This is a genomic window from Winogradskyella sp., from assembly GCF_045105575.1.
GTDB lineage: Bacteria > Bacteroidota > Bacteroidia > Flavobacteriales > Flavobacteriaceae > Winogradskyella.
The window spans coordinates 57,672-115,342 of record NZ_JBGCDQ010000009.1; the positions used below are offsets into that span (position 1 = coordinate 57,672).

General features: G+C 34.4%; 47 protein-coding genes (2 of these 47 cut by a window edge). 13 read left to right on the forward strand and 34 right to left on the reverse strand.

The genetic code is table 11. The features are described from left to right. Positions 1–1,209, reverse strand: the 5' portion of a protein-coding gene (locus AB8B52_RS02140; RefSeq protein WP_406024773.1) for a hypothetical protein. It extends 339 nt beyond the left edge of the window; the window shows 1,209 of its 1,548 coding nt (coding positions 1–1,209); its start codon is at positions 1,207–1,209; the stop codon falls past the left edge of the window. Between the two features lie 144 nt (positions 1,210–1,353). Between AB8B52_RS02140 and AB8B52_RS02145 the strand changes: the two genes are divergently transcribed. From AB8B52_RS02145 to AB8B52_RS02165, 5 genes are all read left to right on the forward strand, one after another. Then, positions 1,354–2,529 (forward strand): 2-isopropylmalate synthase, encoded by a 1,176-nt coding sequence (locus tag AB8B52_RS02145; RefSeq protein WP_406024775.1) that lies wholly within the window; start codon positions 1,354–1,356, stop codon positions 2,527–2,529. A 3-nt stretch (positions 2,530–2,532) separates the two neighbouring features. Then, positions 2,533–3,915: a 3-isopropylmalate dehydratase large subunit gene (gene leuC / locus AB8B52_RS02150; RefSeq protein WP_406024777.1), complete on the forward strand. Its 1,383-nt coding sequence runs from the start codon at positions 2,533–2,535 to the stop codon at positions 3,913–3,915. Positions 3,916–4,051: 136 nt separating this feature from the next. After that, positions 4,052–4,642, forward strand: a complete 591-nt coding sequence (gene leuD / locus AB8B52_RS02155; protein ID WP_406024778.1) for a 3-isopropylmalate dehydratase small subunit — start codon at positions 4,052–4,054, stop codon at positions 4,640–4,642. A 110-nt stretch (positions 4,643–4,752) separates the two neighbouring features. Then, positions 4,753–5,871, forward strand: coding sequence for a 3-isopropylmalate dehydrogenase (gene leuB / locus AB8B52_RS02160; RefSeq protein ID WP_406024780.1), 1,119 nt, complete (start codon positions 4,753–4,755; stop codon positions 5,869–5,871). 3 nt (positions 5,872–5,874) lie between these two features. Next, positions 5,875–8,460 carry a phosphoenolpyruvate carboxylase gene (locus AB8B52_RS02165; RefSeq protein ID WP_406024782.1) on the forward strand — a complete coding sequence of 862 codons (2,586 nt, stop codon included), beginning with the start codon at positions 5,875–5,877 and terminating at the stop codon, positions 8,458–8,460. 447 nt (positions 8,461–8,907) lie between these two features. Here AB8B52_RS02165 and AB8B52_RS02170 read toward each other — a convergent pair whose 3' ends face one another. The 4 genes from AB8B52_RS02170 to AB8B52_RS02185 form a co-directional block, all read right to left on the reverse strand. Beyond that, entirely contained in the window at positions 8,908–10,149 is a 1,242-nt protein-coding gene (locus AB8B52_RS02170; RefSeq protein ID WP_406024784.1) for an ammonium transporter, read from the reverse strand. A 5-nt stretch (positions 10,150–10,154) separates the two neighbouring features. Then, positions 10,155–10,493, reverse strand: coding sequence for a P-II family nitrogen regulator (locus tag AB8B52_RS02175; RefSeq protein WP_406024786.1), 339 nt, complete (start codon positions 10,491–10,493; stop codon positions 10,155–10,157). Positions 10,494–10,773: 280 nt separating this feature from the next. After that, positions 10,774–12,075: an ammonium transporter gene (locus AB8B52_RS02180; protein WP_406024788.1), complete on the reverse strand. Its 1,302-nt coding sequence runs from the start codon at positions 12,073–12,075 to the stop codon at positions 10,774–10,776. Positions 12,076–12,101: 26 nt separating this feature from the next. Further along, a complete protein-coding gene (locus AB8B52_RS02185) occupies positions 12,102–13,130 on the reverse strand; it encodes an outer membrane beta-barrel protein (protein WP_406024790.1) in 1,029 nt (342 codons plus the stop codon). A gap of 439 nt (positions 13,131–13,569) precedes the next feature. Here AB8B52_RS02185 and gltB point away from each other — a divergent pair, with 439 nt between their 5' ends. Next, positions 13,570–18,084 carry a glutamate synthase large subunit gene (gltB, locus tag AB8B52_RS02190; protein ID WP_406024792.1) on the forward strand — a complete coding sequence of 1,505 codons (4,515 nt, stop codon included), beginning with the start codon at positions 13,570–13,572 and terminating at the stop codon, positions 18,082–18,084. Between the two features lie 151 nt (positions 18,085–18,235). After that, positions 18,236–19,699, forward strand: coding sequence for a glutamate synthase subunit beta (locus AB8B52_RS02195; RefSeq protein ID WP_406024886.1), 1,464 nt, complete (start codon positions 18,236–18,238; stop codon positions 19,697–19,699). Positions 19,700–19,923: 224 nt separating this feature from the next. On the opposite strand, the gene AB8B52_RS02200 is transcribed toward AB8B52_RS02195, so the two are convergent. The 25 genes from AB8B52_RS02200 to AB8B52_RS02320 all read right to left on the reverse strand — a co-directional run bounded on the left by AB8B52_RS02200 (position 19,924) and on the right by AB8B52_RS02320 (position 47,248). Further along, the gene (locus AB8B52_RS02200) at positions 19,924–20,214 is read right to left on the reverse strand and encodes a hypothetical protein (RefSeq protein WP_406024794.1); all 291 of its coding nucleotides are present in this window, start codon (positions 20,212–20,214) and stop codon (positions 19,924–19,926) included. 4 nt (positions 20,215–20,218) lie between these two features. Next, positions 20,219–20,605 (reverse strand): hypothetical protein, encoded by a 387-nt coding sequence (locus tag AB8B52_RS02205; RefSeq protein WP_406024795.1) that lies wholly within the window; start codon positions 20,603–20,605, stop codon positions 20,219–20,221. 419 nt (positions 20,606–21,024) lie between these two features. Then, the gene (hisIE, locus tag AB8B52_RS02210; protein WP_406024797.1) at positions 21,025–21,609 is read right to left on the reverse strand and encodes a bifunctional phosphoribosyl-AMP cyclohydrolase/phosphoribosyl-ATP diphosphatase HisIE; all 585 of its coding nucleotides are present in this window, start codon (positions 21,607–21,609) and stop codon (positions 21,025–21,027) included. After that, on the reverse strand, positions 21,600–22,358 hold the full coding sequence (gene hisF / locus AB8B52_RS02215) for an imidazole glycerol phosphate synthase subunit HisF (RefSeq protein WP_406024799.1): 759 nt from the start codon (positions 22,356–22,358) through the stop codon (positions 21,600–21,602). The genes hisIE and hisF overlap by 10 nt, the downstream gene beginning before the upstream one ends. After that, positions 22,352–23,065, reverse strand: a complete 714-nt coding sequence (gene hisA / locus AB8B52_RS02220) for a 1-(5-phosphoribosyl)-5-[(5-phosphoribosylamino)methylideneamino]imidazole-4-carboxamide isomerase (protein WP_406024801.1) — start codon at positions 23,063–23,065, stop codon at positions 22,352–22,354. Before hisA ends, hisF begins: the two co-directional genes overlap by 7 nt. Positions 23,066–23,233: 168 nt before the next feature. Continuing rightward, positions 23,234–23,812, reverse strand: a complete 579-nt coding sequence (gene hisH / locus AB8B52_RS02225) for an imidazole glycerol phosphate synthase subunit HisH (protein WP_406024803.1) — start codon at positions 23,810–23,812, stop codon at positions 23,234–23,236. Positions 23,813–23,909: 97 nt separating this feature from the next. Continuing rightward, positions 23,910–25,001 carry a bifunctional histidinol-phosphatase/imidazoleglycerol-phosphate dehydratase HisB gene (gene hisB / locus AB8B52_RS02230; RefSeq protein ID WP_406024805.1) on the reverse strand — a complete coding sequence of 364 codons (1,092 nt, stop codon included), beginning with the start codon at positions 24,999–25,001 and terminating at the stop codon, positions 23,910–23,912. Between the two features lie 19 nt (positions 25,002–25,020). After that, positions 25,021–26,064, reverse strand: a complete 1,044-nt coding sequence (gene hisC, locus AB8B52_RS02235; RefSeq protein WP_406024807.1) for a histidinol-phosphate transaminase — start codon at positions 26,062–26,064, stop codon at positions 25,021–25,023. 139 nt (positions 26,065–26,203) lie between these two features. Next, positions 26,204–27,487, reverse strand: coding sequence for a histidinol dehydrogenase (gene hisD, locus AB8B52_RS02240; RefSeq protein ID WP_406024809.1), 1,284 nt, complete (start codon positions 27,485–27,487; stop codon positions 26,204–26,206). Positions 27,488–27,591: 104 nt separating this feature from the next. After that, complete coding sequence (gene hisG, locus AB8B52_RS02245; protein WP_406024811.1) at positions 27,592–28,449, reverse strand: ATP phosphoribosyltransferase; 858 nt, start codon at positions 28,447–28,449, stop codon at positions 27,592–27,594. Positions 28,450–28,795: 346 nt separating this feature from the next. Beyond that, complete coding sequence (gene argH, locus AB8B52_RS02250) at positions 28,796–30,070, reverse strand: argininosuccinate lyase (protein WP_406024813.1); 1,275 nt, start codon at positions 30,068–30,070, stop codon at positions 28,796–28,798. A gap of 131 nt (positions 30,071–30,201) precedes the next feature. Next, a complete protein-coding gene (locus tag AB8B52_RS02255; RefSeq protein WP_406024815.1) occupies positions 30,202–31,263 on the reverse strand; it encodes a M20 family metallo-hydrolase in 1,062 nt (353 codons plus the stop codon). Further along, positions 31,260–32,036 (reverse strand): acetylglutamate kinase, encoded by a 777-nt coding sequence (argB, locus tag AB8B52_RS02260; protein WP_406024817.1) that lies wholly within the window; start codon positions 32,034–32,036, stop codon positions 31,260–31,262. The genes AB8B52_RS02255 and argB overlap by 4 nt, the downstream gene beginning before the upstream one ends. A 151-nt stretch (positions 32,037–32,187) precedes the next feature. Next, complete coding sequence (locus AB8B52_RS02265) at positions 32,188–33,123, reverse strand: acetylornithine carbamoyltransferase (RefSeq protein WP_406024818.1); 936 nt, start codon at positions 33,121–33,123, stop codon at positions 32,188–32,190. 65 nt (positions 33,124–33,188) lie between these two features. Continuing rightward, positions 33,189–34,328: an aspartate aminotransferase family protein gene (locus AB8B52_RS02270; RefSeq protein ID WP_406024820.1), complete on the reverse strand. Its 1,140-nt coding sequence runs from the start codon at positions 34,326–34,328 to the stop codon at positions 33,189–33,191. Positions 34,329–34,451: 123 nt separating this feature from the next. Continuing rightward, positions 34,452–35,252 carry a pyrroline-5-carboxylate reductase gene (proC, locus tag AB8B52_RS02275; RefSeq protein WP_406024822.1) on the reverse strand — a complete coding sequence of 267 codons (801 nt, stop codon included), beginning with the start codon at positions 35,250–35,252 and terminating at the stop codon, positions 34,452–34,454. Between the two features lie 186 nt (positions 35,253–35,438). Beyond that, positions 35,439–36,422, reverse strand: coding sequence for an N-acetyl-gamma-glutamyl-phosphate reductase (argC, locus tag AB8B52_RS02280; RefSeq protein ID WP_406024824.1), 984 nt, complete (start codon positions 36,420–36,422; stop codon positions 35,439–35,441). A gap of 95 nt (positions 36,423–36,517) precedes the next feature. Beyond that, positions 36,518–37,696: an argininosuccinate synthase gene (locus AB8B52_RS02285; protein ID WP_406024826.1), complete on the reverse strand. Its 1,179-nt coding sequence runs from the start codon at positions 37,694–37,696 to the stop codon at positions 36,518–36,520. Then, positions 37,693–38,316 (reverse strand): GNAT family N-acetyltransferase, encoded by a 624-nt coding sequence (locus tag AB8B52_RS02290; protein ID WP_406024828.1) that lies wholly within the window; start codon positions 38,314–38,316, stop codon positions 37,693–37,695. The genes AB8B52_RS02285 and AB8B52_RS02290 overlap by 4 nt, the downstream gene beginning before the upstream one ends. Before the next feature lie 420 nt (positions 38,317–38,736). Beyond that, on the reverse strand, positions 38,737–40,005 hold the full coding sequence (gene ilvA, locus AB8B52_RS02295) for a threonine ammonia-lyase IlvA (protein WP_406024830.1): 1,269 nt from the start codon (positions 40,003–40,005) through the stop codon (positions 38,737–38,739). Between the two features lie 105 nt (positions 40,006–40,110). Continuing rightward, positions 40,111–41,613, reverse strand: a complete 1,503-nt coding sequence (ilvC, locus tag AB8B52_RS02300) for a ketol-acid reductoisomerase (protein ID WP_406024832.1) — start codon at positions 41,611–41,613, stop codon at positions 40,111–40,113. Between the two features lie 216 nt (positions 41,614–41,829). Further along, entirely contained in the window at positions 41,830–42,369 is a 540-nt protein-coding gene (gene ilvN, locus AB8B52_RS02305; RefSeq protein WP_406024834.1) for an acetolactate synthase small subunit, read from the reverse strand. A gap of 75 nt (positions 42,370–42,444) precedes the next feature. Further along, entirely contained in the window at positions 42,445–44,181 is a 1,737-nt protein-coding gene (gene ilvB, locus AB8B52_RS02310) for a biosynthetic-type acetolactate synthase large subunit (RefSeq protein ID WP_406024836.1), read from the reverse strand. 65 nt (positions 44,182–44,246) lie between these two features. Continuing rightward, positions 44,247–45,926: a dihydroxy-acid dehydratase gene (gene ilvD, locus AB8B52_RS02315; protein ID WP_406024838.1), complete on the reverse strand. Its 1,680-nt coding sequence runs from the start codon at positions 45,924–45,926 to the stop codon at positions 44,247–44,249. Positions 45,927–46,204: 278 nt separating this feature from the next. Further along, positions 46,205–47,248 carry a hypothetical protein gene (locus tag AB8B52_RS02320; RefSeq protein WP_406024840.1) on the reverse strand — a complete coding sequence of 348 codons (1,044 nt, stop codon included), beginning with the start codon at positions 47,246–47,248 and terminating at the stop codon, positions 46,205–46,207. Between the two features lie 370 nt (positions 47,249–47,618). Here AB8B52_RS02320 and AB8B52_RS02325 point away from each other — a divergent pair, with 370 nt between their 5' ends. The 6 genes from AB8B52_RS02325 to AB8B52_RS02350 all read left to right on the forward strand — a co-directional run bounded on the left by AB8B52_RS02325 (position 47,619) and on the right by AB8B52_RS02350 (position 51,940). Further along, positions 47,619–48,911, forward strand: coding sequence for a phage integrase SAM-like domain-containing protein (locus AB8B52_RS02325; protein WP_406024842.1), 1,293 nt, complete (start codon positions 47,619–47,621; stop codon positions 48,909–48,911). 5 nt (positions 48,912–48,916) lie between these two features. Further along, entirely contained in the window at positions 48,917–49,696 is a 780-nt protein-coding gene (locus AB8B52_RS02330) for a hypothetical protein (RefSeq protein ID WP_406024843.1), read from the forward strand. Between the two features lie 89 nt (positions 49,697–49,785). After that, complete coding sequence (locus AB8B52_RS02335; protein WP_406024845.1) at positions 49,786–50,070, forward strand: helix-turn-helix domain-containing protein; 285 nt, start codon at positions 49,786–49,788, stop codon at positions 50,068–50,070. A gap of 1 nt (position 50,071) precedes the next feature. Beyond that, entirely contained in the window at positions 50,072–50,734 is a 663-nt protein-coding gene (locus AB8B52_RS02340; RefSeq protein WP_406024847.1) for a hypothetical protein, read from the forward strand. 18 nt (positions 50,735–50,752) lie between these two features. Next, entirely contained in the window at positions 50,753–51,466 is a 714-nt protein-coding gene (locus tag AB8B52_RS02345; protein ID WP_406024849.1) for a hypothetical protein, read from the forward strand. 159 nt (positions 51,467–51,625) lie between these two features. Then, entirely contained in the window at positions 51,626–51,940 is a 315-nt protein-coding gene (locus tag AB8B52_RS02350) for a hypothetical protein (protein WP_406024851.1), read from the forward strand. A 459-nt stretch (positions 51,941–52,399) separates the two neighbouring features. Here the strand turns inward: AB8B52_RS02350 and AB8B52_RS02355 are convergent, their stop codons facing one another. From AB8B52_RS02355 to AB8B52_RS02370, 4 genes are all read right to left on the reverse strand, one after another. Further along, the gene (locus tag AB8B52_RS02355) at positions 52,400–53,392 is read right to left on the reverse strand and encodes a hypothetical protein (protein WP_406024852.1); all 993 of its coding nucleotides are present in this window, start codon (positions 53,390–53,392) and stop codon (positions 52,400–52,402) included. A gap of 62 nt (positions 53,393–53,454) precedes the next feature. Then, complete coding sequence (locus AB8B52_RS02360) at positions 53,455–54,159, reverse strand: M48 family metallopeptidase (RefSeq protein ID WP_406024854.1); 705 nt, start codon at positions 54,157–54,159, stop codon at positions 53,455–53,457. Between the two features lie 3 nt (positions 54,160–54,162). Beyond that, positions 54,163–57,423 carry a type I restriction endonuclease subunit R gene (locus AB8B52_RS02365; RefSeq protein ID WP_406024856.1) on the reverse strand — a complete coding sequence of 1,087 codons (3,261 nt, stop codon included), beginning with the start codon at positions 57,421–57,423 and terminating at the stop codon, positions 54,163–54,165. After that, positions 57,420–57,671 carry the 3' portion of a hypothetical protein gene (locus tag AB8B52_RS02370; RefSeq protein ID WP_406024858.1) on the reverse strand. The gene runs 411 nt beyond the window's last position, so the window shows 252 of its 663 coding nt (coding positions 412–663); the start codon falls outside the window, past its right edge; its stop codon occupies positions 57,420–57,422. The genes AB8B52_RS02365 and AB8B52_RS02370 overlap by 4 nt, the downstream gene beginning before the upstream one ends.

The following is a 57,671-nucleotide window of genomic DNA, read 5'->3' on the forward strand; positions in this document are numbered from 1 at the left end:
AAAGCAAAGTAAATCTTCGCGCATTGAAAGCGATTTATTCGAAATAATTTTATCTAAATATACAATACATGCTTTATTGTTGCCTGCACCAAAATGTAAACTAGCAAACTTGTAGTAAAAAATCATTTTATGGTGCGGATCAATACGATCTTTAAAGACAGTAAGTTGTTTTTCAATCTCAGGAATCAAGGACAAACCTTTCTCAAAACTGCCATCGATAAAATGCTGATTGATACTATGAAAATTGGTGTAGAGAAAAATCAACGTCGACACATTTTCGTCTTTATTGAATTTGGTATTGGTCACCGTAGTTTTAAAATGCTTTAATTTTTTTACGAATTTCGGCTTATTTCTAATAAAGTAAATCGACTCTAGTAAATAGTTGTTTCCTTTTAAATAAAACACAGGATTAAGGTTAATCATGCTTGGGTTTTGATGAAACAGATCTACCCATTTTGAAGCAAATTTATAGCAATTCAGAAAATCTTGCATTAAAAAACTGTACCACAAATGCGCTTTGTAATACCAAAGTTTTTCTCTAAATCCAACTTTTTTAAGATTGAATTTTGGCAGCCGATCATTAAAGTATTTCGTAATTAAAGTACTCTCTTTTTCGTTTTTTACATAGCCCGTTTTAAGAATGGTACTGTAGAGTTGAAGTGATAGGTTAGATAATTTACTAGCAATTACATTTTGAGCACTCAACGTTTTGGCTTGCACAGCTAATTCATCTGCTCTGGTGTTAATACTTCGGGTAATGTATTGAGCTTCAATGATTTTTTCAAGTTCTACTATTTCGAATGCTGAATTTTTTTCTTCATTTAAAATGGCCAATTCTTTGGCTTTATCTAAAATTTTTAAACTCTGTTTGTATAAACCTTTATGGTATAAAATTGAAGCAAAATCGAGTTGTTCTCTAATTTGTAAACGTATATTTTGATGCGAAGGGTTAAGCTTTAAGCTAATTAGAATTTGTTTGTATAAATGTGCTTTTACGTTGGCGAGTTGCTGTTTTTTTACAATACCCGTTTTTATAATTGCAGCTTCGTTGTAAGTTTTTGCTTTATCTAAAAGATTAAAAAGTTTTAAGAATTTAGAATCAGAATTGACACCAAGTCTCCCTACATAAAGTTTGAATTGCCGTTTTTCAGACTTTGTCAAGGACTTTACAAGTGAGAATAAATTATCTTTTTGGTCTTTAGTTGTCAATAGAAAATAGGCTTATGGTTCTTTAAATCAGTATTTTAATATATTATTTTGCTTTTGAACATCGTAAAGTGCAGCTAAAGTTGCGGTGACTTTTGGTATTCAAAATATATATTCGTGTAACAATACTAAACTATATTTTGATATATGTCAAATAACAATATACAAATCTTCGATACAACCCTTCGCGATGGTGAGCAGGTTCCTGGTTGTAAACTCAATTCTGAGCAGAAAGTGGTGATCGCAGAACAGTTAGATGCACTTGGCGTAGATGTCATAGAAGCTGGTTTTCCTGTTTCTAGTCCAGGTGATTTTAAATCAGTCGAGGCCATTTCAAAAATTGTTAAAAATGCGACGGTTTGTGGTTTAACCAGAGCTGTTGAAAACGATATCAAAGTTGCTGCGGAATCTTTAAAGTATGCTAAAAAAGCGAGAATTCATACAGGAATTGGAACGTCGGATTCTCACATTCTTCATAAATTTAAATCAAATAGAGATGCCATCATTGAACGTGCTTTTGAAGCTGTAAAATATGCCAAGTCTTTTGTGGAAGATGTAGAATTTTATGCAGAAGACGCTGGTAGAACGGATAACGAATATTTGGCAAGAGTATGTGAAGCAGCCATTAAAGCTGGTGCAACGGTCTTAAATATTCCAGATACCACAGGCTATTGTTTACCGAGCGAATATGGTGCTAAAATGAAATATTTACAAGAAAACGTCAAAGGCATTGAAAAAGCCATTTTATCTTGCCATTGCCATAACGATTTAGGTTTGGCTACAGCAAATTCTATAGAAGGCGTTATTAACGGAGCACGCCAAATTGAATGCACCATTAATGGTATTGGAGAACGCGCAGGTAATACAGCTTTAGAAGAAGTTGTGATGGTGCTAAAACAACATCCATATCTTAATTTAGATACTAATATCAATACCTCCATGTTATACGGAATGAGCCAATTGGTAAGTGATAGTATGGGAATTTACACACAACCAAATAAAGCCATTGTAGGAGCAAATGCCTTTGCGCACAGTTCGGGTATCCATCAAGATGGTGTGATTAAAAACCGAGCAACTTACGAAATCATTGATCCCAAAGACGTTGGCGTTACGGAATCTGCCATTGTATTAACAGCAAGAAGCGGAAGAGCTGCACTAGCTTATAGAGCCAAAATTGTAGGTTATGAATTAACAAAGCTTCAATTGGATGATGTTTACGCTAATTTTTTAACTTTTGCAGACCAAAAGAAAGAAATCAATGATAACGATATTCATCAAATTATTGAAACAAGCAACGTGTATCAACAAATAATTTCAGCATAAAAGATGGGTAAAACATTATTCGATAAAGTCTGGGATGCACATGTGGTCAGTAAAATAGAAAATGGGCCACAGATTTTATATATCGACAAACATTTAATACACGAAGTAACTAGTCCGCAGGCTTTCAATGAATTGGAAGAACGCGGAATTCCTGTATTTAGGCCCAATCAAATTGTGGCTACAGCGGATCACAATACTCCGACTTTAAATCAAGATCAACCGATTAAAGACGCACTTTCTAGAAAGCAATTAGAACAATTGTCTACAAACTGCAAAAAAAATAACATCACTTTATATGAGTTAGGACATGAATATAACGGTATTGTGCATGTGATGGCACCAGAACTGGGCATCACACAACCAGGAATGACGATGGTGTGTGGCGACAGTCATACGTCCACGCACGGAGCTTTTGGAGCGATTGCCTTCGGAATCGGAACAAGCCAAGTGGCACAAGTTTTTGCAAGCCAATGTTTGTTGTTAACCAAACCTAAAAGTTTAAGGGTGTCTGTTAATGGGAAACTGAAAAATGGTGTGTTACCAAAAGATGTGATTCTTTATATTATTTCGAAACTAGGTACAAATTCTGGTACAGGCTATTTCTGCGAATATGCAGGCAATGTTTTTGAAGACATGAGTATGGAAGGTCGAATGACCGTTTGCAACATGAGTATTGAAATGGGAGCACGTGGTGGTATGATTGCTCCAGATGAAACGACTTTTAACTATGTTAAAGATCGAAAATTTGCACCTCAAGGAGATGAATTTGACAAAAAAGTAGCCTATTGGAAAACCTTGCCAACAGACAACGATGCTCAATTTGATAAAGAATATCATTTTGATGCGGAAGACATAGAGCCGATGATTACCTATGGAACAAATCCAGGTATGGGAATTAAGATTTCTGAGTCGATTCCTATGGATGAAAATCCATCATTTAAAAAGTCATTAGCTTATATGAATTTTGAAGCTGGTGAAAGTTTAATTAATAAACCAATTAATTTTGTGTTTATAGGAAGTTGTACCAACTCTAGAATTGAAGATTTTAGGGTAGCAGCAAACTATATTAAAGGTAAGAAAAAAGCAGATAATGTTACCGCTTGGCTAGTGCCAGGAAGTAAACAAGTGGAAGCTCAAATCATAGAAGAAGGTCTTAAAACTGTTTTTGATGAAGCAGGATTTGAGTTGCGTCAACCAGGATGTTCAGCCTGTTTGGCTATGAATGATGATAAAATTCCACAAGGAGAATATTGCGTATCTACCTCAAACAGAAATTTTGAAGGACGTCAAGGACAAGGCTCAAGAACTATTTTGGCAAGTCCTTTGGTGGCAGCAGCGACTGCGGTTGAGGGGAAGATTGTTGATATTATGAAGTATTTGAACTAGTATAAAGGTTGTCTCCTCGAGCGCAGTCGAGAGGTTTCTTTTATTTGAAAACATGATTACAAAACAAAGGTCTCGACTGCGCTTGACCAGACAGAATTAGTAATTAAAATAGATTCCTGCCTTAACAGGAAGTAGTATGGAAAAATTTATAACACTAAAATCCAAAGCCATTCCTCTAAATATTGAGAATGTTGACACTGATCAAATTATACCTGCACGCTTTTTAAAAGCGACAGATCGAAAAGGTTTTGGTGATAATGTATTTCGAGATTGGAGATATCATAAAGATGGTTCGGTGAATACGGACTTTATTTTAAATAATTCTAAATATTCAGGAAGTATATTGGTTGCTGGAGATAATTTTGGCTGTGGATCAAGCAGAGAACATGCAGCTTGGGCAATTACAGACTTTGGATTTAAAGTGGTGGTGTCGAGTTTCTTTGCTGATATTTTTAAGGGAAATGCTTTAAATAATGGTTTGCTTCCAGTTCAAGTTTCGGCTGAATTTTTAAAGAAATTGTTAGAACAAGTGACGGCACATCCTGAAACAGAGCTAGTGGTGGATCTTCAAAATCAAACGATTTTAGTGGAACATTCAGATTTATCAGAAAATTTTGAAATAGATGCTTATAAAAAAACCTGTATGATTAATGGTTACGATGATATTGATTATCTTGTAAACAATAAATCATTAATTGAGGCTTTTGAAGCTCAAAGAATGCACTAAACGAAATGGTTTAATGTTTTTGAAAACAAAAATTAAACCGAAACAAAAATTAAAAATAAACTAACTAATTAATTGAAAGTATGGTGAAATTCCTGCTTTCGCTCCATTGTATGAAATTAAAAATTGCCGTTTTACCTGGAGATGGTATTGGACCAGAAGTTACAAACCAAGCCATAAGAGCTTTAAAAGCTATTGCTTCCGAATTTAATCATAATTTTAAATTCACCTACGCAGATGTTGGTGCTGTCGCTATTGACAAACACAACGATCCTTTACCAGAAGCAACCTTAGACTTGTGTAAGTCTACAGATGCCATTTTATTTGGTGCTATTGGTGATCCTAAATACGATAATAATCCATTGTCTAAAGTGCGTCCTGAACAAGGCTTACTCAAATTACGTAAAGAATTAGGTTTGTATGCCAATATTAGACCTGTTAGTGCTTACGATAGTTTGTTAGATAAATCTCCATTGAAAGAGCATATTATTAAAGGTGTGGATATTAGTATCTATAGAGAATTAACTGGTGGTATTTATTTTGGCGAAAAATATACATCTAAAGATGGAGATTTTGCATCCGATTTATGTGCCTATTCAAGAGAAGAAATTGAACGGATTGCGCATTTAGCATTTCGTGCTGCGGAACTTAGAAAAAACAAAGTCACGTTGGTCGATAAAGCTAATGTTTTAGAAACATCTAGACTTTGGCGAAACGTAGTAAAAGAAGTCGCTGAAAATTATCCAGATGTAACGCTCGATTTTCTTTTTGTAGATAATGCAGCCATGCAAATGATATTAAACCCAAAGCAGTTCGATGTTATTTTAACTGAAAATATGTTTGGTGACATTATCAGTGATGAAGCCAGTGTTATTGGTGGTTCTATAGGTTTGTTAGCATCAGCGTCGGTTGGTGATACATATGCTATGTTTGAGCCTATTCACGGCTCTTATCCACAGGCAGCAAATAGAGGCATTGCAAATCCAATTGCGTCTATATTGTCTGCGGCAATGTTATTAAGCCATTTTGAATTACACAATGAAGCCGAACTCATACGACTGGCTGTAGAAAAGTCATTAAAATTAAATATTTCAACTCCAGATATCAATAGTAAGTATGATAACGTCACCACAAGTAAAGTTGGTGAATTCATTGAAGATTTTATAAATAATCCTAAAGACACCAACATGAATTTTGCCAACATTCATTTGGGTCAATCTACAATCATATAAATTATGCCCATAGAACCAAAATTAAAACGTTTTAACCAAAACGTTTTATCAAAATACCAGATATACAATAGTATTTTTATGACCTTACCGTTTGATACCATTTCAAAAACGGTAACACTTTTGCCTTTGTTTTATGAAACGTGTAAAACAGGTTTTGCAAAACAAGAAGATCCAACGACTATTGTGGATACTTTTTTTAAGAAATATCAAGCTAGAAGATCTCCTGAGAGTCAAATCAATTTGTTGTTTCGCTTTATTCAATATATAGAAAGACAGGTCGTTTTATTTGATGCAGTTGAAGATGCCGCTTTTCCTATTGTAAATAATATGGAAGGTATCGGAACGCTAAGAAACCTAAAAGAAAGTGCTTTTGCAGAACATAAAAAACAAGTGTTGCAAGATTATTTGGAATCATTTAAAGTACGAATTGTTTTAACAGCGCATCCAACACAATTTTATCCAGGTACCGTTTTAGGGATTATTACAGATTTGGCAGAAGCTATAAAGGAAGATAATCTCACAGAAATTAATAACCTTTTAGGGCAGTTGGGAAAAACTCCCTTCTTTAAAGATAAAAAACCGACACCTTACGATGAGGCTATCAACCTTATATGGTATTTGAAGAATGTGTTTTATGAATCGTTTGGTGGAATTTACGATTACATTCAGCAAAATATTTTTGATGATAAGGTCATTGATAATTCAATCATTAATATCGGTTTTTGGCCAGGTGGAGATCGCGATGGTAATCCATTTGTAACTCCTCAGATCACTTTGGGTGTGGCTAAAAAATTAAAAGAATCGATTATTAAAAATTACATCAAGGACATTAAATATTTAAGGCGTCGATTAACGTTTAAAGGGATTAGGGAGCGTATAGTTGATTTAAATCATAGGTTACACAACACACTCTTACATAAATCTGAAGCGAGTCAAATTACATTGGCTGATTTTAGAGCTGAGTTAAATAACATAAGAACGATTCTCATAGAAGAACATCAATCCTTATATGTAGATCAATTAACCACACTAATTAATAGAACAACCTTGTTTGGTTACCACTTTGCGAGTTTGGATATAAGACAAGATAGCCGTGTGCACGATGCCATGTTTAGAGCATTGGTTGGAGAGCTGATTGCCAATGATAGTGATTTGTTTCCTTCAAATTTCTTTGAATTAGAGCTAAATGAACAACTCAAACACCTAGCTGAAATTAAGGGAACTATTGGAGATATTGTGTTTAAGGACGAGTCAGCAATTAATATTGTTGAAACGATTAAGGCGATGAAATTTATTCAAGACAGTAATGGCGAAATAGCATGTAACCGTTATATTATTAGTAATAATCAAACGACACTTAATGTGCTGCAACTTTTTGCTATGTTAAAGATTATTGCTTTTGGAGATGATCTTACGGCAGATGTGGTGCCACTTTTTGAAACAGTTCCAGATCTTTTGGCAGCTCCGCAAGTGATGGAAGATTTATACTCTAATCCTAATTATAGAACCCATGTAGCAGCAAGGGGAAATAAGCAAACCATAATGTTAGGGTTTAGTGATGGCACTAAAGATGGTGGCTACTTAATGGCAAATTGGGCGATTTATAAAGCAAAAGAAGCCTTAACGACATTGTCTAGAAAGTACGATATAGATGTTATATTTTTTGATGGTCGTGGTGGACCACCAGCAAGAGGTGGTGGAAAAACGCATCAGTTTTATGCGTCTTTAGGACCAACTATTGAAGATAAAGAAATTCAATTAACCATTCAAGGTCAAACCATAAGTTCTAATTTCGGAACCTTAGATTCTTCTCAGTATAATATGGAGCAACTGATAAGTTCTGGAATATCAAACCATATTAGCGATAAGAATTTAGAGATGAGTAGTGCTGATAAGTTGGTTATGGACGATTTAGCCAATCTCAGTTATAAAGCCTATGTAGATTTTAAAAAACATCCGAAGTTTTTGTCATATTTAGAGAAAATGAGTACGCTGCAATACTACGCTAAAACCAATATAGGAAGTCGTCCATCTAAAAGAGGAAAGTCTGAAGGTTTGGTTTTTGCAGATTTAAGAGCCATTCCTTTTGTAGGGTCTTGGAGTCAGCTAAAGCAAAATGTGCCTGGGTTTTATGGAGTAGGTACAGCGTTGAAGTTTTATGAGGATAAAGGTGAATTTGAAAAAGTGCAACAGTTGTATAAAGCGTCTCGTTTTTTCAGAACGTTAATCGCCAATAGTATGATGTCCTTGTCCAAATCGTTTTTCGATTTAACAAGATACATGTCTCAAGATCCCGAATATGGTGCCTTTTGGAATATTATTTATGAAGAATATGAAACGTCAAAACGACTTATTTTAAAACTTTCAGGCTTCACGGAACTTATGGAGAATGAACCCATAGATAAAGCTTCCATTGCTGTTAGAGAATCTATAGTATTGCCTTTAATAACAATTCAGCAATACGCATTAAAAAGGATTCAAGAGCTTGAAAAAGCTGAGGTTAAAGATGAAGCACAAATTGAAATTTTCAAAAAAATGGTTACCAGATCTTTATTTGGTAATATCAATGCGAGTCGTAATTCGGCTTAACCACATTCCTGCGTAGGCAGGAATCTCTTATATAGAAACATAAAGCCTACTGAGTTTTCAACTTGGTAGGCTTTTTTAGTTGGTTGTAAAGCTAACAAAAGCGCTTTGTCTTGATTGTTTTTTTAATTTTTCGTTTAAAGTTATTGACCTAGTAGGTTTTCAAAACCTTGCAGGTCTTAATAAAAAAGTTAAACCAGATAAAGTCATTATTTTTTAGATTCTGGCCGTTTCAAAAGAAATTAAGATGAAATGGTTTTTTAATACTTACAAGTTAAGTTGAATAGGCTTCACAAGTTTTTAATCCCCAAAGCTTTCAGGACTGTGAGGTTTATTTGGTAACAAAAAAACCCTCCAAGATTAAACTCAGAGGGCTTTCCCTAACAACTAATTAAATTATTTAAATCAGACGTTTCATATTTTCAAAACCTTAAAGGTTTTCGTTTCATTTTAATGCTCATTCAATCTAAAATCTGGATAAGCATCCATGCCATGTTCGTGCGCATCTAGACCTTCTAATTCTTCACGTTCAGAAACTCTAATACCTACGGTTTTCTTCATAATAAATATAATTAGGAATGAAGACACGATACAAAGCGCAGCATAAGAGGCAACACCAATCAGTTGACTAACAAATTGTGCTCCACTAGCTATGGCACCAAAGATACCAACAGCTAAAGTTCCCCAAATACCACATGCCAAATGTACTGCAATCGCTCCAACAGGATCATCTAATTTTAGTTTGTCAATTAAAGCTACAGCAAAGACGATAATGGCACCTGCAATGGCTCCAATCAGAATGGCATCAGTCGGACTCATTTGGTCTGCACCAGCTGTAATACCAACAAGTCCACCTAAGATTCCATTAAGAAACATGGTTAAATCTAAATTTTTATAGCGTAATGTCGAAACTAAAGCGGCAACAACTCCGCCTGCTGCAGCAGCTAAACAGGTGGTGACTAAAGTTAATGATGTTAATGCAGGATCTGCGGATAATACAGAGCCACCATTAAAACCAAACCAACCCAACCATAGGATAATTACACCAGCCGTTGCTAATGGAATGTTATGTCCAGGAATCGCTTGTGGTTTTCCATCTTTAAATTTACCAATTCTAGACCCTAATAAGTAAACTGCAACAAGTGCAGCCCATCCACCAACAGAGTGAACTAATGTAGAACCTGCGAAATCATAAAATGGTGTTTCAAGCGTTTGCAAAAATCCGCCTCCCCATTTCCAAGAACCAGCAAGCGGGTAAATAAAACCAACATATATTACTGTAAACACCATAAAAGGTCCTATTTTCATACGTTCTGCCACAGCTCCAGATACAATGGTTGCTGCTGTCGCTGCAAACATCCCTTGAAATAAGAAATCTGTCCAGTAGGTGTAGCCTTCATTATAAGTTAAGTCTAAAGTTCCAGCATCTGTAAGTGGCGAGCTTAAACCAAGTGAGAAATCTCCTAAAATTCCCCATGTACCTTCCGTCCAAGTGGGATACATTAAGTTAAAACCAATTATTGCATATAAAAGTAATCCTACCGTAATAATAAAGATGTTTTTAAATAAAATATTAATCGTGTTTTTTTGACGTGTCAATCCGATTTCTAAAAATGCAAAACCTAAGTGCATAAAGAAAACGAGTGCTGTACAGATCATCATCCATACATTATTTGTAGTTAATAATTCCATGTGTTTTATTTTAAAGTTTGTCCTCCTTTGTCTCCTGTTCGTATTCTATAGCATTCTTCGATGTTCGACACGAAGATTTTACCATCTCCAACATCACCTGTGGATGCGGCTTCTATAATGGTTTTTATAGTAATGTCTTCAAAATCATCATTAACAACGATGGATAGGTAGCGTCGTTGTATGTCGCTAGTACTGTAAGAGACACCTCTGTAAACATGTCCTTCTTTTTCATTTCCAAGTCCTGTAACATCCCAATAAGAGAAGAAATTGACTCCGACTTCGTGAAGTGCTTTTTTTACCTTAGAAAACATTGATTTTCTAATAATGGCTTCAACTTTTTTCATAAAAAAATATTTAGTTAGATCACAAATCTATATAAAGTTTAATTATACCCTTGTAAAAAAAGGGGTTTCAACTTATTTTTACGAATATTTTATTTTACACCCTATAAAATTTAGCATAAATTAATTTTTAACCACTTTAGGTCTTTTTTGTATAAGACTGATAGAAACAAAAACCTTCGATGCTTAAGCTTCGAAGGTTTTCTTTAACAACAACAACTAATTATCTAAACCATCAATTTTAAAACTATTAGTATTTTTTTATATGTAAAGTATATTTGGGTTAACCTCTATCTCTTTTTCCTGGGAAAGCTATTTCGCCGTGTTCTGATAAATCAAGACCAACCGTTTCTTCTTCTTCGGTAACTCTAAGACCCAATGTAGATTTAAGTATTTTAAAGACAATGTAAGATAAAAGTACAGCCCATACTGCATAAGCCAAACTACCTAAAGCTTGCACACCTAATTGACCTGCTCCACCTCCGTTAAAAAGTCCAATACCTGTATCTCCATCAACTCCCCATAGACCAATAACAATAGTTCCCCATACACCAGCTACACCATGAACAGAAGCTGCTCCGATAGCATCATCAATTTTAAGTTTTTTCTCAATAAATTCAATTGAGAATACAACAATTATACCACCTATAAGTCCTGCAACAACAGCTCCTACGGCAGTCATGTTTCCACAACCAGCAGTAATACTAACTAATCCCGCTAGTGCACCATTTAAGGTTTGAGGTAAGTTTGGTTTTCCGTACCAAATCCATGTTGTTACTAATGCACCAAGTCCACCTGCAGCTGCAGCCAAATTTGTAATTAATACAACATTTGATGCACCAATAGCGTCAGCGCCTCCCCAAGCAAGTTGAGATCCACCATTAAAACCAAACCATCCTAACCAAAGAATAAATACACCTAAGGTTGCTAATATTTGGTTGTGTCCTGGAATCGAAAATACTTTACCGTCAACAAATTTACCAATTCTTGGTCCTACCATAATCGCAGCCACTAACGCAGCCCATCCGCCAACAGAGTGTACAACAGAAGATCCTGCAAAATCAATAAATCCTAAATTAGTCAACCAACCAGATCCTTGCCATTGCCATCCACCTGCAATAGGATAGATTAATGCAGTCATTACAATAGAAAATATAGCATAGGTTGAGTATTTAGTTCGGCCCGCAATTGCTCCAGAGACAATAGTTGCTGCTGTTGCAGCAAACATGGTTTGGAAAAATAAATCGGCACCTTCACCTTGCATTAGACCACTCCAGAAAAACCATCCGTTTGATGTTTCTCCATACATCAATGAGTAACCAACTAACCAATATGTTATCGAGCCCACACAAATATCTAATAGGTTTTTCATTGCAATGTTAGCCGCATTTTTAGAGCGTGTCATTCCGGTTTCAACTAGTGTAAAACCTGCTTGCATAAAGAATACTAAGATACCCGAAAGAAGCATCCAAAGCATTCCCATATCTCCATTTATGGCAGCAACAGCTGCTTCAATTTCTGTAGGTTCAGCAGTATCTTGCACTGCTGTAAGAGTTGGGATAAGTGTTAAGAAATTAGTTAGCATAATTATGTATTTTAGTTAGTGTTTATTTAAAATGTATAAATGGCAGCTAAAGTAAATGCACTTAAGCTACTAGCTGGTGCGCCATCATTGTTAAGTACATTGCCATAAAGACCTCCATCAGCATCTGTTAAAGAGTCTAGTCTTAATTCTGGCTTTATAATTAAGTTGCTGTCAACAGTGTAACTGCCAGTTAACGTTAATCCTAAAACACTTGGGTAATCTACGGCATCATCGTCACCGTGCAATGCAAAATATTCACCTCTTAAGCCAATACTAAAATCATCAGATGTAGCATATTGTGGGTAAAGCGCAGCTCCGTAAAAACCACTTCCATCATTCTCGTTATATGCAGCATTGATACCTAAGAAAAATTCATCAGAAAGATCAAAACCACCTGTATAATCTATTTCAAAACCTAAACCACCATTATTACCACTATCGTAGTATAAGTTTAAGAATTGACCAGAGTAGCCTAATTGAGCACCAAAAGAATATTCACCTGTTGTAGACGTGTTATTAGTATCCCAAGGGTTCATCACTGCTAACATTAAACTGAAATCCTCAGATAAAGCAAAATCAGCTTTTAAACCTACATGAGAGAAAGGTCCACTAGAAAATAAGTAAGATGTGCTGTAGTTGAAGTTTGCTGCAGGTGCAATAACTTCGTAACCTAAAAACGTGTTAAAACGTCCAAATGTTAAGGTCGTACTTTCGGAAACATTCCAATATGCGTAAGCTTGATTCACAATACCATCAACAATATCGTTGCTAAAAGTAGCGCCAGCTCCTCTTGGTCCAACAACTAAATCTAAAACGGCACCTACTTTGCCACTTTCATAGCTCGCAATTAGGTTTCCCATACCAACGGCAAATCCTGTTTGATCTGCAAATGCAGTTCCGAAGGTTACTCCAGCGTCATCAGGCGCAGATAAGTAAGTTTGGTAATATGCGTCAACACTTCCAGAAAGTGTAAACTTTTTAGCGACTGCAGTAGAATCTTGTGCAGTTAAAACTATCGACATTAAAAATAATGTTAGAGTAAAAATTTTTTTCATAATATTTAATATTTCGTGGTTTGAAGTGTAAATCTATTTTATTTAATTTATAACCCATAAAGAAATAGGGTATTAAAGTTTATTTTTATGAATATTTTATTTTATACCCTATAATTTTTAGGGTTAAAATTAATTATACTTGTTTTTGTGTGAAATTGATAATCTGAATTTTCAATAATTTGACAAAAATGTTTATTTCCTTAAAGAATAATTAGTTTTTTATTCATATCGCAAACGTTTTCGCAATAAAAAGGATTTTTTGTTAAATATTTTTCATTACTTATTTAGTAGTATATGTCAGTATAATTATCAAATTTTCATTTAGAATGCGCATAATTATCAATATGGGAAAAGTGTTTCTTCTTTTCTTTTAATCGAATTTTTGACCTTATATTAGAGAGGTAATAAGGTGTTAAAGCCTTTAAAAATTTGCAAGATTATGTATAAGAAACAAGGCCTTTATTCACCAGAATTTGAACACGAAAATTGTGGCGCAGGATTTATCTGTAACCTTAAGGGAGAAAAGACAAATCAAATCATACATGATGCGCTAGAGATTCTTGTAAAATTAGAACATCGTGGTGGAGTAAGTTCGGATGGAAAAACTGGAGATGGTGCTGGTTTATTAATAGATATACCGCATGCTTATTTTAAACGCGTTTGTGGTTTTAAAGTTCCTGTAAAAGGAAAGTATGCTGTCGGAATGGTATTTCTTCCTAAAAATAGAAACCAATATAAGTTTTGTAAAGACACGTTTGAAAAGGAAATCATAGCTCAAGGATTATCGATTATAGGATGGAGAGAAGTGCCGGTAGATTCTACACAACTGGGAGAAATCGCTTTAGCATCAGAACCTAATATAGAACAACTGTTCGTTGGAAAATCGAATGAAGTTTCTGAAGCTGATTTTAAAGCAAAATTATACGCAGCACGAAAAATAACAGAGCACACCGTTAGAAAATCTAAGATGTCGCAAAGTTCTTATTTCTACGTGTCAAGTTTATCTATGAATACGCTTATATATAAAGGTATTATTATGCCTGAAGATATTGGGCCTTATTATAAAGATTTACAAGAAGACGATTTAGTAACACGTTTGGCTTTAGTACATCAGCGTTTTTCTACGAATACAATGCCGACTTGGGAATTGGCGCAGCCCTTCCGATTTATGTGTCAGAATGGAGAAATAAATACACTGCGTGGTAATGTGAGTCGAATGCGAGTACGTGAAGAAATCATGAAAAGCGACGTTTTTGGACCGCAAATAGATAAGTTGTTTCCTATTATTTTACCCGGAAAATCAGATTCTGCCTCTATGGATATGGTGGTGGAATTATTAACACATACGGGTCGTTCATTGCCAGAGGTGATGATGATGATGATTCCTGAAGCATGGGAAAAACACGCTACCATGTCGCCAGAGCGTAAAGCGTTTTACGATTACAACTCTTGTATTATGGAGCCTTGGGATGGACCAGCTTCTGTGCCTTTTACAGATGGAAATTATATTGGTGCATTGCTTGATAGAAACGGATTAAGACCATCAAGATATACCGTGACTAAAAGCGGGAAACTGATTATGTCTTCAGAAATCGGAGTGGTTGAGATCGCACCAGAAGATGTAGAAAGTCATGGTCGTTTAGAACCTGGCAAAATGTTTTTGGTTGATATGAACCAAGGTCGTATTATCAATGATGAAGAAATAAAAAGTAAGATTGTTAGAGAAAGGCCGTATCAAGAATGGTTAGATAAAACAAGAATACACTTAAAAGATATTCCTTACACAGGTGAAACCTGTCCTATTGAACTTTTAGATATAAAAACGAGGCAACGTCTCTTTAACTATACGTTCGAAGATATTCAAGAAGTCATTACACCAATGGCTCAAAAAGCAAAAGAAGCTTTAGGTTCAATGGGAACTGACACACCTTTAGCCGTGTTATCTAATAAGCCTCAGTTAATTTCAAATTACTTTAAACAGTTATTTGCTCAGGTTACCAATCCGCCTTTAGATGGAATTCGTGAAGAAATCGTAACAGACATTAGCTTATCATTAGGAAAAGATCGCAATATTTTTAGCATTACCGAAAGACAATGTAGAAAGTTGAAAATTCAGAATCCTGTAATATCGAATGACGATTTAGAAAAAATACGACACATTTCGGTTGAAGGGTTTAAGGCCGAAACGATCGAGCTTTTATACCAAAAAGATAAAGGGCTTAATGGACTTGAAGATGCCTTGGATACTGTTATTACTCAAATTGAAAAAGCCTTAGAACGAAAGACAAACATTATCATTTTATCAGATAGAGGCGTGAGCAAAGAATTGGCACCTATTCCTGCGTTATTAGCCTGTTCTTATGTCAGTCACCAGATGAATCGTTTGCGTAAGCGTTCATATTTCGATATTATAATAGAGTCTGCAGAACCACGCGAACCACATCATTTCGCCACCTTATTTGGTTATGGTGCAAGCGCTGTAAACCCTTATATGGTGAACGAAATTATTAGAGCGCAAGTAAAAGAAGGCTTCATTACGGATATGGATGAGCAAAAAGCGGTCGATAATTTCAACAAAGCGATTGGAAAAGGTATTTTAAAAGTGATGAACAAAATAGGCATCTCAACATTACGTTCATATCGAGGTTCTCAGATATTCGAAATCGTTGGTTTCAACTCGCAATTCGTAGAAAAATATTTTCCTTACACCACATCAAGAATTGAAGGTATTGGACTTTATGAAATCGAAAAAGAAATCGATAAACGTTATAAATATGCCTATCCAAATTCTGAAGTCGATAAGCGTTTAGGTTTAAATATTGGAGGCGATTACAGGTGGAGACGTAACGGAGAAAAGCACTTATTTAATCCAACAACAGTTGCGAAATTGCAACAAGCTGTGCGATTGAGCGATCAAGATAGTTATGATGTTTATGCGAAAGCCATTAATGAACAATCTGAAAATCTAATGACCATTCGTGGCTTGTTCGAGTTTAATAATATTGATCCTATTCCGCTAGAGGAAGTAGAGCCTTGGACAGAAATTGTAAAACGTTTCAAAACGGGTGCCATGTCGTATGGTTCAATTTCGAGAGAAGCACACGAAAATTTAGCGATTGCCATGAACAGAATTGGAGGAAAATCTAATTCGGGTGAAGGAGGAGAAGATCGTAATCGTTTTCAGCCAGATGTAAATGGTGATAGCCGGAATTCGGCAATAAAACAAGTGGCTTCTGGTCGTTTTGGAGTGACTTCTCATTATTTAACCAATGCTAGAGAGATTCAAATTAAAATGGCTCAAGGTGCAAAGCCAGGAGAAGGCGGTCAGTTGCCTGGTGAAAAAGTATTACCATGGATTGCCGCAGCACGAAATTCAACACCATTCGTTGGGTTAATTTCGCCACCACCACATCACGATATTTATTCAATTGAAGATTTAGCTCAACTCATTTACGATTTAAAAAATGCGAATCGCGAAGCCAGAATTAATGTAAAGTTAGTGTCTGAAGTTGGAGTAGGAACCATCGCAGCTGGTGTTGCAAAAGCAAAAGCAGATGTGGTTTTAATTTCAGGTTATGATGGAGGAACAGGCGCTTCACCTTTAACCTCATTAAAGCATGCAGGTTTGCCTTGGGAACTTGGTTTAGCAGAAGCACAACAAACTTTAGTACTTAATAATTTAAGAAGTCGAATCGTAGTAGAATGTGATGGGCAATTAAAAACAGGACGTGATGTTGCGATTGCAGCATTATTAGGTGCAGAAGAATTCGGTTTTGCTACAGCACCTTTGGTTGCTTCAGGGTGCATTATGATGCGAAAGTGCCATTTAAATACCTGTCCGGTCGGAATTGCTACACAAGATAAAACCTTGCGTAAGAACTTTAAAGGAACACCAGAACACGTCATTAATTTCTTCTATTATATCGCTGAAGAATTGAGAAGCATTATGGCAGAATTAGGATTCAGATCTATGTCGGAAATGGTTGGTCAGACACATAAGATAAATGCGAATAAAGCCATAAAGCACTATAAAGCCAAAGGTTTAGATTTATCTTCAATCTTGCACAGACCAGCGGAATATGCTCAGATGCCAGTTAAAAATACAGGACGGCAAGAACACAATCTCGACAATGTTTTAGATTTTAAAATATTAAAGGATTCGCATCGTGCTTTATATCGAAAAGAGCAAATGACATTGGCTTATCCAATTAAAAATACCAACCGTACAGTTGGGGCAATTGTGAGTAATGAGATTTCAAAAATATATGGCCATTTAGGTTTACCTGAAGATACACTTAATATCAATTTTCAAGGTTCTGCAGGACAGAGTTTCGGTGCGTTTGGAGCACACGGATTAACGTTCAATCTCGAAGGAAACACCAATGATTACCTAGGGAAAGGTTTATCGGGAGCAAAATTAATCGTGAAGAAACCGGCAAAAGCAGATTTCGTGGCACAAGACAATATCATCATTGGTAATGTTTGTCTGTTCGGAGCTGTAGAAGGACAGGCTTACATCAACGGCATTGCTGGCGAACGTTTTGCGGTTAGAAACTCTGGTGCTATTGCTGTTGTAGAGGGTGTCGGTGATCATTGTTGCGAATATATGACGGGTGGAAAAGTGGTCGTTCTTGGTAAAACAGGTCGAAATTTTGCAGCAGGTATGAGTGGGGGTATCGCTTATGTTTACGATCCGGAAGACAAATTTGTAAACGGATTATGTAATACCGAAACTATCGAATTTGAGAAGATTCTTAAAAAAGATGGAAATGACTTAAAAGGGTTGATTGAAAAACATGTAAAATATACTGATAGTCAGTTAGGTCAATCGTTATTAGCAAATTGGGAAACGAGCTTAAGTAATTTTGTAAGAGTGATGCCAACGGAATACAAACGTGCATTGAAGCGTTTGGAAACGGAGGAGCCAATGGTTGAAGAATTAGAAATAGTTTAGTGATAAGTTGTTTTTAAAATCCTGCAAGGTCTTGGAGACCTTGTAGGTATAAATGACAAATCTATACCTAAAGGGTTTTAGAAATCCTGTAGGATTAACACAATTAAATTTAGAAAGCAAGGATAAGATTCCTGCTTTCGCAGGAATTAAGATGGGAAAAGTAACAGGTTTTAAAGAATTCGAAAGAAAAGACGAAAAGTACAATCCAGTAAAGGATCGTGTAAAAAATTATAAAGAATTTACAGTCCCTCTAAGTGAAAAAGAGCTCACAAAACAAGGGTCGCGTTGTATGGATTGTGGAATTCCATTTTGCCATAGTGGTTGTCCGCTAGGTAATTTAATTCCAGATTTTAATCATATGGTGCATCAAGGCGAATGGCAAAAAGCCTCTTGGATATTACATTCTACAAACAATTTCCCAGAGTTTACAGGTCGTTTATGTCCTGCGCCATGCGAACAAGCATGCGTTTTAGGAATTATTGAAGATCCTGTTTCCATCGAAAATATTGAAAAAAATATTGTTGAGCGTGCCTTTAAAGAGGGTTGGATTAAACCACAACCACCAAAAATAAGAACAGGTAAAACAATTGCAGTCGTCGGTTCTGGACCAGCAGGTTTAGCAGCGGCACAACAATTAAATAGAGCTGGTCACACTGTGACTGTTTTTGAGCGTGATGATGCTATTGGAGGGTTATTGCGTTACGGAATTCCTAATTTTAAAATGGAGAAAGGGATTATAGATCGTCGTTTAGCAATTTTAGAAGCTGAAGGTATTATCTTTAAAACCAACGTTAATGTTGGTGTGAATTATGATGTTGAAGATTTAAAAGCTTTTGATGCGGTTGTGCTTTGTGGTGGAGCTAGCGAGAGAAGAAGTCTACCAACACCAGGAATTGATGCAGATGGAGTGGTGCAAGCGATGGATTTTCTAACACAACAGACCAAAGTTGTTTTTGGACAAAAAGTAAAAGATCAAATACTAGCAACAGATAAAAACGTCATTGTTATAGGAGGTGGAGATACAGGATCGGATTGTATTGGAACATCGAATCGTCAAGGAGCAAAATCGGTAGTCAATTTTGAAATTATGCCAAAACCACCAGGACACAGATCAGCAACAACACCATGGCCATATTGGCCGTTACAATTAAAAACATCATCGTCTCATAAAGAAGGTGTGGAACGTAATTGGTTGATTAACACTAAAGAATTTGTAACGGATTCGAAAGGAAAATTAATAGCGTTAAAAACCGTAAATGTAGAATGGGAAATGATTCCAGGTGAACGACCAAAATTAATTGAAATTGCAGGTACTGAAAAAACATGGCCATGTGATTTAGCATTACTAGCACTTGGTTTTACTGGTCCAGAACAAACCATCGCAGACCAATTAGGTTTAGAGAGAGATGTACGTTCTAACTACAAAGCAAGCTATGGCAAATATCAAACGAATGTGCCAAATATATTTGCAGCTGGAGATATGCGTAGAGGACAATCCTTAATTGTTTGGGCGATTTCTGAAGGTAGAGAAGCAGCAAGGCAAGTGGATATTTACTTAATGGGTAAATCGGATTTAGCGACTAAGAATGAAGATGCTGATTTGGTAGGGCTTTAATACAGGATTTTCTACTGCTATAATATTTTAAGGGTAAGTCTATTGTTAGGGTAGAAGTAAAGCATCTGGAAATGGATGCTTTTTTTTATTCGTGAGGTAATGGTGATAAAAATGGTTTATAAGATTAACGATTTGTTTCTTAAAGTACAGAATTAAATATGTTCTTTTTATAAGATAAATCGTTGAAATGGTATCATGCTTTTTTAATGGATCTGGTATATGAATTATTTGTTAATATAACCTCCCTCTTTCCAGTCTCTATTTTCTTCATACCATTCAAGTAAATCACCCATGAAACCAAATAATATTGCTTTTCCTGTAGCTTGTTCAAAATTTATTTGACCATCGAAATGTCTCACTGTTACATGCCTTTTGTGCATAGGCTTATCATTAGCCATAACAAAAGTAGTAGTTCTACCCATTTCAAATTTGCTTTCTGGAATTACTTTCTTACTATCAAGTATTTTTTGTACAATGAAAGCTACGTCAACCGTAGGATAATAAGGGTCACCCATAGTTTTATATAGCTATTTGTAGTTTTTCTGCGAACTGTTCTCCAGTTTGCATTATTTGGTCTACAACTATATCTTCTTCTGGAACATTAAAAGACATAAAAGAAACATCTCTAGTACTTTCGTTATTAAAGCACCACCCCATAATTTTAAGTTCAGTCTCAAGACCTTTACCGAATTTTTCTGCATTTATGCAGAAAGCTGTTAAAGATTCTTTTACGGCTATTTCGGCGTCATCCAAGTCTTTAGCAAAAGTTTTAATTCCGAATAAAGGAACATTAACAGAAATCATCTCATCCATACCTGTCTTATCCCATATTGGCATAACAACAGAAATAGATTGTAAAATTCCTTCTATCCTAGTAATTTCAATATTAGCTTCTTGATTATTCATTTTAAATGACTGTTAGTATTAAGATTAATACTTACCTTTTGTTGTTGTATAACACAAACATACAATATGTGTACCAAAATTTATATTGTCATGACAACTTTATTTCTATCGTAAACGTTTCTACTATAACTTTTACCTATTATGAAAACATTAACCATAGCCACAATCTTTTCAATAGTTGGATGTATAACATTATCACAAGTTACAGCATTTAACACACTTTAGCAAATAGAACCTATTCCAGTACTTCTATATACTTACGTTCATCACTATTTGCTTATTTTATAAGAAATACTAAATTTTCATATTTATTGCGCAATAGTAGCTAATTTCAATACTATTGTTAATAATTGAAATCTCCTTGATGGTTTGCTAAGAATGAAATTCTTTCATAATGACTATTTTGACTTCAAAAATTGTTACTGCCTACCCTTCAAAACACCCTCAATATCCTCAAGCCTAAACCCTTTAGCTTTCAATAAAATCAAATAGTGATACATTAAATCAGCAGCTTCGTCTTGAAATAATTTTGGGTCATCATCTTTAGCTTCAATGACTAATTCCACAGCTTCTTCACCTACTTTTTGAGCGACTTTGTTTATGCCTCTTTTGAATAATTCATTGGTGTATGAATTTGGGTCGTCACTGTCAATTCTTTCACTAATGGTTTTTTGCAATTCGTATAGAAACCCTTTAGCAGTGTCTTCTTTAAAACAAGAGGTGCTTCCTGAATGGCAAGTTGGTCCTTTTGGTTCGGCCTTAATTAAAATGGTATCGTTATCACAATCTATTTGAATGTCTTTTACTAATAAAAAATTACCTGACGCTTCACCTTTAGTCCAAAGTCTGTTTTTACTTCTGCTAAAAAAGGTCACTTTATGTTCCGCTTTAGTTTTAGTGAAAGCTTCCTGATTCATATAACCTAGCATTAAAACTTGTAAGGTTTCGTTATTTTGAATAATGACAGGAACTAATCCGTCTCCTTTTGAAAAATCTATGTCCATCGTATTGCTATGTTTTCGTTTTTTAAATACTGTTTTAATTCCGGAATTGGTATGTCGCCATAATGAAATATACTGGCTGCTAATCCTGCACTTGCTTGTGTGGTTTCAAACAAAGTTTTAAAGTGTTTTTTTGTTCCTGCTCCACCAGATGCAATTACAGGAATATTTATGGATTTACTAACTTCTCCCGTAATATCAAGTGCAAAACCTGCTTTTGTGCCATCATTATTCATAGATGTGAGTAATATTTCGCCAGCACCTAACGCTTCCACTTGTTTTACCCAATCTAAAGTTTTTAAGGGTGTTGCTGTTCGTCCTCCATGAACGAATACCATCCATTCTCCATCTACAAATTTAGTGTCTATTGCAACAACACAACATTGACTTCCAAACTGATTGGCAATTTGTGTAATTAACTCAGGATTCTTAACGGCTGAAGAATTTACACTTACTTTATCTGCGCCTGCTTTTATAACACTAGAGACGTCCTCAATGGTATTAATGCCGCCTCCTACTGTAAACGGAATATTGATTTCTTCAGAAATATGTGTGACTAATTCTACTAAGGTTTTTCGTTTTTCGACCGTTGCAGTAATGTCTAAAAACACCAATTCATCTGCTCCATGAGCCACATATTGTTTTGCGAGTTCAATTGGGTCGCCAGCATCTCTAATACCAACAAAATTGATGCCTTTTACGGTTCGTCCATCTTTGATATCTAGACATGGTATAATTCGTTTTTTTAGCATAGTTTCTGAAGTTCTTTTAAGGAAATGTTTCCTTCGTAAATCGCTTTTCCGAGAATGACACCTTCACATCCTATTTCTTTTACCAATTCTAAATCTTGAATTGACGAAACGCCTCCGCTTGCAATTAATTTTATATTCGATTTTGAAATGATTTCTTTATACAATGCGTTGGACGTTCCTTGTAGCATACCATCTTTTGCAATATCTGTACAAATAACATATTGAATGCCTTTGGATTCATAATCTTTTATAAAATCTACCACATCTAATTCAGAGGCTTCTAGCCAACCATTCGTCGCAATTTTTCGGTCTTTGCAGTCCGCTCCTAAAATAATTTTGTCAGCACCATAATTTTCTAACCAAGATAAAAACACCTCTGGATTATTTGCTGCAATGCTTCCTCCTGTAATTTGGTTGGCTCCGCATTCAAAAGCGATTTTTAAATCGTCGTCAGATTTTAATCCACCACCAAAATCGACTTTCAGATTGGTTTTAGACACAATGCTTTCTAATATGTTGTGATTGACAATGTGTTTTGATTTTGCACCATCCAAGTCCACTAAATGTAAATATTGAATACCATTAGCCTCAAATGCTTTGGCAACTTCTAACGGGTTTTCGTTATATATTTTTTTGGTGTTGTAATCTCCTTTGGTGAGGCGAACACATTTTCCGTCGATGATATCTATTGCTGGTATGATTCTCATTTTATTCCTGCGAAAGCAGGAATCTCGTCCAGCTTTCTTATTTTTATTTTAATCCTTCTTTTATAATTTGACTAGACCTGCTGGGTTTTTAAAACCTGCGAGGTCTGGATTATCTTTTGAGATGTTTTGACGCGCTCAACATGACATTCGGTTTGTAATTGTCTTTTATCATAATTCCAAAAAATTCTTCAATAATTGCGTGCCAACATCAGCAGATTTTTCAGGATGAAATTGGGTGGCATAAAAATTATCATTGTGCATTGCTGAGGCAAATGGATGTATGTAATTGCAAGTCGCAATGGTTTGTTCATTTCTCTCAGCGTAATAGCTATGCACATAATACATATCGTTATCTATTTTTATGTTTTTAAACAATTCGCCTTTAATTTCCGAGAAGCTATTCCAACCGATATGAGGAACTTTTTCTATTGGTGGAAATTTTTTCACTTGGGTATTAAAAATTCCTAGACATTTGGTATCTCCTTCTTCTGAATAATCGCACATCAATTGCAAGCCTAAACAAATGCCAAGAATCGGTTTTTCGATAGATAAAATAACCTTATCTAAACCTTTTTCTTTTAAATATGTCATGGCAGAACTCGCTTCGCCAACACCTGGAAAAATCACTTTGTCAGCATTTAATATTTCGGTTTTATCGTCTGTGATAATGCTTTCGTAGCCTAAACGGTTTAGAGCATTTTGCACGGAACGAATGTTACCTGCGTTGTATTTTATAATCGCTATCATTGTTATTTTTGAAACACCCCTAAAGTCCACTTAAGAGGACAATGGACAGATTAAACTTTAATTTCATTTTCATTTTCATTTTCATCTTCATCTTCTTCTAAAGACTTCCTTTTGTACTTGGAATTGAAAAATTATCGGTTTTCGATACAGCCATTTTTATAGCCTTAGCAAAAGCCTTAAAAATGGATTCAATTTTATGATGCTCATTATCTCCTTCGGCTTTAATATTTAGATTACATTTTGAGGCATCACTAAAGGATTTAAAGAAGTGCATAAACATTTCTGTTGGCATGTCTCCAATCATTTCACGCTTAAATTCTGGTTCCCAAACTAACCATGGTCGTCCGCCAAAATCAATAGCGACTTGCGCTAGGCAATCGTCCATAGGTAATAAAAAACCATAGCGTTCAATACCTCGTTTACTTCCTAAGGCTTTAATAAACGCTTCGCCAAATGTTATGGCGACATCTTCAATAGTGTGGTGTTCGTCTATTTCTAAATCACCATCTACTTTGACATTTAAATCTACGTTGCCATGTTTGGAAATTTGTTCTAACATGTGGTCAAAAAATCCTAATCCTGTTGAAATATTACTTTGACCAGAGCCATCTAAATTCACTGTAACCTCGATATCTGTTTCTTTAGTTTTTCTTGTTACGGTTGCTAGTCTTGGCAGTGCTTTCAAATAATCGTAAATGACTTCCCAAGATGTCGTTGTAAGTGTTGCATATGCATTTGTGTCATTACTAATAAAAATACCTTTACTACCTAAGTTCTTGGCAAGTTCTATATCTGTGGCGCGGTCTCCAATGACATATGAATTTTCTAAATCGTAATTCCCGTGAATATATTTGTTGAGCAATCCTGTTCTTGGTTTTCGCGTTGGTGCATTATCCTCAGGGAAACTTTTGTCTATAAGAATTTCTGAGAATTCAACCCCTTCATTTTTAAAGGCTTGAATAAGCTTGTTTTGTGCTGGCCAAAAGGTGTCTTCAGGAAACGAATCTGTTCCTAAACCATCTTGGTTAGTAACAATTACGAGCTCATAATCCATTTCGCGAGCAATTCTAGATAACCATTGAAAAACACCAGGATAATATTCTAGTTTTTCTAAACTATCGAGTTGGTAGTCGATGGGTGGCTCTATGGCTAATGTGCCGTCTCTGTCTATGAATAGTATTTTTTTCATTTTTGTTTTGGTTGAAACCTCACAGGTTTTCAAAACCTGTTAGGTCTGTTAGTGCTTTTATCAATTTCTCATTCTCATCAGGCTTTCCAACCGTAATCCGAATGCTATTTTTTACCAAGCTATTCCGATTCCGAGTAATCACTTTTTGATCAACTAATTTGGTGTAAAGTTCATTGGCATCAGCAACTTCAACTAATAAAAAATTAGCATCAGAGGGATAGATTTTCTTTATGATTTTTAATTTTTTTAATTCTTGAATCAGTTGTTCTTTTTCTTCAAGAATCGTTTTTATGTTGGCCTTTAAAGTGAGGTTGTTTTCTAGAGCCTCAATAGCTGCGTTTTCATTTAATACACTAATGTTATAAGGTAATTTCACATTATTCAACAATTGAATGATTTCAGTACTTGCAAATCCAATTCCAATGCGTGCTGCGGCTAAACCTAGCGCTTTACTGAAAGTTTGTGTTACGATAAGATTTGGATATTTTGAAAGTAATGTATTCCAAGATGCTTTCCCACTAAAATCGGCATAAGCTTCATCAATAATGACAATCCCTTCGAAATGTTCCAAGATGAATTCAATATCTTTTTTGTTGAAACAATTACCTGTCGGATTGTTTGGTGAGCAAATGAAAATCAACTTTAATTTTTCATCTTTTAAATAAGGCTTTAAATCATTTTGATTAATTTGAAAGTCGTCATTCAGCGGCAATTTTAATAACTCAACATCATTAATATCTGCAGCAACCTGATACATCCCAAATGTAGGTGTAAAGGTTAGCGCTTTGTCTTTTTCTGGATTGCAAAAAACCCGATAAATTAAGTCTATAATTTCATCACTACCATTACCTATAAATAGATGTTCTGCATTAATGCCATTGTACTCTGAAAGCTTTTCTTTTAACTTTTTTTGATACGAATCTGGATAGCGATTTAAGGTGCCGAACGGATTTTCGTTGGCATCTAAAAACACACCTTCATTACCTTTAAATTCATCGCGTGCGCTTGAATAGGGTTGAAGTTTTAGTATGTTTGGTCGGACTAATTTCTTTAAATCAAACATTGTTTTTTTGTTTTCCTGCGAGGTTTTAAAACCTTGTAGGTATTAATCTGTGTTTTTTACCTTTTAGGTTTAGGTACTAAATAACGTTGCATTCCTATTTTACAGGTTTAATGAGGTACTGAAACGAGTTCAGTACGCGTTACTTTAAGGACTTAAGTCTTAAAGTAACGGCATTTTTATGCGCATCTAAACCTTCGGCTTCAGCCATTAATTCTACAGCAGAACCAATATTTTGAATGCCTTCTTTACTTAGATTTTGAAACGTAATTTTCTTTACAAAACTATCTAATGACACTCCACTATAATTACGAGCATAGCCATTTGTAGGTAGCGTATGGTTGGTTCCGCTAGCATAATCGCCTGCGCTTTCACAACTGTATTTACCTAAGAAAACAGAGCCAGCATTTGTGATTTGGTCTATATAATTTGAAGCATTATCTGTTGCTATTATTAAGTGTTCTGGTGCATATAAATTGCTAAATTCGATACATGCGTCCATTGCATCTAAAAGAATGGCACGACTTACGTTCAGTGCTTCTGATGCCGTTTTTTTACGCGATAAAAGGTTGAGTTGTGTATCTATTTCTTCTATAGTCTGCGTAATGGTATGTTCATCATCCGATAATAAAATCACTTGACTATCTGCACCATGTTCGGCTTGCGATAATAAATCTGCGGCAACAAATGCTGGGTTACTCGTTTTATCTGCAATCACTAAAACCTCACTTGGGCCTGCTGGCATATCAATCGCAACACCTTCTTGTTGAATCAATTCTTTTGCTTTGGTTACAAACTGATTTCCTGGACCAAATATTTTATAGACTTGTGGAATCGATTCTGTACCAAACGCCATAGCAGTAACGGCTTGTGCGCCACCAACTTTATAAATTTTTGTGATGCCAACCAAATTGGCTGTGTATAAAATAGCTGGATGAATTTTTCCTTCTTTATTTGGTGGTGAGCATAAAACAACCTCTTTACAACCTGCTAATTTTGCAGGAATACCTAACATTAAAATGGTTGAAAATAAGGGTGCAGAACCACCAGGAATATATAAGCCTACTTTTTCTATTCCTACAGAACGTCTCCAGCATTTGACGCCTTTTGTAGTTTCAATAATTTGTTCTTCTCCCTTCTGACTTTTATGAAACGTTTCGATATTTTGTTTTGCTATATGGATAGCCTCTTTTAAATTTTGAGGTACTAATTTTTTAGCAGTTTCAATTTCTGACGCTTCAACTATAATGCTTTCTAATTTTACTTGGTCAAATTTTTCTGCATACTCCAATAGCGCTTTATCACCTTTTGATTGAACCTCATTGAGAATTTCAACGACAATAGTATCTAGTGATTCCTTTTCTAAAACTGGACGCTGCAAAAGGTTTTGCCAAGTGTCTTTATTAGGATATTTATAGGTTTTCATTTTTTTTTTTTTAATTAGTTCTCGACTGCATTTCGACTTCGCTCAGTGACTTGGCTCTAAAGGTCATTCAACTTCAAGTTCATCTTCTAGTTCATCTTCAAATGTTACATCACCATTTTATCAATAGGAATTACTAAAATACCTTCAGCTCCTGCATTTTTGAGCGCATCAATATTACTCCAGAATTTATCTTCCTCAATTACAGAGTGCAACGAACTCCAGCCTTCTTGCGCTAATGGTAATATGGTTGGACTTTTTAAAACGGGTAGTATAGCCGTAATTTCATCAATCTTAGATGTGGGAACATTCATTAATACATAACGCGAATTTTTAGCTCTCAATACGGCTTGAATTCTAAATAATAGCTTACTTAAAATGGCTTCTTTTTCAGTATTAAGATTTAAATTTTTTGCCAACACTGCTTCCGATTTTAGAATAACCTGAGTCTCTCGTAATCCATTTTTAAAAAGTGTACTTCCTGAACTTACGATATCGCAAACACCATCGGCTAAACCGATATTTGGCGCAATTTCCACAGAACCAGAAATGACATGAATATCTGCTTCTATACCATTATTTTTTAAATAGGTGTTAAGTGTATTTGGATACGATGTTGCTATTTTTTTGCCATTGAAATAGGCGATGTCATCAGTGTCAATTTCTTTCGGAACGGCTAATGAAACTCTACATTTTGCAAAGCCTAATTTTTCAACAATTTCCGATTGTTTTTGTTTTTCGATGAGAATGTTTTCTCCAATAATAGCGATATCGACGACTCCATCTTCGATATATTGTGGAATATCAGAATTACGTAGATATAACACTTCTAAAGGAAAATTTCTCGCAGCAACTTTAAGTTGGTCTTTGCCATTATCTATTTTAATACCACAATCCTTTAGTAGTTTTAAAGAATCTTGGTTTAATCTTCCACTTTTTTGAATGGCAATTTTTAGTTTGTTCATTTTAGTTTTTAATAGTATCTGAATAGACCAAACGCGAAGAAATAAAAAACCCGCCTGATGTATTCAGACGGGTTTTGAAATATTTTAAAATACATATATCAATTCCTGCTCGCCTGAATGCAAGTATGAAAATGATGATGATGTGTTTGACTTAATGTCATTTGATTCTTCTTTGAGATTCAAAGGTAACACTAATTTCTTTTTGAAAAAACTATTCAAAATCATTTTCGATTATTTTAACATAATCCTACAAGGTCTTGTTTTGACCTTGTAGGTATTCTTATATTGTTTTTATACCTACAAGGTTTTGGAAACCTAGCAGGATTTATAATATTTATCATGAAAGTTACTTCGGATATTTATCTCGAATAGCATCCAAACACAAATTATGAATACTTCCAATATGAGAGTGTTCTTTGCCTAAATCTGGTTGATACGTATCATTTTGTACTTGACTTCCAATTTTTTGATAAGCTTCTCTAAAAGACATGCCTTCAATAACTAAATTATTAATACTATCTACCGTAAATAAGTATTTGTATTTGTCATCGCTGAGGTCAACATCTTTCACGATAATTTGTTGAATGGCATAATTAAAGATGTCTAATATGTCCTTTACATCTTCAAACGCGTTGATGATATTTTCTTTCAACAATTGAAAATCTCTGTGATAACCACTTGGTAAATTGTTTGTGATTAAAAGCATTTCAGTATGCAAAGCTTGAATTTTATTACACTTCCCTCGAATTAATTCAAACACATCAGGATTCTTTTTGTGCGGCATGATACTGCTTCCTGTTGTTAACTCATCTGGAAACGTGATAAAGCCGAAGTTCTGACTCATATACAAGCAAATATCCATTGCAAATCTCGACATGGTATTACATAATCCGCCTAAAGCACTAGCGATAGCGCGTTCACTTTTTCCGCGACTTAATTGCGCAGCAACTACATTATATTTTAGAGTAGCAAAACCTAATTCTTTAGTGGTTATATCTCTATCAATAGGAAATGAACTTCCATAACCAGCGGCAGAACCTAACGGATTTTGGTCTGCTATTTTTGAAACCGCATTTAAAACATAAACATCGTCGATTAATAATTCGGCATAAGCAGAAAACCACAAACCAAAAGAAGATGGCATGGCAACTTGCAAATGGGTGTAACCAGGTAATAATTGAGTTTTGTGAGTTTCAGCTAATCCTAAAAGTGTATTAAAAAACGTTTTGGTTTTAGCATTGATGATTTCAAGATTCTCTTTGTAATAGAGTTGAAGCGCTACTAAAACTTGGTCGTTTCTAGAACGTGCTGTGTGGATTTTTTTTCCGACGTCTCCTAAAGTTTTGGTAAGTTCGTGTTCTATTTTAGAATGGACATCTTCGAAGGTGTCTTCAATTATAAATGTGCCTGCCTCAATAGAATCAGCTAAAATCTTTAACCCAGATTTCAATTGTTGTAATTCATTTGAAGTTATTATGCCTATAGATTCTAACATTATAGCATGTGCTCTTGATGCTTCAACATCATATTTCGCAATATGCATATCAATTTTTCTATCGTTTCCAACAGTAAATAATTCTATTTTTTTATCGATTGAAAATCCTTTGTCCCAAAGTTTCATGTTTCCTGATTTTTGTTGCTGTCTCCTCGAGCATTACTTGAAACAAAATATATTTTGTTGAAAGTAGCGAGCGTAGCTCAACGAGAGGTCTTTAATATTAATAGGTCTCGACTGCGCTCGACCAGACAATCTTATAGTACTTTATTTAATAATTCAATATAAATCTTAACGCCTTCTTCAATTTCAGCCAAATAAATAAATTCATCTGCTGTATGTGATCGTGTACTGTCTCCAGGTCCTAGTTTTAATGAAGGACAAGTGAGAACAGCTTGGTCTGATAGCGTAGGCGAGCCATACGTTTCTCTTCCCAATGCGATTCCAGCCTTTACTAAATCGTGATGTATTGGAATTGAAGACGAATTTAAACGTAAGCTTCGTGGTATGATACTCGTACAGGGTGATTTTTGAGTTAAAATATCAGCAATTTCCTGATTACTATATTTATCATTTACCCGAACATCAATAACCAATTCTACTTCGGACGGAACTGCATTATGCTGTTTTCCAGCATTGATTTGCGTGACCGTCATTTTAACGTCGCCAAGCACAGGTGATTTCTTTTCAAATTTATAATCTTTAAACCATTTTAAAACGTCAATAGTATTGTAAATAGCATTATCAGTATTTGGATGCGCAGCATGGCTTGCTGTACCTTTTACTTTGGCATCAAAAACGACTAAGCCTTTTTCTGCTACTGCTAAATTCATAAGTGTAGGTTCGCCGACAATAGCGACATCAATTTTTGGAATAATAGACAACATACTGTTTAAACCATCTTTGCCACTGCTTTCTTCTTCTGCAGAAGCGACAATTATTAAATTATAATTTAGATTTTTTCTATCATAAAAATGCGTGAATGTGGCAATCAACGAGACCAAACAACCACCAGCATCATTACTTCCTAAACCGAATAATTTGCCATCTTCCACAATCGCTTTTAAGGGGTTTTTTGTGTAACCGTTATTGGGTTTTACGGTATCGTGATGTGAGTTTAATAACAGTGTAGGTTTCTTTTCATCAAAGTGTTTATTGGTAGCCCAAACGTTATTCTTATTTCGCTTAAAGAGAATTTGATGTGTCGTAAACCAATTCTCAATGAGCAGAGCTGTGTTATCTTCTTCCGAAGAAAATGACTGTGTTTCTATAAGCTGTTTCAATAAAGCAATAGCTTCTGCTGTAAGTCTTTCTATCATTTTTGAATGGTTGTATAAAGTGAGTTGATTTCAAAAAGCATACTTGGTTTTCCGATGCAAATTTTGTTTACATTGTTGTTTATCGCGTGAAAGCAATTGTTCAGTTTTGGTAACATGCCATCTGAAATTGTTCCATCTGCTATAAATGTTTTATAGGTTTCGGTAGTTATGTTTTCAACAACTGAATTGTCATCATTTATATCTTTTAGAACACCGTTTTTTTCAAAACAGTAATATAATTCAGTATTAAATATTGAAGCAAAACCAATCGCTAATTCTGAAGCGATTGTGTCTGCATTAGTATTTAATAATTGGCCATTTTCATCGTGCGTGATTGCGCAGAAAACAGGTGTGATGTTATTTTCAATTAGTACTTCTAGAGTTTTTGTATTGACTTTTTTTACATCGCCTACAAAGCCATAATCTATAGGTTGAGTTGGTCTTTTTTCTGAAACAATTGAATTTCCGTCAGCACCAGAAAAGCCAATAGCGTTGCATTTGTTCGCTTGTAATTGAGCGATAATATTTTTATTAATTTTCCCTGCATAAACCATTGTGATGATATCTAAAGTGTTAGTATCTGTAATACGTCTGCCTTCATTCATTTTCACAGTAATATTCATTTGTTTAGCCATTTTCGAGGCAAGTTTTCCACCACCATGAACTAATAGTTTTGGACCTTTAAGTTTCGCAAACGCACTTAAAAATGATTCTAGTGATTTATCATCATCAATGATGTTGCCTCCTATTTTTATGACTTTAATTGTTTTCATTCCCATCTGAACCTTCCCAAAGGGAAGGGGTTTTTCGGTTAATAGACCTCAAAGGTTTTTAGAACCTTTGAGGTCTTATTTATATTTAGTCTTCGCTAAAGCGAGTGTATTTTTTGTTCAGACCTGCAAGGTTTTAAAAACCTGCTAGGTCCTATAGATTTTCCAAAAGTTGCTTCAATATCACCTGAGCAGCAAAAGTTCTATTATTAGCTTGTTGAATTACAACAGATTGATTGCTATCTAAAACAGCATCTTCAACCACTACATTTCGTCTTACAGGTAAACAATGCATGAATTTTGCTTTATCTAATTTTGCTTTGGTCATCATCCAATTTTCATCTTCGCTTAAAATTTCACCATAGTCATTATAACTACTCCAATTTTTTACATATACAAAATCAGCATTTTGCAAAGTGGCTTCTTGATTGTAATTGATAGTTGTGTTCTTAGTGATCTCAGGATTTAAGTCATAACCTTCAGGATGTGTAATTGTAAAATCGACTTCTAAATTTTGCATCATTTCTACAAACGAATTGGCAACGGCTTGTGGTAAAGCTTTTGGGTGAGGTGCCCAAGACAGAACAACTTTTGGTCTTTTCTTTTCTGTTAATTCTGAAATCGTAATCGCATCAGTTAAAGCTTGTAAAGGATGCGCAGTGGCAGATTCCATATTTACAATCGGAACTGTTGCGTATTTTTTGAAACTATTTAAAATCTGTTCCGATTCGTCTTTTGCTTTATCTTTTAATGTTGGAAATGCTCTAACTGCAATTACATCTGCATATTGAGAAATCACTTGTGCTGCTTCTTTTATATGCTCGGATTTGTTCATATTCATTATGGTGCCATCCTCAAATTCTAAATCCCAGGCGTCATTTACGTTCATAATCATGACGTCCATTCCTAAATTTTTCGCTGCTTTTTCTGTGCTTAATCGTGTTCGTAAACTCGAATTAAAAAACAGCATGACTAAGGTTTTGTGTTTTCCTAACTCTGAAAATTCAAAGGGATTCATTTTTAATAAAATGGCTTCCTTTATAGTTTCTGAAAGGTTTGAAATGTCTTTTATGCTTGTGTAATTTTTCATATAAATAGGTCTCGACTGCGCTCGATAAGACAATCTTCCGTCTCTTCGAGCGCAGTCGCGAGGTTTTATGGTTCTATTTCGTTTAATTCTTTTTTTAGCGCTTCAAAAAAACGATCCATATGTTTTTTGTGAATGGTTAAAGGTGGCAAAATCCGCAATACGTTAAGATTTTTAGCACCTCCTGTAAAAATATGATGATCGTAAATTAGTTTTTTTCTCAATTCGGAAATCGGGAAATCAAATTCCAATCCTAACATTAATCCACGACCTTTAATCGATTTTAACTTTGGTAGCGCTTTGGCTTTTTCTTTAAAATAATCAGAGATAGCTGAAGCATTTTGCATTAGATTCTGGTCTTCAATAACTTCTAAGACAGATAGTGTTGCAGCACATGCTAAATGATTTCCACCAAACGTAGTTCCTAATAAACCAAAAGAAGCTTTAATAGAAGGATGAATTAAAATGCCACCAACAGGAAATCCATTTCCCATGCCTTTGGCAATTGAAATAATATTCGGAGTAATTTGATGCTTTTGAAAAGCGAAAAAATCACCTGTTCTTCCGAAACCAGATTGTACTTCGTCAGCGATTAAAGCTGTGTTATATTGTTTACAAAGTTTTTCGAGACCTTGATAAAATTCAGTTGTACTTTGATCTAATCCACCAACTCCTTGAATGCATTCTATGATGACTGCGCAAGTTTGATTTCCTTTCAGAATTTTTTCAACAGCTTCTAAATCGTCTAATGCTACAAAATCGACTTTTTGTTGTGCATTTAAAGGTGCTACGACTTTTGGATTATCAGTTGCAGCAACAGCAGCCGAAGTTCGTCCGTGAAACGAATTTTTAAAGGCTAATATTTTATGTTTTCCATTATGAAATGAGGCTAGTTTTAAGGCATTTTCATTGGCTTCTGCACCAGAGCTGCACATGAATAATTGGTAGTCTTTGCATTTTGACTGTACAGCTAATTTATTAGCTAATTCAACTTGCATTGGATTCTGAATCGCATTACTATAAAATCCTAATTTTTCAACTTGATTTGAAATCGCAGATACATATTTTGGATGCGAATGTCCTATGGAAATCACAGCGTGCCCACCGTAAAGATCTAAATACTCGACGCCTTTTTCATCATAAACGTAAACGTCTTTTGCGCTGACTGGTGTGACATTGTATAGTGGGTAAACGTTGAATAGGCTCATGTTTATGTGTTTATAGTCTTTCCTACAAGGTTTCAAAAACCTTTTAGGTGTTTTAGTTGATTTTCTTATCATACCTGCGAGGTCTCCAAGACCTTGCAGCATATCAAAACTTTAGCAAAACGATTAAATCTGCTCTTTTTTAATCTTATTAATTTTATTAAATGAAGCTACCATACCTTGAATTAAAGACGAACTTAAACCCTTGTGCTCCATTTCATTCAAGCCTGTAATCGTACAACCTTGTGGTGTCGTGACTCGGTCTATTTCCTCTTCTGGATGATTTCCATTTGTAATTAACAAATTTGCAGCTCCTTCCGATGTGTACATGGCTAACTCTTGTGCTTCTTTGGCATCAAAACCGAGTTGTATTGCAGCTTGGGTTGTTGCTCTGATGAGTCGCATCCAAAAAGCAATTCCACTAGCACAAACTACTGTAGCAGCTTGCATTTGAGATTCCGGAATAGCCAATGTATGTCCTAATCTATTAAATATGGCTTCGGCAATTTGAATCCGTTTTTTGCCTTTTTCGTTGCTGCATAAACAGGTCATTGATTTACCAACTGCAATGGCTGTATTTGGCATCGCTCTAATGATAAATTGATCACTACCTATTTGAGCTTCAATCTTTGGAATTAGGAATCCAGTAATTGTTGAAATCAAAACATGGTTTTCTGTTAAATGAGGCTTCACATCATTTAAAATTTGCTCAAAATGTGCTGGTTGAACTGCAAAAATTAAGATGTCAGATTGTTTTACAGCTTCAGTATTATCAGTGGTTAAAATGACGTTTTTGTAACCGTCGAATTCTTGAATGTCATCTAAGTTTCTTTTAGTGAGATACAAGGATGTTATGGCGTTGTTGGTAATTAACCCTTTTGCGATGGACTTCCCTAAGTTTCCTGTTCCTATGATTGCTATTTTCATGTTTATTGACCGCAAAAGCGGTTATCTTTTAATTAAACGTATTCTATTTGTTTTATCCTGCAAGGTTTCAAAAAACCTTGTAGGTATTATTCGTCGTTTCTATACATAAAAGATCTCTAAGACTCTTCAGTATAGTGGTTAGATAGATCTTTCAGGTTTTCAAAACCTGAATGGTTTGAGTCTGTTTTAAAAATAATTTGCCTTCAAGTTTAAGCCTTCAGTTTCCTCAAATCCAAACATTAAATTCATATTCTGAATCGCTTGTCCTGAAGCACCTTTTAATAGGTTATCAATGATACTTGTGACTAATAATTTATTGTTGTGTTTATGCAAATGAAGGATACATTTATTGGTGTTTACGACTTGCTTTAAATGAATCTCTTCATCTGAGACAAATGTAAAAGCAGCATCTTTATAATAGGTTTTATAGAGTGATTTAGCCTCTTTGATTGAACCTTCAAAAGTTGTGTAAGCTGTTGCGAAAATTCCTCTAGAGAAATTACCACGATTTGGCATAAAATTAATTTCTGATTTAAAATTACGTTGCAATTGCTTTACGGTTTGATTGATCTCTCCTAAGTGTTGATGTGTAAATGCCTTGTAATGTGAAAAGTTATTATCGCGATAGGTGAAATGTGTGGTCTTAGATAATGATGTACCTGCTCCTGTCGCACCTGTTACTGCATTAATATGAATGTTATCTTTTATTAAATTAGCATTTGCTAAAGGCAGAATTGCTAATTGAATAGCAGTAGCAAAACAACCTGGATTGGCAATATAATTTGCACTTTTTATAGCTTCTTTTTGTAATTCTGGTAAGCCATATACAAAAGTTTTGTCGTCTATAATTTTATCAGCTTCTAGTCTAAAATCGTTACTTAAATCAATGATTTTTGTGTTTTCTGAAAATGTATTTTGTTCTAAAAAGGCTTTCGAATTTCCGTGACCTAAACATAAAAATAACACATCAACTTTTGAGTTGGTTTTACTTGAAAATTCTAGTTCAGTTGAACCAATTAAATCTTGATGTATTTTATAAACTTTATTCCCTGCGTTTGATGTGCTGTAAACGAAATCAATGGTCGTTTGTTCATGATTAAGAAGTAATCTAATTAATTCGCCTGCTGTATAACCAGCACCTCCAATAATTCCTGCTTTTATATTTTTCATTGTTTTCTATATTCAGACCTTTCAGGTTTTAAAATTCTGAAAGGTCTCGATTAAGGTGAAGACCTGCTAGGTTTTTAAAACCTGCGAGGTCTAGCTTAATTATTCACCTGCTGATAAATCTTATTCTGATTCCCTAAAATCTTAATAAACCCTTTAGCTTCATCTGCTGTCCAACCTTTGTTTTCTTCACCATAACTTCCGAATTTGGCGTTCATTAAATCGTGCGTTGAAGAAATGCCATCTAAGCTGAAATGATAAGGTTTTAAACTTACAGTTACATTACCAGACACTTTATCTTGACTGCTTTGAAAGAACGCCTCCATATCTCGCATTACAGGATCTAAATACTGACCCTCGTGCAAATGCATACCATAGAAATTAGATAAATAATCTTTGTGTTGCAGTTGCCATTTCGTTAAGGTATGTTTTTCTAATAAGTGATGTGCTTTGATGATGATTAAAGCTGCCGCAGCTTCAAAACCAACGCGTCCTTTAATGCCAACAATGGTATCACCAACATGAATGTCTCTTCCAATAGCATAAGCGGAAGCGATATCATTTAGTAATTCTATGTTTTTTTCTGCTGAATTTTCTTTTCTGTTTAAAGCTTTAAGTTCACCTTTTTCAAAAGTCAAAGTCACTTTTTCTTCACCTTCTTTTTTCAATTGTGAAGGATAAGCCGATTCTGGTAATGGTTTTTCCGACGTTAACGTTTCTTCGCCACCAACACTAGTTCCCCAAAGTCCTTTGTTAACTGAGTATTTCGCTTTGTTCCAAGACATATCAATACCGTTTTCTACGAGGTAATCAATTTCTTGCTGTCTCGTTAATTTTCCATCTCTGATTGGTGTGATAATTTCGATTTCTGGTGCTAAGGTTTGAAAAATCATATCGAAACGTACTTGGTCATTTCCTGCTCCAGTGCTTCCGTGTGAGATATACTTGGCATCGATGCTTTTAGCATACTGAACAATTTCAATCGCTTGAATAATACGTTCTGCACTAACAGATAAAGGATAGGTATTATTTTTAAGTACATTTCCGAAGATTAGATACTTAATGACCTTATCGTAATAGGATGCAATAGCATCTATGTTTTTATAAGTAGAAACTCCCATTTTATAGGCATTGCTCTCAATCGTTTTGATTTCTTCCGAAGTAAAACCACCTGTATTTACACTTACGGCATGAACATCATAACCAGCTTTACTTAAACTTACTGCACAATAAGAGGTGTCTAATCCTCCACTATACGCTATAACTAATTTTTTCATTTTTTCTCTTTTTTAAGAAACATGTTCTGTTTAATAAGTTTCAATCTTGTCCATGTTTTATTATCATAGTTGTGTTTTTTTGATTTTGGTTCTTCGATTTTTTTAGGATCATAAAGCATACCTGTACACAAACACATTTTTTGCTCGGTTCTTGTTAGAACATCAAAGTTTTTACAAGTTTGACAACCTTTCCAGAAGGATTGGTCGTCCGTTAATTCTGAAAACGTTACAGGTTTATAACCCAGTTCACTATTCATTTTCATAACCGCTAATCCAGTTGTGATGCTAAAGACTTTAGAATCTGGGAATTTTGCTCTAGAATGTTCAAAAATCACTTTTTTAATCTGTTTAGCTAGACCTAGATTTCTAAAATCTGGATGCACTATCAATCCGGAATTGGCAACAAATTTTCCATGTCCCCAAGATTCGATATAACAGAAACCTGCGAATTGATCTCCTTCTAAAGCGATAACAGCATTACCATTTTCCATTTTGGTAATCACATATTCTGGTTGTCGTTTGGCGATACCTGTTCCTCTGACTTGGGCAGCTTCTTCTATCGTTTTACAGATAATGTCTGCGTAGATGCTATGTGATTTATCAGCAATGACAATTTTCATTGTAATTGAGTTTTGAATTAAAAATTTGATTTTAATGTTTGAAAGCAGAACCGGACTCACCTAAGTTCTATAAATAGAAGTACACCCTAAGGGCGACGCGGAAAAAAGCGTCGTACAATGCTCGGATTATCTGCTGTGATAATTAAAGACTTAAACTGATATTTGAAAGTTGAGTTGTACACAATAAAAAAATAAAAATGAATATAGAGTTTGCTGCTAAATAGTAGAATTAGCGACGGCGTTTTGCTAGAAGACCTGTGGGTCTTGGTGTTCTATATTGGTGTGTACTTTTAAACATACATCGAAACTACATATTATATTCTTAACTACGCTATTTAAAATCTTGTTTTCTGAGAGATTTATGAATTTCTAAGAATTTGACTTAAAAAATTGTAAATATCTCATTTATAACGGTTTTTATTATACTAAGAACTGAAACAAATCGGGTTTATCGTTTAGATAATCTCCATAGAAATTATGAAGTTTCATTTTTGTAATCAACGGTTCTAAATCTGCTGGTGATTTTAATTGTATGCCTACAACGGCAACGTCGTTTTCACGATTGGCCTTTTTGGTATATTCAAAATGTGTAATATCATCGGTTGGACTTAAAATATCTACTACAAAATCTCGTAAAGCTCCTGAACGTTGCGGAAACTTAACGATGAAATAGTGTTTAAGATTGGCATAGAGTAGGGCACGTTCTTTAATTTCAGCCGTACGTGTAATGTCATTATTACTGCCGCTTATGACGCAAACTACATTTTTCCCTTTGATTTCTTCGGAAAACTGATCTAAAGCAGAAAGGCTCAAAGCACCTGCTGGCTCCACGATAATAGCATCTTTATTATATAAATCTAAAATGGTCTGGCAAATCTTACCTTCATCTACTTCAACAACACGATGCAAGGTCTCTTTGCAAATAGCAAAATTAAGATCACCAACGCGTTTTACAGCGGCTCCATCTACAAAGTTGTCTATTGCTTTTAACTCCGTGTTTTTATTGTTTCTTATAGAGGTAAGCATCGAAGCTGCACCTTTTGGCTCAACACTAATAATACGTGTTTGAGGTGATAAAATTTTAAAAACAGATGATAGTCCTGCAGCAAGTCCGCCACCACCAACGGCAAGAAACACATAATGAATTGGATGTTCTTGCGCCTGATCTATAATTTCTAAACCAACGGTTGCTTGACCTTCAATAACTTTTTCATCATTAAAAGGATGAATAAAGGTTTTATTTAAACGCTCGCAATCGGTTTTTGCAGCATGATAAGCGTCATCAAAAGTATCACCAACTAAAATAATTTCAATGAAATCTTCACCGAACATTTCTACTTGCTCAATTTTTTGCTTAGGCGTTGGTGAAGGCATAAAAATAGTGCCCTTTATTTTAAGCAGTTTGCAGGAAAGTGCAAAACCTTGTGCATGATTTCCGGCACTTGCACAGACAATCTCATTTTCTATTTGCGACTCCGTTAAAGATGAAATTTTATTATAAGCACCACGAATTTTATAAGAACGCACCTCTTGAAGATCTTCTCTTTTAAAATAAATATTTGCACCATAGTGTTTAGAGTAGCGCGCATTTTTAGTTAAAGGTGTCACAGACGCGATGCCTTTTAATTTTTCTCCAGCAGCTTCAATTGCTTTTAGTGTTGGTCTGTATGTGGTTTTTGTGTCTTCCATAATTTCTGCGAAGGCAGTCCCGACAGCTTTCGGGATTATTTTTCTATCTCCCAATCTTTTTTTAATACCTACAAGGTTTTTGAAACCTTGTAGGATATTTTATGTTTATGCCAAAATAGAATCTGTATTTTTCACATCAGACTTTATAATTTTCATTGCGGTCATCGCAGCTCTTAATCGTTTTCCAACGGCTTCAATAGGATGATTTCTAATGGCATCATTTACAGCAATGAGTTCAATATTATCGACTCCATTAGTATCAGAAAATGATTTCCCTATGATTGAGGTATCTACTGTTTTCATAAAATTAGTTAATAACGGTTTACACGCATGGTCGAATAAATAGCAACCATATTCTGCAGTATCAGAAATGACACGATTCATTTCAAATAATTTCTTTCTTGCTATGGTGTTTGCTATTAATGGTAATTCATGCAAAGATTCGTAATAAGCCGAATCTTCAATTATGCCTGCACTTACCATAGTTTCAAAGGCTAGTTCTACTCCAGATTTTACAAAAGCGACTAATAAAACTCCATGATCAAAATACTCTTGTTCAGAAATATGATCTGTGGTCAGTGCTGTTTTTTCAAAAGCGGTTTCTCCAGTTTCGGCACGCCATTTTAATAAATTCACATCGTCATTCGCCCAATCTTCCATCATGGTTTTTGAGAAATGACCAGAGATGATGTCATCCATATGTTTTTCGAACAATGGACGCATAATGTCTTTTAAGTCTTCCGATAATTGATGCGCTTTTACTTTTGAAGGATTCGATAAACGGTCCATCATATTGGTAATTCCACCATGCTTCAACGCTTCAGTAATCGTTTCCCAGCCAAACTGAATTAATTTCGCAGCATAGCTCGGTTCTATGCCTTCTTCGACCATTTTGTCAAAAGATAAGATGGCTCCCGTTTGAAGTAAACCACAAAGAATGGTTTGCTCTCCCATTAAATCTGATTTTACTTCAGCAATGAAAGACGATTCTAAAACACCTGCTCTGTGTCCACCAGTTGCTGCAGCATATGCTTTTGCTTGTGCCCAACCTTTTCCTTCTGGATCATTTTCTGGATGCACCGCTGTTAATGTTGGCACGCCAAAACCTCTTTTATATTCTTCTCTAACTTCAGTGCCTGGACATTTTGGTGCTACCATAATCACGGTTAAGTCTTCACGAATTTTAGTGCCTTCTTCAACAATATTAAAACCATGAGAATAACTTAATGTGGCTCCTTTTTTCATTAAAGGCATTATCGTGTTAACAACATTAGTATGTTGCTTATCTGGTGTTAAGTTTAATACTAAATCGGCAGTTGGTATTAATTCGTTATACGTACCAACCGTAAATCCGTTTGATGTCGCATTTTTATAAGAGTCGCGTTGCTGATCAATTGCAACTTGACGCAAAGTGTATGAGATATCCAATCCAGAATCTCTCATATTCAAACCTTGATTTAAACCTTGTGCACCACAACCTACGATTACGATTTTCTTTCCTTTTAAAGCATTTACGCCATCTTCAAATTCTGAAGCATCCATAAAACGACACTTTCCTAATTGCTCTAATTGTTCTCTTAATGGTAATGTGTTAAAATAATTTGACATTTTTTGTTGTTTAGATTATAGAAATTAGATGCTAGAAAATAGACGCATTGGTGTCGGTCTCAATCTTACATCAAACATTAAAATTTCTATTTATTAGTTTTTAATTATTACTTTTTCTCTAGTCTCTAGTCTCTAGTCTCTAGTCTCTAGTCTCTAGTCTCTAGTCTCTAGTCTCTAGTCTCTAGTCTCTAGTCTCTAGTCTCTAGTCTCTAGTCTCTAGTCTCTAGTCTCTAGTTCTCTTAGCATTGTTGATATTTTCATTTCGTCTTTGGTCACCGCAATGCGTCCTGAACGCGTAAATTGCATAATTCCGAAGACCGATAATTCTCTATGTAACAAATCTATTTCTTCTTTTCGTCCTGATTTTTCAATGACAAAAAACGCTTTGTTAACGGTCACGATTCTTGCGTTACTCTCTTTGATGATATTCTGAATCTGACGTTCATCAAACAACAAATCAGATTTAATTTTGAACATACAAGATTCTTGATAAATCGTTTCGTCTTCAGTATGATAATAAGCTTTAATGACTTCGACTTGTTTTTCAATCTGACCAATAATTTTTTTAATATTTACTTCAGACATCCTAATAAGAATGGTGAATTTTGAAACATGATCAATTTCCGAAGCTGACGTATTTAAACTTTCTATGTTAATATGTCTTCGTTGAAATATTGCCGAAATACGGTTGAGTAAACCGATATTATTTTCGGTATAAACGGATATGGTATATAATTGTTTTTCTTCTTGACTCATTTCTTTTAAGATTTTAGACAAAAGAGAATAGACTTATTATTTTGTCTTTGTTCTTTTCTCTATATTCTAGTTTCTTTATTCTAATCTTATGTCTGATACACTCGCACCTGTTGGAATCATAGGAAAGACATTATCTTCTTTTTCTACTCTTACCTCTAAAAAGTAAGGCCCATCACTGGCAATCATTTCTTTTACGGCGTCTTTTAAATCTGTTCGTGTAGTTACTTTTTTAGCATCTATAAAATAACCTTTAGCAATGGCTACGAAATCTGGATTTGTCATTTCGGTAGAAGCATAGCGTTTATCGAAAAACAGCTGTTGCCATTGGCGCACCATTCCGAGGAATTCATTATTTAAAACCACAATTTTTACAGGTACTTTTTGTTGAAAAATAGTGCCTAATTCTTGAATGGTCATTTGGTAACCACCATCTCCAATTATTGCAACGACTTCGCGCTCTGGTGCTGCCATTTTTGCTCCAATTGCGGCAGGCAATGCAAATCCCATAGTGCCTAAACCTCCTGATGTAATATTGCTTTTTGTTTGGTTGAATTCAGCATAACGACAAGCAATCATTTGATGTTGGCCAACATCACTCACAATTGCTGCTTCTCCTTTGGTTTGAATGTTGATTTCTTTCAACACTTCTGCCATCGTCAAACCTTCTTTTGTAGGATGTAAGTCGTTTTTAATGACTTTTTCGTATTCTATTTTATATAAATCTTTGAATTTTTGATGCCAATCTGTATGTGAATTTTCATGCAATAAGGGTAATAAAGATTTTAAACTGGCCTTGGCATCACCTAAAACGGCAACGTCTGTTTTTACGTTTTTATCTATTTCTGCAGGATCAATATCAAAATGAATAATTTTGGCTTGCTTTGCGTAGGTATCGAGGTTTCCCGTCACACGATCATCAAATCGCATGCCTATAGCAATTAATACATCACATTCATTGGTTAAAACATTTGGGCCATAATTTCCATGCATACCAACCATACCAACATTTAGTCGATGTGTTGTAGGAATTGCAGAAGCGCCTAAAATAGTCCAAGCTGAAGGAATACCAGTTTTTTCAATAACGGCTTTAAATTCTTTTTCCGCTTTACCTAAAATAACACCTTGTCCCCAAACTATAAATGGTTTTTTAGCGGTGTTTATTAATTCGGCAGCAGCTTTTAATGAATTTTCGTCGGTATCAGGGACTGGTTTATAGCTTCTTATGCCTTTACATTTTTCATATTTAAAATCGAACTCTTCAAACTGAGCATCTTTAGTAATGTCAATTAAAACGGGTCCTGGTCTTCCGCTTTTAGCGATATAAAACGCTTTGGCAAATGCTTCAGGAATTTGTGAAGCTTTGGTAACTTGAATGTTCCATTTGGTTACTGGTGTAGAAATACCAACAATATCCGTTTCTTGAAAAGCATCACTTCCTAATAAATGCGAACCGACTTGACCTGTAATACAAACCATTGGTGTAGAATCTATTTGAGCATCAGCAATACCAGTAATTAAATTGGTAGCTCCTGGGCCAGAAGTTGCCATACAAACACCAACCTTACCAGAGATGCGTGCATAACCTTGAGCAGAGTGTGTTGCGCCTTGCTCATGGCGTGTTAAGACATGATGAATTTTATCTTGATACTTATAAAGTTCATCATAAACCGGCATAATTGCGCCACCAGGATAGCCGTAAATGATGTCAACATCTTCTGCTAATAAGCATTTTATAACAGCTTCACTACCAGAAATTCGTTCGGTGGTTAGTTCCTCTTCTTTTTGCTTAGTTATGGTTTGAGTTTCTTTCATCTCATATGTTTTTTTGAGATCCTTCGACAAGCTCAGGATGACATTCAGGTATTAATTGTATTCTTCTAAAATTCGTCAGTCACGCAGCCTTTACTTGCTGATGATACAGTTTTGGCATATTTATAAAGGACACCGCGTTCAAATTTTAAATCTGGTGCTATCCAATGTTGTCTTCTTTTTTGTAATTCTTCATCAGAGACTTCAACAGAGATAGAGTTGGTTTCTGCATCAATTGTAATAATGTCACCATCCTTCACTAGAGCTATCGTTCCGCCTTCTTGCGCTTCTGGTGTAATGTGTCCGACAACAAATCCATGTGTTCCGCCTGAGAATCTTCCGTCCGTAATCAACGCTACTTCTTTTCCTAAACCAGCACCCATAATTGCCGCAGTTGGTTTTAACATTTCGGGCATTCCTGGACCACCTTTTGGACCTTCATATCTAATCACAACCACATCACCTTTTTTTACTTTACCATCTCTAATGCCATCGTTTGCGGCATATTCTCCCTCAAAAACCTTTGCGGTTCCTTTAAAACTTAAGCCTTCTTTTCCTGTGATTTTAGCAACACTTCCTTCGGTTGCCAAATTGCCATAAAGCATCCTTAAATGACCAGAAATTTTGATTGGTTTTTCAATTGGCATTATAACGTCTTGACCTGCTTTTAAGTCAGGGACATCTAATAAATTTTCTGCAATTGTTCTTCCAGTAACTGTTAAACAATCTCCATGAATTAATCCTTTTTTAAGAAGGTATTTTAGTACTGCAGGAATTCCTCCAACGGCATGCACGTCTTCCATTAAATATTTTCCGCTTGGTTTTAAATCAGCCAAGAATGGTGTATTGTCACTAATATCTTGAAAATCCTTCAATGTAAAATCAATTTGAGCTGCTCTTGCAATGGCTAAAAAATGTAACACTGCATTTGTAGAACCACCTAAAATAGTGACTAATCTTACTGCATTCTCTAAAGATTTTCTTGTGATAATATCTGACGGTTTAATATCTTTTTCGAGTAAAAGTCGTAATGCTTCGCCTGCTTTTATGGATTCTTTTTGTTTGGCGTCGCTTAGTGCTGGATTAGACGAATTGTAAGGTAATGCCATTCCTAATGCTTCGATAGAAGAGGCCATGGTATTTGCAGTATACATACCACCACAAGCTCCTGCTCCAGGACAGGCTTTTTCAACAATATTCTGAAATTCATTTTCAGACATGGTACCAGCCATTTTACTTCCCCAAGCTTCAAATGCAGAAACGACATCTAGTTTTTGTCCGTTATGACAACCCGAATCGATGGTGCCACCATAAACCAAAATACTTGGTCGATTTAAACGAATCATTGCTATTAATGCGCCAGGCATATTTTTGTCACAGCCAACTACAGTTACTAAGCCATCATAACTCATAGCTTGTACCACAGTTTCCATAGAATCTGCAATTATATCACGAGATGGCAATGAGTAACGCATGCCTGGTGTTCCCATAGAAATGCCGTCACTGACGCCAATGGTGTTGAAAATTAGTCCAATAACGTCTTTGTTTTTGGTGCCTTCCTTAACCAGTTTTGCCAAGTCGTTAAGGTGCATGTTACATGGATTGCCTTCGTAACCTGTACTTGCAATACCAACGATGGGTTTAAAAAAATCTTCTTTGGTTAATCCAATGGCATGCAACATCGCCTGAGCAGCTGGTTGTGTTGGATCTTGGGTAACGGTTTTACTGTATTTGTTTAAGTCGCTCATGAATTTTAGTACGTCGCTAATGAATAATTATGAGTCTAAATTACTAGTTACGTCACCTTTAGTCTTTATAGTTTACATTTTCTAATTTAAGGTCAATGGAGCTTATGTGGATTTAATTATCTGTTTGTCAATATTTTAATTGATAATTATTATGATGTTCAAAGGAATAAAGTTTTTGAAGAAAAAAGCCTTCCGAATAAGGAAGGCTGATAATAATTTGAAGGGTTACGAAATAATCATAACCTCACTAATGTGGATATAATACTTGACACAATAAGTTAACCAATTAATATTTCAACAGGGCAAAGTTGATTTCCAGTTTCAGTAGTTCCTGAAATAATTTCTAAATTTGGAATTATATATCCTGGACCAATTATTTGATAGCAATCAGCATCGAGAAAAGCGATTGATTCATTTTCAATAAATATAATGATATCGCTTTCAAAAGTGCCATCTGTAGTAGTGATAGCAACAGTAAACTCATCATTTAAATTGAGTATATTATTATATAGAATTTCACCATCTGGAGTTTCTACTCTTACATCAGCCTGATCTCCCGTATATTGAAATGTTAATTCAGTAATACTGCTATCGCATTCGACGCAAGGTTTTTGTGTTTCTAATTCAAGAGCGATATTATCTATGGCACCTGAACTATTCATTATAATTTCCATAAACGCCACATTAGCGGTATTTTCTAAGTCTACGGTTAATTTTGAATTATCACCTCCAGGAATGATATCTTTACTTAAGAGTATGTTTTCTTCGAGATCATATAGATTAACGACAGTAGGGTTAGAAGATTCTTCTATATCTAGAATGTCAAAAGTCTTTAAAATCAAATTGTTATTAGCGCTAAAATCGAAAACAAAGCTTGCTCCAATTTCAAAAATGTCATCAGGATCGTTGCTATCCAAATCTTCAGAAAGAATAAGTACATTGCCCAGAGCAGTGTCGTTACTTTCTCCACCAGTCCCTATACCAGGTCCTCCATAAATCTCGTTTGGAGTTCCAATATCAAAATCATTACCTGTGGGATTTGAAGAATCAAAAATCATAGCAGCATTACTGTTAGGAAATGCCATAGTAACGCCAGCGACCTGAGCATTTTCAAAAGGATCGATAATAAAGATTTCTGAGACAATGTCGCCAGTATTAAAGTCTTCAAAATCTATGACAAAAGATTCAGTAGTTGAAAACGCTTGTGCCGTATTATATTCATAGAAGGTTTGTTGTACAGATTCTATATCAATATCGGTATCAGTTTCACAAGAAAATACGAAACATAGTAAGACAGATGAAAGTAGCATTAAATTTTTCATGGTAGATTAAATTTTAAGATTTGGAATAAGAAAGCTAGAAAAAAAATCTTCTGATATAGATGTTTTTACTTAAAAAACGATGAAAAGACTATAAATTAAGGTTTTTACTTACGTTTAATTACATCTTAACCTTTTATTTTTGTTTTAAAACCAAAAAACCCGATTCATTTGAATCGGGTTTTTGATGGTGGTGCCTCCAGTACCATTATTAAGTTTATGTCCTATTATTCTATTTTATCTCATGTGGTCATTACCTCTTATTTTTACTGATTTTTGAAGGTAATTTATATAATTTATCTATTTTTGAGATAACTATATGTCAACCTTATGTTGTCCCTATTGTTGTCCCTTTTTTAATTAGTAATATTTCATGATCAGAGTAATAAATTCTACCTCAGGCACTATTAAGTTCAGACTTAAAGACACTAAAGCCAAAAATGAGACCTCAATTTTGCTGGATTACAGTTTTGGAAGAAAAAATCGGATTAAATTTTCGACTGGCTATAAAGTAAACCCTAGTCATTGGGACAAAATAAATCAAAGAATTAGGGCGGTTTCTACTATCAAGAATAGGGAAAAAGTCAATAGCGATTTGAAATATTTTTCGTCAGAGTTTACAAAAGCTATTTCTGAGCTTGAAGAGTCACAAAAAAACGATAGGTCAATACTCAAGGCTCTATTGCAAAAAATTATAAGAGGAGAAGAAAATAATCAAGTTGAAATTAAGACTTTCTTCCAATATGCTGATGACTTTATCATCAGAAAAGAGAATCAATCAAAAAATATTAGTAATGTAAAATTGAGTCCAATTACAGTTAGATCCTATAAGCAAACAGTAAACCGACTAAAAGACTTTGATTTAGGGTCTAAATTTGGTGTTGACTTTAGTACAATTGATCTTAAATTTTATTATGCTTTTATTCAGTATTTGGAAAAAAATAATTATTCCACTAACACATTAGGTAAGCATATCAAAAATCTAAAAACCATTTTAAATGCCTCAACCGAAGACGGGTATAATTCAAATTTGAAATATAAACATAGAGATTTTAAGGCTCTTTCAAAGGAGTCTGTTTCTATATATTTAACGGAGGCCGAAATTGAAGCGATATACAATGTAGATTTATCAAAAACAAAAGATTGGGAATTGGCTAGAGATATTTTTTTGATGGGATATTACACAGGACAACGAGTTTCGGATTATAATCCCGTAAAAAATGAGCAAATTAGAAAGTTTCAGGGTACAGAGGTCATTGAATTTAAACAAAGAAAAACAGGAAAGAAGCTATTTGTGCCGCTACACCCAAAATTGAAGAAAATTTTCAAAGATCGTTATAATGGCAATCCACCACCTGAGCTAAATGCACCAGACATAAATGAGTTCATAAAAGAAGTCGGAAGAAAGGCTAAAATCGATGATGATATTTCCGTCGAAAAAAAGATGAATGGTAACGTAGTAATAGATATAGTTCCTAAATATAGCCTCATTCAATCCCATACCGCAAGACGCTCATTTTGTACTAATGCTTACTTATCAAAAATGCCTGTTATTGATATTATGGCTGTTAGTGGACATTCCACAGAAAGAGAATTCTATAAATACATAAAAGTGACACCGCAGGAGAGAGCAATAAAAATTGCGGATAGTAAATTTTTTAAATAGGAGATATGAATTATAAAAATGCATTTGGTTTTAAAATGAAAGAGGAGGATGAGCTTAATAATTTCTTGCTACCAAATTATGATTATTTATTGACCCATTATCCACAAAAAGGATTAAGGTTTGATGAGGGTTTTTACCTTAATGTATTCCTGAAAACCTTATTATTTGATTTATCTATTCGTAATGTTAAAGAGTTTTTAGAAATTCAATTGGTAAATTGTAATAATCCCGATGAATTTATACAAGTGTTAGATTTAGAAGTTATACCTCAAATAAAAACAATTATTGACGGTGCAGCACTCGATGGCTATGGAATAGGATATTACAAATCTGAAAAGTTAGAAGGAGATTTCGTTTCTTCAGAAGGGATAATAAAAAATAGAAATTATGATATGAGGCTTTTTCTGCATCAAACAGCTTTTAAGAAATTAAGTTCGAAATTTGAAAGAGTTATTAGAGTCTTAACAGAATACATAAGTGATTCACATACATTACAAGAGGCTGAAAATGACTTGAGTTTCAAGTGGATTGCTGGTCCCTCTCAATTAGCTATTATATTTATAGAACTTATTAACTCAGGGTATGTTGAAGCTGAATTTTACAGAGGAGAATTGAATAAAAAGAAGTTAGCAGAAAGCCTCGCCTTTGTTTTCGGAATTAAGGAAAAGTATAATGTAAGATCTATAGAGGCTTATTTAAATGAAAACGGGTCAAAATACTCTGAAACAAGAGATAAGTTTACTGATCAAGAATTCAAGATACCGTCTAAAAGATACACTAATTAGCACGGTATCAACTGGCATCAACTCAAAAATTCTTCAAATAGGAGGTGCTGAAAATATATTTGTGATGTTCATTAATCAAATAGAGCATCATGAATTCCAAAGAAATAAGAATTTATAATTTATCGCCTGATGAGTTCAAGGAGAGTATTCGCTCCGTTGTTAAAGAGTTAATGCCTCAACAGAAAAAGAACGAAGAAAAACTTTCAACTCCTGACGAACTTTTAACAGTTGATGAGACTCTAAAACTCTTAAAATGCTCAAAACAAGCTCTATGGAATTGGCGTAAAAAAGGCATCCTTCCTGCTTATCGTCTTGGTAATCGTGTTTACTATAAAAAGAGCGACATTTTTAATAAACTAGTAAAGCAAGTTTAAGATGATAGGGCATATTATTCTGCATAGGGATATAATGGAATGGGAATGGTATCAAAGTTCAACTGTTTTTCGTGTTTATGTGCATCTATTAATAAAAGCCAACTATAAAGATAAAAGGTGGCAAGGGCAATTAATAAAACGTGGACAATTAATTAGTTCCATAGGTAATTTAGCATCCGAATTAATGCTCTCATATCAAACCATAAGAACTGCACTTTCCAAACTTAATGAAAGTCACGACATAGTATTAAAACCAACAAACAAATTTACGCTCATAACCCTTGTAAACTACGAAAATTACCAATCTGCTAAATCTTACAGTAACAAGCAAAACAACACTCAGGTAACAAACCATCAACAATCTAATAACAAACCATTAACAACAACTAAAGAAAGAAATAAAAGAAATAAGGTCAATAAAGAAAAAATAGAGTTGAGACGTGAGAAATTCAAAAAACAAGTTTTTGAACACTCTCAATATAATTTAAAAATTTTAAAAGGTTTTTATAATTACTGGAGTGAGCTTAATAGCAGTGAAACAAAAATGAGATGTGAGAAAGATGGTTTTTTTGATGTCGAAATAAGGCTTGAAAAATGGTTAGCTAACGAAAAAACAAGCGCGAACCAAACAAAAGAGAAGTCAGAATTATTAACTAACAGATAAATTACTATGAGAACTAACATGGCAACAGCAGCAGGAGATTTGATCAACCAATGCGCTAATTTTATTTATAGAGCTAAATCCCAAAAAAATATGCAAAATGAAATTTATATTGACAGAGATCATTTGTGGAATGATTTTGTGAAAACTTTTTATAAAATGTATGGTAAGAAGTTAAAAAAGGAGCCTGATGCTATAAACAACCTCAAAGTCCTTTTCCATTACTTTCTTCAAGAAAAAAAGTTCTTTGAATGTGAAAATTTAAGGAAAGATATATCAGAACCTTCTTTTGACAAAGGGCTTTTAATAATCGGTGGTTATGGATTGGGAAAAACAGATTTCTTCAAGGCCTTTGAAGCTGTATTCAATGACTATCCAGATTTAAGGTTCAAATTTTTTACAGCGAAAGGACTTGTAAAGGATTTTGAAAAATGCCAAACCCCAATTGACAAAGAACATTTCTTTAAAAATACAGAACGAAAACTGATGTTTATTGACGATATAAACTCAGAACGGGAGGCAAGCAATTACGGAAAAGTTGACGTTATAGAGGAAATTTTATATAACAGATATGATTACCGATTAAGAACTTTTGTAACCTGTAATTATACAAACTCCGATAATTGTGCAAAACGAACTTTGGAGGATTTGGGTAAGCGTTACGGTGGTCGAATTTATGATCGTTTTTTTGAAATGTTCAATTTCATTGAATTTAAAGGAAAAAGTTATAGGTGATAAAAAACGTTAAATAACGCCTTATTTAACGTTTTAAAGTCATAAAAGTAATTAGATATGGAAAAAACAAGGTTTTGTAAGTATTGTCAACAACAATTTGCTCAGAGGAGAAGCAACCATTTGTATTGTAGTGCCAGTTGTAGGACAAAAGCAAGTTACATGAGAAATGGTTATAAGTATATTTCTGGGCATTATGAAAAAAGTGAACTTTCCAACACTGAAAATCTACTATCGTCAATTAAAAAAGATGATTTAATGTTAGCTGTTCAGTCGTTGGAAAAAAGTTTAGAGAAACTTAATAATAGAAAAGGCATTGGAACTAATTCGGTAGGGGAAGCGGCTTTGGGTACAATAGCAGCAGACGCAGGAGTATATGCTGCGAAAAGATTGTTTGCACCTTCGTCTTTACCAGCGACCAAAGCGGATGTTGAAAGATTAATAAAAGAGATAAATAAGCTCAAAGTTGCCTTGTAAAAAGTAAATATATTCCGGCTAAATATAAATACAAAGCTGAATTATATTTGAATGCATCTGAGCTATTATCTTGGTTGAATACAGAGCATAGTATACAAGTAAGTAATACTAGAAACATTGAATTGATTAAGATTTTGAAAATGCTTGAATATTAAACTGTAAAAAAGAAAGGCATTTTCAAATATGCTTTTGAAACAATTAAAACGGAACCTGAAAATAAATTAATTAAACCTGAAAAAAGTCCCATGACAACTAGAGAGAGGTAAGAAAGGTAGCTTAAATTAATAAATAACTATAATTTTAATAAAAAATAACAAAGCTATTTACTATACTAAACTTATAAATTTGAGTTGCCTTACTTACCCTTTATTATTATATTAATTGAAATCAGTAAAATATATACTCTCTCTCGAATAAGAAGAACCTTAAATCATTTAGGATTAGCGTACTTATGCTCAATTAAAACTTATATGAGCCCGTTATGAAATAATTTGGTTTACTTCCAGTTCCAGACTGATTATTCCAATCTATACCAATACTCAAGAATGAAGGAGCATTGAATTTCTTATATTTATATGAATTAGAACCCTCTTTCAAAGTTTCGATTTTATCACCAATAATTGACTTTGCTAAAAACCCTAATGATACTCCTGCACTATATCTAGGACTATTGCTATTAAATGTTTCCCAACTTAAATGTGGAATTGGAGTTAAGTATCCAAAATAGGTTTTTTTATTAAATATCATAGGTACTGCTAATGATAAAAATGTTGACCTTCTATCATTTTCTACTGTACCAAATTTACCATCAAAAAAACCTTGATTATCCACTACAACACCTTGTGTATTTGTTGTATTTGACTCATCAAGGAAGTTTTTAAGTTCATCTGCATTTGAATCTACTATATTCACTTTAAAATTTAAAGCTCTAATAAAGGTGATTTTTTCTTTAAAATAATACTTATTATATCCACCCCTTACACTTAAATTTGTTGGAGATTCATTGTCTATTTCCCCTGTAACTGGGTCAAAATTGTCAAATCTATCTGTTGAGACATTTGCGGAAAATATAAATGACCTGAACTCATCTTCTTTTAAACTTTCGTCATCTTTTAATAGTAATTTCGAAAATGAATGCTGATATGTTATTCCGCCAGTTACTCCAACCGTTTTCAATCTCAGTTTCCTAAAGTCTAAAAAACTACTCGTATTAGTTAAACCTAAATCTATAAATATAGCATCTTGTTTTACTGAAGACCTTTCCCCATTTCTGGTGAACTTTCTCGGATATTGTTTCAGTTTTAGTTGTGCAGTAACCTTACCACCATCAATAATAATTTGTTTTATTTCTGCATCATAAAACTCTGCAATTGTATTTTTTTTACCATTCAAAACTTGAGAGTTCATATTTAAAAAGTAAAACAAAAAAAGGATGATAGTATAATTTTTCATATCTATTAAAATGTTGATTATTAATGCAATATAGTGATAAATGGAATATAAGTATCAACAAATTAAACCATCAATCTCTCCAACCTATCTTTAGTTGCTCTCCAATCTGGATACACTTTTTCTAAGAGACCATAAAAGGCATTACTGTGATTCAAATACTTAAGATGACAAAGCTCATGCACGATTACATATTCAATACACTTTTTAGGGGTTTTAATTAGCTCTAAATTCAAATGTATCTTACCATTCTTATCACAACTTCCCCAACGTTTTTGCATCCACCTGTAAGTTAGTGTTGGTTCATTTTCATAAAAGCCTTTAGAGATAGGTTTAAGCTCCTCAAATAGTTGATTAAAATGTTGCTCTGCCTTTTGTTTATACCAGCTTTTTAAAAGCTTCTGAATAGCTTTTTTATCATTAATATCTTTTACACAAATATTAATATAGCCTCCAGCTAATTTCACAGACTTTTCTTTTGACTCATGAAGCTTTAATCTATACTGCTTTCCTAAATATAAATGTGTTTCACCACTTATAAATTTACGAGCTGGTGTTAATGGATGAAAGGATAGAAAGAAGTCTTGCTGCTTAACAATCCAAGAAGCTTTTTTCTTGACTTTTTCTCTTATTTTTTCAATAGAACTTTCCTGAGGGGCTGAAACATTAACTGACTTATCTGGAAATACTTTTATTCCTAAAGTTTTACGTTCTGCAAACTCCAAATTATAGTCAATTAATGTATTACCATATTGTATTTGGTCTTTCATAAATTACTTATATTTCAATATGGCAACTTTCATACATTGCTCAATCAGATGGTCAATCTTATCCCAATTCGTATCTAAATTAAACTTCCTTAAAAGCTCATAAAGTACATCTCCAAGTTCAATATTGATTTTCCCTGTGACATCATCATTCTTATGCCATTCTATAATTTTATTACCATTCAAATAAATATGCTGTTTAACTGTGTTGTCAATAGCCAAACTTACTTCAATATGAAATGGTGTTTTAAGCAATTCAGTATCTTCATATACCGATTTACTAAAATTATAAAATGCTAAAGCAGCATCATTATCAGCCAATTCTTCTGGCGCATCTTCAGACCTTCCATGCAAAAACTTATCTTCATACTCCTTAGCAAGCTTTAGAAATTCGGCTTCGGAAATTCGCTTTAAATAATACTCTTCAATAGTCTCTTTAATTAAGTCTGCCAACTTTTTATAATATACTGGGTCTTCTTGCATCTTAACATTAATCGCCTTAATTGTTCGGCTTGCAATATGGTCTGCTTGTGCTGCCTTGCCAGTGATTTTTTCTATTTCAGCTTCCCTTTCCTCTTTATCAAAAATATTAACCAGTTCGGTTACTTTCATGATTTCTCCTTCTGTAGAAATATGCTTATTAATTAATTTCTGTATTTGTGGCTCAAACTCTTTATAAGACAAGTCATCATTGTAACGCCTTTTAACATCAACACGAAGTTTTAAGAAGAATTTTGCATCTCTTTTGTAAATGTCAACTTTCTTAGCATCCGTATTATTAATAAAATCAACTGATGACAAAGCCATCTTCAATAAGCGAGCAAAATGACTTAACTTCTCATAAAAATTATTTCTAACATCTTCAGGCGATAGTAACTCTTCATAAGCTGTTGGCTCAAGATTTTTATCTTTAAGTGTTTTGAAAATATCCCAAAGCTCTGAATGCGATTGCGGTAATTTCTTAACCTCTTCATTAAGGTTGGTTAATGTTCCTTCCAATTCGGATTCATCAAACTCTGCTAAACCAGAATAGGTGCTTAATGCATTATCCAAATTCTCTAAATTCCCGTAGTAATCAATGATATACCCATAATCTTTCCCAGGAAATACTCTGTTTACTCTCGCTACCGCTTGTAATAATGTGTGTTCCTTTAATGACCTACATAAATACAAAACGGTATTGTTAGGCGCATCAAAACCAGTTAATAGTTTGGCAACCACTATTAGTATTTCTGGATGTTCACGCTTCTTAAATTGTGTGATAATACTTTTCTCAAATCGCTTCAAATCCCCATACTTATCAATCATAGCATCGAAATAAGCATCCTCTCTCTGCTTTTCTTCATTTACAATGTAAAACCCATCTTCAGTTCCTTCTCTTTGGTCAGATTGAGTTACAATCACCTCAGAAGTCACCATATTGATATCGTCTAAATACTCTTTATATAGCAAGGCAGTTTTGATACTTGGTGCTACCAACTGCGCTTTAGGCTTATACTTATCTCCTTTGGTTTGAAAGAAACTTGTATAGTGTTCTGAAATATCCCAAGCACGTTCATAAATAACCTTTTTTGCCTTATTGAGTTCGTTTATGGTATTAAATTTTTTCTTTAAACTTGCTTTTCCGTATTCTGAAAGTGGTTCTGAAACTTTATCGAAAAACTTATTAATTGGTTTTTCATCTACGGTAATCAAATTATGTCTACCCTCATATAAAAGCGGAACTACAGCACCATCTTCCACAGCATCTTTTACAGTGTAAGGAAGCCCTATATAACCTCCAAACTTATGTGCAGTACTTCTTTCCTTTTTCATCAAAGGTGTTCCTGTAAAAGCTAAAAAACAAGCATTAGGAAACACACGTTGCATACTTACGTTAAAGCTACCATATTGAGTACGATGTCCTTCATCAATCATTACAAAAATGTCAGGTGACAAAAACGGTTTTTTACATTGTTTTACTGCTGCTTCAAACTTGTTAATAATAGTTGTTATAATCGCATCACTTTTATCATTCAAAAGTTCAGTTAAATGCGAACCTGTTTTAGCTTGCTTAACTTCTTTTTGACATTTCTTGAAGGTATCAGATATCTGGTCATCTAAATCAATTCTATCAGTTACCAATAGAATTTTTGGATTTGATATTTCTGAACTTGATGCTATCATTTGAGCTAACATAACCATAGTTAGTGATTTTCCACTGCCTTGAGTATGCCATATAACACCTCCTTGTCGTTTTCCTGCATTATCAAAATGAGTAACACGATTTAATGTATCGTTAACAGCAAAGAACTGCTGATATCTGGCTACCTTTTTTATACCCTCATCATATATTGTGAAGTTTCTGATTATATCAATTATTCGCTCTGGTCTACATAAACTATACAGCAACTCATCTTGTTTGGTCAACGGTCTTTCCTCTTGTTCCAAACCATCAAAATAACGTCTCGCGTAATTAAAACCGTGAGTTCTTTCTGCAAATAAATCATCTTTTATTGACTCCTTTATTGGCTTGTTTTTTAAAACATTTAAATCTCTCCAATAATTTGATTCCGCTTGTTTATTAGCAAACTGTTCTTTCCATTTTGCCCAGAACTCTTTGCTCGTTCCTGTCGTAGCATAACTTCCATCATTAGTTGCTATACTCAGTAATAAGTTAGAATAGATATACAAAGACCTAATTCCCTTTTTACCAAAGTTTCTTATGTGTTGCTCAATCGCTAATTCGGTTGGTGATTTAGTTCCTTTTAACGATGGACTTTTACACTCAATAATTACAGTAGGAATTCCATTTATAAATAGTAATACATCAGGTCTATAAGTATCTGTTCTTCCTGTTCGTAATACAGCATATTCTTCTGTTACATGGTATACATTATTTTCAGGATTCTTCCAATCTATGTATTGTAATGTATGGCTCTTTTTGTCACCATCAATACTTTGCTCCATTGCCTTGCCTAATGTGATTAAGTCGTAAAATGCAGCGTTGGCATTTAAAAAACCCTCATGTATAGGTAAATCTTTTAAGGATATAACTGCTGAATTGATGTTAGCATCTGAAAACTCATAAATCTGCCCTTTACGTTTAATACTATTTATTTCTTTAAGCTGTTTCTTCAGAATATTTTCAAATAGAACATGTGACTTTTTGCCACCTCTCCATTCTAAAGCTTTTTCTGGTGACACATACTCGTATCCCATGTTAACCAACAGTTGAATTGCTGGGATTTGAGATATATGGTCTTCTAAAAATGATGGTGTACTCATAATTCTATAGTTTCTAAAAATCTTACTTTGCCTTTATTCCATTCTATTACTGTTTCATACTCATATTTCTCCATATCATAGTAAAAGATTTTAATTCTGAAGTATAAAGCTTGTGGGTCGATTTTAGAAATTCCAGGAAGTCTTATGTAATCATTTGTGAGTATGGGTATATCTTGATTCCAATTCTCAATTTTTGAAATATTCTCTTCACCTTCAAGTATTTCACAACCTGTGTAATAGGCAATTTG

Excerpts from the sequence above, each read along its gene's own strand:
- AB8B52_RS02145 (WP_406024775.1), top strand. The coding sequence starts at position 1,354 with ATGTCAAATAACAATATACAAATCTTCGATACAACCCTTCGCGATGGT.
- leuC (WP_406024777.1), top strand. The coding sequence starts at position 2,533 with ATGGGTAAAACATTATTCGATAAAGTCTGGGATGCACATGTGGTCAGT.
- leuD (WP_406024778.1), top strand. The coding sequence starts at position 4,052 with ATGGAAAAATTTATAACACTAAAATCCAAAGCCATTCCTCTAAATATT.
- leuB (WP_406024780.1), top strand. The coding sequence starts at position 4,753 with ATGAAATTAAAAATTGCCGTTTTACCTGGAGATGGTATTGGACCAGAA.
- AB8B52_RS02165 (WP_406024782.1), top strand. The coding sequence starts at position 5,875 with ATGCCCATAGAACCAAAATTAAAACGTTTTAACCAAAACGTTTTATCA.
- AB8B52_RS02170 (WP_406024784.1), bottom strand. The coding sequence starts at position 10,149 with ATGGAATTATTAACTACAAATAATGTATGGATGATGATCTGTACAGCA.
- AB8B52_RS02175 (WP_406024786.1), bottom strand. The coding sequence starts at position 10,493 with ATGAAAAAAGTTGAAGCCATTATTAGAAAATCAATGTTTTCTAAGGTA.
- AB8B52_RS02180 (WP_406024788.1), bottom strand. The coding sequence starts at position 12,075 with ATGCTAACTAATTTCTTAACACTTATCCCAACTCTTACAGCAGTGCAA.
- AB8B52_RS02185 (WP_406024790.1), bottom strand. The coding sequence starts at position 13,130 with ATGAAAAAAATTTTTACTCTAACATTATTTTTAATGTCGATAGTTTTA.
- gltB (WP_406024792.1), top strand. The coding sequence starts at position 13,570 with ATGTATAAGAAACAAGGCCTTTATTCACCAGAATTTGAACACGAAAAT.
- AB8B52_RS02195 (WP_406024886.1), top strand. The coding sequence starts at position 18,236 with ATGGGAAAAGTAACAGGTTTTAAAGAATTCGAAAGAAAAGACGAAAAG.
- AB8B52_RS02200 (WP_406024794.1), bottom strand. The coding sequence starts at position 20,214 with ATGGGTGACCCTTATTATCCTACGGTTGACGTAGCTTTCATTGTACAA.
- AB8B52_RS02205 (WP_406024795.1), bottom strand. The coding sequence starts at position 20,605 with ATGAATAATCAAGAAGCTAATATTGAAATTACTAGGATAGAAGGAATT.
- hisIE (WP_406024797.1), bottom strand. The coding sequence starts at position 21,609 with ATGGACATAGATTTTTCAAAAGGAGACGGATTAGTTCCTGTCATTATT.
- hisF (WP_406024799.1), bottom strand. The coding sequence starts at position 22,358 with ATGCTAAAAAAACGAATTATACCATGTCTAGATATCAAAGATGGACGA.
- hisA (WP_406024801.1), bottom strand. The coding sequence starts at position 23,065 with ATGAGAATCATACCAGCAATAGATATCATCGACGGAAAATGTGTTCGC.
- hisH (WP_406024803.1), bottom strand. The coding sequence starts at position 23,812 with ATGATAGCGATTATAAAATACAACGCAGGTAACATTCGTTCCGTGCAA.
- hisB (WP_406024805.1), bottom strand. The coding sequence starts at position 25,001 with ATGAAAAAAATACTATTCATAGACAGAGACGGCACATTAGCCATAGAG.
- hisC (WP_406024807.1), bottom strand. The coding sequence starts at position 26,064 with ATGTTTGATTTAAAGAAATTAGTCCGACCAAACATACTAAAACTTCAA.
- hisD (WP_406024809.1), bottom strand. The coding sequence starts at position 27,487 with ATGAAAACCTATAAATATCCTAATAAAGACACTTGGCAAAACCTTTTG.
- hisG (WP_406024811.1), bottom strand. The coding sequence starts at position 28,449 with ATGAACAAACTAAAAATTGCCATTCAAAAAAGTGGAAGATTAAACCAA.
- argH (WP_406024813.1), bottom strand. The coding sequence starts at position 30,070 with ATGAAACTTTGGGACAAAGGATTTTCAATCGATAAAAAAATAGAATTA.
- AB8B52_RS02255 (WP_406024815.1), bottom strand. The coding sequence starts at position 31,263 with ATGATAGAAAGACTTACAGCAGAAGCTATTGCTTTATTGAAACAGCTT.
- argB (WP_406024817.1), bottom strand. The coding sequence starts at position 32,036 with ATGAAAACAATTAAAGTCATAAAAATAGGAGGCAACATCATTGATGAT.
- AB8B52_RS02265 (WP_406024818.1), bottom strand. The coding sequence starts at position 33,123 with ATGAAAAATTACACAAGCATAAAAGACATTTCAAACCTTTCAGAAACT.
- AB8B52_RS02270 (WP_406024820.1), bottom strand. The coding sequence starts at position 34,328 with ATGAGCCTATTCAACGTTTACCCACTATACAATGTCACACCAGTCAGC.
- proC (WP_406024822.1), bottom strand. The coding sequence starts at position 35,252 with ATGAAAATAGCAATCATAGGAACAGGAAACTTAGGGAAGTCCATCGCA.
- argC (WP_406024824.1), bottom strand. The coding sequence starts at position 36,422 with ATGAAAAATATAAAAGCAGGAATTATTGGAGGTGCTGGTTATACAGCA.
- AB8B52_RS02285 (WP_406024826.1), bottom strand. The coding sequence starts at position 37,696 with ATGAAAAAATTAGTTATAGCGTATAGTGGAGGATTAGACACCTCTTAT.
- AB8B52_RS02290 (WP_406024828.1), bottom strand. The coding sequence starts at position 38,316 with ATGAAAATTGTCATTGCTGATAAATCACATAGCATCTACGCAGACATT.
- ilvA (WP_406024830.1), bottom strand. The coding sequence starts at position 40,005 with ATGGAAGACACAAAAACCACATACAGACCAACACTAAAAGCAATTGAA.
- ilvC (WP_406024832.1), bottom strand. The coding sequence starts at position 41,613 with ATGTCAAATTATTTTAACACATTACCATTAAGAGAACAATTAGAGCAA.
- ilvN (WP_406024834.1), bottom strand. The coding sequence starts at position 42,369 with ATGAGTCAAGAAGAAAAACAATTATATACCATATCCGTTTATACCGAA.
- ilvB (WP_406024836.1), bottom strand. The coding sequence starts at position 44,181 with ATGAAAGAAACTCAAACCATAACTAAGCAAAAAGAAGAGGAACTAACC.
- ilvD (WP_406024838.1), bottom strand. The coding sequence starts at position 45,926 with ATGAGCGACTTAAACAAATACAGTAAAACCGTTACCCAAGATCCAACA.
- AB8B52_RS02320 (WP_406024840.1), bottom strand. The coding sequence starts at position 47,248 with ATGAAAAATTTAATGCTACTTTCATCTGTCTTACTATGTTTCGTATTT.
- AB8B52_RS02325 (WP_406024842.1), top strand. The coding sequence starts at position 47,619 with ATGATCAGAGTAATAAATTCTACCTCAGGCACTATTAAGTTCAGACTT.
- AB8B52_RS02330 (WP_406024843.1), top strand. The coding sequence starts at position 48,917 with ATGAATTATAAAAATGCATTTGGTTTTAAAATGAAAGAGGAGGATGAG.
- AB8B52_RS02335 (WP_406024845.1), top strand. The coding sequence starts at position 49,786 with ATGAATTCCAAAGAAATAAGAATTTATAATTTATCGCCTGATGAGTTC.
- AB8B52_RS02340 (WP_406024847.1), top strand. The coding sequence starts at position 50,072 with ATGATAGGGCATATTATTCTGCATAGGGATATAATGGAATGGGAATGG.
- AB8B52_RS02345 (WP_406024849.1), top strand. The coding sequence starts at position 50,753 with ATGGCAACAGCAGCAGGAGATTTGATCAACCAATGCGCTAATTTTATT.
- AB8B52_RS02350 (WP_406024851.1), top strand. The coding sequence starts at position 51,626 with ATGAGAAATGGTTATAAGTATATTTCTGGGCATTATGAAAAAAGTGAA.
- AB8B52_RS02355 (WP_406024852.1), bottom strand. The coding sequence starts at position 53,392 with ATGAAAAATTATACTATCATCCTTTTTTTGTTTTACTTTTTAAATATG.
- AB8B52_RS02360 (WP_406024854.1), bottom strand. The coding sequence starts at position 54,159 with ATGAAAGACCAAATACAATATGGTAATACATTAATTGACTATAATTTG.
- AB8B52_RS02365 (WP_406024856.1), bottom strand. The coding sequence starts at position 57,423 with ATGAGTACACCATCATTTTTAGAAGACCATATATCTCAAATCCCAGCA.